The organism is Pleurocapsa minor HA4230-MV1 (genome assembly GCA_019359095.1).
In the GTDB taxonomy this organism is placed as follows: domain Bacteria; phylum Cyanobacteriota; class Cyanobacteriia; order Cyanobacteriales; family Xenococcaceae; genus Waterburya; species Waterburya minor.
Genome location: JAHHHZ010000036.1, coordinates 1 through 57,671 on the forward strand (window position 1 = coordinate 1; position 57,671 = coordinate 57,671).

Below are 57,671 nucleotides of genomic sequence, written 5' to 3' on the forward strand. Positions count from 1 at the left end.
TAGTGGCGACTCTGCTCCTGTAGCACTAACTGCTCCTGCAATCAACGGTTAAGAACTTGTCGGACTTACATCAGCTGTAAGTTTTGAATAAAAGAAATGCTCTCCAGCAATGGGGGGCATTTTTTTTGGTATTTTTTATCGCTAACTAACATAATCTAGGTTTGAGTTAAGTAGATAGAGGTTGTCTGAAAAAACTGATGTTATAAAGTAGGAAGTCTCGGAAAATTAAATTAACATTATTATTGAGTTTTATCTATGTCTACTATTGAACAAATTAAACCAGCTAGCAAAGCAGATGTAATTATTTACGTACCCTATTACTCAAAAAACAAACATAGTTGGCTACCTCATGCGATCGCCTTATACCGTGAGGCATCTTTAGAAGGTGAACGCCAAATTGAAGGAGCCGAAGGGATTGCCTTTGTTGCCAGCTGGTATGTATCAAAATTACCCTCAGAGTTGACCCGCTGTCGTTTACAATTTGATGGACAGGCAGAATTAAGCTATGAGGTAACTCTATCTAATTCCGAGTTTATTGATTACCTAATTGATGTCATCATGAATTTTAAGCGTTCAAAGAAAACTGATTTTCCTCAAAGTTTTTATCGCAAATTACTGCGCTTTGAATAAAATCATATAAATACAACATCAACAAGGAGTGAGGCCGTGGCTACATCTGCTAAATATCTTCTAATAGCTTCTACCGAGGCCTACTGTGGTAAATCGGCAACTATTCTTGGTTTGAGTTATCTGGCTCAGGCAAAAGATATTTCAATTGGTTATGGTCAACCGTTAGCAGCCGATTTTAGAGAAAATTCAGCAGATTTAGCAGCATCTTCAGATGCTAAATTTTTAGCTACAACTTTAGGTTTGTCTGCTAATCAAGTAAAGTCACCTTTCCTCTCTGTAGATCAGACTAAGATCAATCGGCGACTGCAAGGAGACGATCTCCAAGACTATAGTGAAGCTGTGCGAGAATATGTAGCGCAGATTGAGGGGGATTTAATTTTCCTGGAAGGATCTAGTAATCTCTGGGAAGGAAGTATTTTTAATCTTTCAGTACCAGAAATTGCCGAACTAGTTGATGCCTCAATTCTGCTTGTTGCCCGTTATCAGCCTCAACTTTTGGTAGGTAGCTTATTATCAGCTAAAAAGTTTTTAGGAGATCGCTTATTGGGCGTAATTATCAACGATGTGCCGCCAGAAGAATTTAGCACTGCATCGGAGATTATCAAACTTTATCTGGAAAACCAGCAGATTCCTGTTCTGGGAATGATTCCTAAAGATCGCATCCTCAACAGTGTTAGCGTCAAGGAAATTGCTAAGCGATTAAAAGCCGAAGTTTTATGTTGTTCTGAACATTTAGACTGGATGATAGAAAGTCTTAGTATTGGGGCAATGAATGTTAATTCGGCTCTAGGATATTTCCGTCAAAGAGAAAATATGGCGGTAGTGACAGGAGGCGATCGCACCGAATTACAAATGGCAGCTTTAGAAACTTCAACTCATTGTCTGATTTTAACTGGTCGTATTCCTCCTAAAGAAATTATTATTGAGAGAGCTGAAAGTTTAGAGATTCCTGTACTGTCTGTGGATACGGATACTTTAACTACAGTAGAGGTTGTTGATGGCGCATTTGGCAGAGTTCCTCTTCAAGAAGATATAAAAGTTCGTCAAATTAAACGTCTTATTCAGCAAAATTTCGATTTTGAGCGATTACTTAAATATCTTGGTTTAGAATTCGCTAAATCAATTTAATTTTAAATCGAGGCTGTTGCTCAATCGAAGTATAGACTTATAAAAAAAATGGCTCAGATGAATTCTGAGCCAAAATAACCAACTAATTAATATGGATCTATCTAGCTGCGGGCAAAGCAGTCAAAGTCTGTGGCTGAGGATCTACTAGTAGGGATCTAATCAGTCTTGCTGCCAGTTTTTGAGCTAACCCTTCAGCAACTTGCTGTCCGATTTTTTGAGTTTCGGGCTTGGTAATAATTTTGGCCACAACAGAAATTAAACGAGTAGGATTAAAGCCTGGAGTCTGTTGCAGAATACCAACAATATTTTTGAGGTGAATCATTGTATAGGAATCTTGCCTGTATTCTACGGGGGTTTCTTGAACTGCCAAGCCTACTCTTTGGCGGAAAGTAGTCGAAAGATTAAAAATAGTTCGCCGACCGATACTATCGATCGCATTAACTAACTCTTCGGCAATGCGATCGCGAATAAATGTCCCGCGATCGCTATATAAATAATCAAGAGCCTGATCCACTACTCCATCAAAATCATAGTCTCTGGAGTCTGTAGCGTTATTGAGTAAGTTTTCTAAACGATGCCAACGAAAACCTTCTTCTTTAAACAACAAGTCTTTTAAAGATGCTCGTAGTTCAGGTGCAGGATCGGTCAAAAGCCTTTTAGCAATATACGGATAGGCTTTGCTCAAAACCTTAAACTCAGGATCGACACCAATAGCAATCCCTTCTAAAGTTACCATTGAACGAATAATCAGGGCATAGTAGGCAGGGACTGTAAAAGGAAATTCATACATCATTGCCGACATCTGATCGGTAATGCTCTTAAAATTTAGTTCGGCTACACTAGCGCCTAAAGCATTGCCAAAAACGTTAGCCAAGGCAGGTACAATCGGTCTTAGGTCTGTATCTGGGGTCAAAAAGTCTAACTTAACATAATCTTCTGACAGAGCCTCAAAATCACGGTTAACTAAGTGAACTACCGCTTCAATCAAACCATATCTTTGATAGGGCTTAATTCGACTCATCATGCCAAAGTCTAAATAAGCTAATTTACCGTTATCCATTGCTAACAGGTTTCCTGGGTGAGGATCGGCATGAAAAAATCCGTGTTCTAGCAACTGTCTTAAAGAACATTCCACCCCAATTTCAATAATGTGAGTAGCGTCGATGCCTTTTTCCTGCACTGCTTCAATATCAGTAAGCTTGGTGCCATCGATCCATTCCATAGTTAGGACGCGCTTACCCGTATATTCCCAATAAATCTTCGGTACATAGATTTCTTCCATGTAGCCGTAAAATTCTCTGAACTTATCGGCGTTGCGACCTTCTTGATTATAGTTAGTCTCTTCAAAAATTCGTTCTGCTAGCTCATCAATAATAGCGCGTAGATTAGAACGTACCTGCTTAACATTGTCTTGGACAAATCCTGCCAGTAGTCTCATGATGTAGATATCAAGACTAATACGACTGTTAAGATCGGGACGCTGTACTTTTACTGCTACTTCTTCTCCTGTTTTTAAACGACCTTTATATACTTGCCCCAACGATGCTGCGGCGATGGGTTGCGCAGATAAATCAGCATAAATTTCTTCTGGTCTTGCGCCTAACTCTTCCTCAATAAAGCGAAATGCCACTTCATTAGGAAAAGAAGGAATCTTATCCTGTAGGGTAGTTAATTCTTCTAAATAGGCAGGAGGAACAACATCTGGTCTAGTAGATAAAGCCTGGCCGATTTTAATGTAGGCAGGGCCTAACTTAGTTAAAATTTTAATTAGCTGACGCGCTCTTTTCTTTTGCTTGGGAATAGAATTACCAGTAAAACTATCCCACCAGACTCCAAGAACAAAGCGAGTAAAGGGAAATAAAATAGCAATTAAACGACCTAAGACTAAAAAAGGACGACGACGATACTGAGCGTTATTGGTTTCTGGGTTATAACGCCAGTCCGCATTTGGCTCATCATAAGCTAATTCAGTATCCTCATAGGTGTCGATCGCCTGGGATGGTACGGTAATGGTGTCTGTTCTAGATAAGACTGTCTCTTGACGCATAGGATAGTTTAAAGACTGACGTTAACAACTTTGTTAACAATTGTAACAAGAGATAGAAATAAACTACTCTTTCTTTAGATTACTTTGGTTCTTTATTTCCATCAAAAGTCAAAAGTTAGATTCTCTGGTTTTTTCAGTTTCTCTAGCTCGACGACGGTTTACTTGACGGGCTTTTTTGGCTGGAGTTAGCTGCTCGTAACAGTGAGGGCAAGAAATATGGGATTCATATTGAGGAGATTTTTTGTCTGCCGCTGAAATGGGATGGCCACAGGCATAGCAAAGCTCGTAACTACCGATTTCTAAACCTTCCTTGACAGCAACCCGCTCGTCAAAAACAAAACATTCTCCCTCCCACATACTTTCTTCGGGAGATATATTTTCCAGATATTTTAAAATTCCACCTTTAAGGTGATAGACCTCTTTAAATCCTTGAGACAGCAGATAGGAAGAAGCTTTTTCGCACCGAATTCCCCCAGTACAGAACATTGCTACTTTAGGATTTTCTTGCGGATTGAGGTTTTGCGCGATGTATTGAGGAAACTCGCGAAAAGATTGAGTATTGGGGTTCTTAGCTCGCTTAAAGCTGCCTATTTCTATTTCATAGTCGTTTCTCGTATCAATGACCACCACTTCAGGATCGGCGATCACCTGATTCCAATCTTGAGGATTAACATAAGTACCTACCTGTTGATTAGGGTTAACCGCTGGTAAGCCGAGAGTCACGATTTCTGATTTTATTTTGACCTTTAGTCTGACAAAAGGAAGCTTTTGCGCAGTCGATTCTTTGTGTTCAAGATCGGCTAAATTAGGCAAACTACGAAGCTGAGTTAAGACAGTGGCGATCGCTTTTTCCTGGCCTGCGATCGTGCCGTTAATACCTTCTTCGGCTAAGATAATCGTCCCCTTTAGCTCCTGTGATTGACACAATGTCAAGATTTGCTGTTTTTTAGCTTTTAAATCCGAAATATTCGCGAATTTATAGAAAGTAGCAATTAAATAAGTCATCGCAACTATAGGTAACTATGATTGAGGGAATTTTTGCTGCTGTACTTCTTGAGTAAAATCTTCGACGGCATCGGTAATTATCTGCCTGAGATTAACATAAGACTTAGCAAAAGGTGGTTTTCTGGCGGACAAGCCTAATAGATCGGCGGTAACTAAGACCTGACCATCACATTTATTGCCTGCGCCAATACCAATCGTGGGAATAGCAATTTTATCCGTAATAATTGCCGCCAGATCGCTGGGAATATGCTCTAAAACAATGCTAAATGCTCCTGCTTGAGCTAAAGCGATCGCCTGATCGATAATCATTTCTGCTTCTGCTTGAGTCTGTCCCTGCTGTTTGTAGCCCAAAATCCGAAACGACTGGGGAGTCAAACCCACATGACCCATGACAGGAATGCCAATTGTCGTTAATTCTCGAACGATCTCTACAATCATCGGCTGTCCGCCTTCTAGTTTAACTGCCGACGCGCCAGTTTCTTTCATTACTCTTCCTGCTGCTTCCATTGCCTGAGTTACGCTAACCTGATAGCTCATAAACGGTAGATCGCAAACGACTAAGGCATGTTTAACTCCACGACAGACTGCTTTAGCATGATGGATCATCTCATCAAGAGTTACAGGCAAAGTACTCGAATGACCCAAACCTACCATTGCCAAGGAATCGCCCACAAGAATCAGATCTACTCCTGCTCGATCTAAGATCTGCGCTAAGCTGTATTCCCAAGCTGTAAGGGAAATAATTGAGCGTCCTGACTCTTTCCACTGAGTTAATTGCTGTAAAGTTACTGCCATTGCGATCTAAGCTGGTTCTAATATTTTTAAAGCTGCTGTTTGAAGTTATTGTCTTATTGTAAAAGCTACATATCACAACTTAATTATTAGAACATGGCAAAACTTAAATTACAAAATTTACACAAAAAATATCGTGCTGATGTTGTTCCTGTCAAAGATATTTCCTTAGAAATTAATGACGGTGAATTTCTAACTTTATTAGGGCCTTCTGGATGTGGTAAATCCACCCTGTTACGTCTCATTGCTGGCTTAGAAGCTCCAACTAGTGGGGAAGTAAGTATTGGCGGGCAAAATGTCAATCAGGCTGCTCCTGGCGATCGCAATATGGCAATGGTTTTTCAAAGCTATGCTCTCTATCCTCACATGACCGCAGCCGAAAATATTGCTACGGCACTAAAATTACGCAAGATGCCTGAAGCGGAAATCAAGCGTCGAGTTAATGAGGCAGCCCATAAATTAGAGTTAACTAGTCTACTTAACCGTAAACCAGGTCAGATGTCTGGTGGTCAAAGACAAAGAGTAGCCTTAGCTAGAGCCTTAGTGCGCGACCCTGAAGTATTTTTGCTAGACGAGCCGTTAAGTAATCTGGATGCCCTGTTGCGAGAGCAGGTGAGAGCGCAGATGAAACAGCTATTCAAAGAGCAGAATAAGCCTGTAGTATATGTTACTCACGATCAAACCGAAGCCATGACTCTCTCTAGCAAAGTAGCAGTATTGAACCAAGGCATGATTCAACAGTTAGATCCTCCTAGTCGTATCTATTCCCATCCCGCCAATGAATTTGTTGCTAGCTTTGTCGGTAGTCCGCAAATGAATCTGTTAACCCTAAAGTGTGAGGGAAATAGCGCGTTCCTCGGTCAATATCGATTTGAATTACCAACTATGAATAATAAGCCAACTACAATCGTTTTTGGTATTAGACCTGAAGATGTCTGTCTAGCTGATGCCGAATCAGCCGCAACAATTATCGGTCAAGCATATCTGGTAGAGCAACTAGGCAAAGACAACTTAGTTAGTGTAAAAATACCAGACTCGGAAAAAACGCTTAGAGCTTTATTGCCTAGCGATCGCAACTGGCAAGACCAAACGATCCCTCTAGCGATCCAACCCCATAAAATCCACTGGTTTGATGTTGCAACAGGCGATCGCCTTTAAATGAGCTTAAAGCTATATTATGGGAAAGAATTGGAATTTATAGCAGTCGAAGTAAAAGTTAGGACAATATAAAATCTCGCGCAAAGACGCAAAGACGCAAAGGGATTAAAAGATGTCTTAATCTATCGTTCGATGGCTATAAAGCAAGAAAATAGGGATGAAAAATTTTTATGAGGGGTCGATCGATCGCGATTGTTCGGGAAAAGAACACTCTACAGTGATTTTAAGATGACTTTCGGCAGAACCTTCTGTAACATAAGGAATTCCTGCTTTTCCTCCTACTTTAATACCAAACTCTAAAGTTACTTTATTGATATTGCCACTAGCTATATTTCTAAAAGCGTTAAGAGTGTAGTTAGTATAGGCGCGAATTGTCCCTTCAATTGCTTGGAAATTTTGGACAACTTGATTTTGTGAATTGCTTCCCCCTAACCCCTTACCTCCTCTACCCAAGTCATCCCTAGTTAGTTCTTCTTCATCTTCCGTTTGTGTCGATTCTCTAGGGGCTATTTGAACTTCTTCTTGCACTTCCATATAGATGACTGTGCCGTCTTCGAGTTCGATCGGGGCTAATTGCGTCATTATTCTAGAGCTTTTGTAGTTAATTTGCTTTCTTAGTTAGAATTATCACAAATTAAGCGTTTTGGGCAATGTTAAAAGATGCATTAGTTGTTGGTATTAATAGCTACCAAGCTGAAGGCTTAAGAAATCTCCAAGCCTCTGCTGAGGATGCTGAAGCGATCGCACGTATCCTCGAACAACATGGTGAATTTAACATTCAAAGATTACCTGAAGCTATAACAAGAGATACGAAGAAACCCTATATTGGTAAAGAAATTCAAGTTAGTTTAACTCAATTACAAGATGCTTTAATCAAACTATTCAATCCACAAGGGCGCAATATCCCCGACACAGCGTTATTTTACTTTTCAGGGCATGGAATCCGCAGCACATCGGGAATTACAGAAGGATTTTTAGCTAGCAGTAATGTCGATCCGAATCAAAGATTTTATAGTTTATCTTTGCAATGGTTGCGTCGTTTACTGCAAGAAAGTCCAATTAAACAGCAAATTATTTGGTTAGATTGTTGTCATAGTGGGGAATTACTTAACTTTAATGAAGCCGATCCTGGTGATGTTGGTCAAGCTAGAGATCGTAGTTTCATTGCAGCTTCTAGAGAATTTGAACAGGCTTATGAAGATTTAGGCGATCGCTACAGTGTTTTAACTAAAGTTCTTTTAGAAGGATTAGATCCTACTCGTTGTCCTCAACAATGGATAACTAACATCAGTTTAGTGGATTTTATTGATAAGAATTTAAAGAATGCCACTCAAAGACCAATTTATAGTAACTTTGGCGCACCGATTGATTTAACTCGCACTTTAACAGCAACAGAAACCATAACACAAACACAAGCAACGACAGAAATTTGTCCCTATAAAGGATTGCAGTATTTTGAAAGCGATGACGCTGACTATTTTTATGGACGAGAAGAATTAACCGACACCCTACTCAATAAAATTAGACAAGATAATTTTCTCGCTATATTAGGGGCTTCTGGTAGTGGTAAATCTTCGGTACTCAGGGCGGGATTAGTCCATCAGTTAAAACTAGGATATAAACTAGCTAATTCTAGAGATTGGCAAATTTTAATTACCGTCCCCACCGAAAATCCCCTCAAAAGATTAGCAGAATTATTTGTTGACTCGAATTTATCTCAATTAGATAAAGCAGAACAATTAGGCAAAGCAGAAGGATTATTAAAAGAAGGCGCGGAAGGATTACGCAAATTAATACAAACTGCTGAAGTTAGCCGTGTCGTTCTAATTATCGACCAGTTTGAGGAAGTATTTACCTTGTGTCAAAACAATGACGAACGAGAGAAGTTTTTTCAGTGCATCTTCGGGGCGTTGGCAACAACTGAAAATAAACTCTGCCTCATTCTTGCCATGCGGGTGGATTTTTTGGGTAAGTGTCTGGAAAAGCATTACAGCGGACTGGGGAAAAAGATACAGGAGAATTTAATTACTGTTACTGCTATGTCTGAAGGGCAGTTAAGAGAAGCAATTATTAAACCTGCTGATCGAGTCAACCTGATAGTAGAAGAAGAATTAGTCGAAGAAATACTCAGGGATGTCAAAGGTTCACCAGGAATTTTACCATTACTTCAATATACCTTAACCGAAATCTGGAAATGGAAAACCGATAATTGCTTAAAACTGACTACCTATACAAAATTAGGCAGAATAGCTGGCACCTTAAATAAACGGGCAACGGAAGTATATAACTCATTTAATGAAGAAGAAAAAGAAACAGCTAAATATATCTTTTTGTCGCTTACTCAGCTAGGAGAAGGAACAGAAAATACTCGAAGAAGGGTATTAAAACGAGATTTAATTACTAATAAACATTCTGAAACTGTTATCGATAATGCAGTTAAAAAATTAGCAGATGAAAAGTTAATTGTCACTAGCGAACAAGTAGCCAAAGGTTCTCAATTAAGCAGAGAAGCAGTAGTTGATGTTGCCCATGAAGCATTAATTAGGAATTGGGATTTATTGGGCAAATGGTTAGATGAAAGTAGGAGTAATCTTTTAGAACAAAGAAAGATTGAAAACGATGCACGAGCATGGCAAGAGTCAGGCAAGAAAAGTGATTATTTATTACAAGGATTTCGTTTAAAAGAAGCCAATAAATTTCAAAAAGAATCGAGGGATAAATATTCTTTGTCAACCTTGGCAGAAGCTTTTATCAAAAAAAGTATTAGTAAAAAACGTAACAATTTATTCAAGTTTTTGATAATTCCTTTATTTGGCACAGGAATTGTTGGATTTTTTCTTTATCGATAAATCAGCATTCAAACCGCTTTGAAAACTGTTCAAGAAACCCAAGGGGAAAAATCTAACATTAGAAGATATAAAGCTTTAGAAAATTTGAATTCTTGGGGAGAATCTTTGAAAAATACGCCTTTAGAGAAAGTAAATCTATCAAACATCGATCTTCCTGATGCCGACCTCAATGGTGCCAACCTCAATGGTGCCAACCTCAGGAGTGCCAACCTCAGGAGTGCCAACCTCAGGAGTGCCGACCTCGTTGGTGCCAACCTCAATGGTGCCTTCCTCTATGATGCCAACCTCGTTGGTGCCAACCTCAGGAGTGCCGACCTCGTTGGTGCCAACCTCAGGAGTGCCAACCTCAATGGTGCCGACCTCAATGGTGCCGACCTCGTTGGTGCCGACCTCGTTGATGCCAACCTCAATGGTGCCTACCTCAGGAGTGCCGACCTCAATGGTGCCTACCTCAATGGTGCCAACCTCAGGAATGCCGACCTCGTTGATGCCTACCTCAATGGTGCCTTACTCAATGGTGCCTTACTCAATGGTGCCGACCTCAGGGGTGCCAACCTCAGGGGTGCCAAAAACCTAACCAACTCTCAAATCAAATCTGCTTGTTTCTGGGATCAAGCCATTTATAAAGGACATTTTGATTATAAATATAATGAATGGGTTACTGACGAGAAAGCCAATCAGCAATACATAGACCAACTTAAAAAAGACAAATCCTCCGATCCCGAAACTCCACCAGATTGCTAGTAAGTGGAAATGATAGACTTCCTTGATAGGGTCAGGGGTCAGGGGTCAGGGGTCAAGAGGTCAGGGGTCAGAGGTCAGAGGTCAGGGGTTAGGGGTCAGAGGTCAGGGGTTAGGGGTCAGGAGTCAGGGGTTAGGGGTCAGGGGTTAGGGGTCAGGGGTTAGGGGTCAGGGGTCAGAGATCACAATTGTAGACTTTTAGTTAAGGATAAAATTGGACTATTAAGTTTATTTTTTACCATGCTTAATAATAGCAATACTATTCAAGATAGAACAAAAAAATTTGCAATTAGAGTTATTAATGCTTATACAAAAATAACAAAAATAGATCACTATGATGATGCTGTGAGAGTATTATCCAAACAGTTCTTACGTTCTGGCACATCAATTGGAGCAAACTGTGCTGAAGCAATTTCCGCTCAGTCTAGAAAAGACTTTATCAACAAATATGAAATAGCTTTGAAAGAAGCAAGAGAGACTCAATATTGGATAGAAATAATGATCGAAGCAGAAATTGTCAAGCGAGAAAAATTTGCTTTGCTACTCCAAGAAATAGACTTTATTATCAGAACCTTGGTAACTATAATCAAGTCTCTAAAATCTGACCCCTGACCCCTGACCCCTGACCTCTAAAGCTATTAGCCATGAATTGATTCTAGGGCGGATTAGTGTGGCGATCGCATTGTAACTTGCTAACTCAATTGTTGATAAAAATCTTCTTCAATAGTTAGTGGTGTTTCCTTCAATCCTCTATTAACAAATGTAATTAAAAAGTTGGAAGATATTTCGGGTAAACAAATACTATTTTGTGTTTCTAAATATTCAGAATCGACCAATTGATAAAACGCAATTTTATTATCTTGCCAACGCGAATGTGGAACAAGCTCCCTAAACGGGAGCGTTTCCATTCGCCAAAACCAAACCTCTTTAACTCCTAAAGATTGATACTTTTCTAAATCTGCAATACTTCCACTTGTATACGTAACTTCTATAGCTAGATCGGGAATAGATTTATCTATTTTAAAAGCAAAACTACGATCTGGTTCTTTGCCAGCTAGAGGTGAATTTTTAATAGTAGTCGAACCCATTGGAAAATAAATCAAATTATATTTACGACAATAAGTTTTAATTAAACCATTAATAATTTCTGCTATTCTTTCATGATTTCTACTTGGAGACACAATTGTTATAATTCCATTCCAATAAGATGCTTTATATCCGATATCTGTTTCCACTAATTGTTCATAATCAGACCAACTCATGTTATTTAAAGTCAATATTTGATCTGCTCTATTGGCGCGATCGCTATTTATAGGAAGATTCAAGACATCTGTAAACATGACTAAATTTTTCCGATCTTTATTCTTGTAATTATAGGCTAATTGAGTTATTTGACCTGTAGCTTGCTTCCCAAAGGGTATTTATTCGAGACGGATTAGTATTGCGATCGCAATATCTTTTCTAATTCTATTACTAAAGGAGCAAGATCATTTTGTACAGTTGCCCAAACAACATCTTCGTCTACATTTAAATAGTCATGAACAACTTTACTTCGCATTCCAACGATCGCTTTCCATGGATGAGAATAAATTGCTCGAAATTCTGGCGAGATTCTACGGGCAGCTTCGCCAATAATTTGTAGTAGATGAGTTAACGCTAAACGTAATTTTTCATCGTTATCAAAATCTTCTCGACTAATATCTTTGACAAAGTTAATTGCCTTATTAGAGTTATCAATTATGTGTCTAATATAAACACGCTCATCCTTCTGCGACATAGCAAACTTCCATTTCCGATAAAATGCGATCGCGAATTTGATAGTTTAAAAATTTAGGTGTTACTAAGTCAATTTCTCTCCCTTCAAACAATTGGGAAATTTCTTCTTGGATTTGATGCAATTTAATAAATCCAGGTGTATGTCCAGATTGAAATTCTACCAACACATCTATATCACTATTAGGAGTAAAATCGTTTCGCAGAACCGAACCAAATAAAGCAAATTTATTGATGTGGTATCTTTGACAGAATTGTTTTATTTTAGCTATGGGAATTTCTATATTTTTTACTTTCATAAGATACCAAAGTCTAGCGAAATTCTAATGATATTTTACATTCATGGTTGATTTTTTTTCTGCGATCGCAAAAGTTACACCTGATTTTAGATCGCGTGTTAAAGAAATTCTAGTTATTTAGAGCGATCGTTATTATTGAATAGAATGGTCATAAAGCGATCTCGCCTTAACTAAAAATTAAGGAGCAACACAGCAAAGATTATAAATTCCTCTGACTATTTACTCCTTAACCCTGTCGCCTATGACCTAACTAGCTACTTTTTCTACTTCTAGTTTGGAAGCAATATAGTTAGCAAGCTGAGTATTAATCTGTTCTTTAACAATAAAGCGATACTCGGTAAAGTGTTCAAGATAAGCACATAAAGTTAGATAAATCTCTAGCTGGCGGGGCTTTTTAACTAACACCTGAATCAAATTTTTCCAAAATAGCATCCGAGTATTCGCTATTACTCCTTGTTTCCAGAGAATTAAACCTAAAGCACGAATTGTTTTCCAACTTGGTCTTAGAGACTTAGCATTTTGTACAGCACCTAGCATCATATAGTAGCGAAAAACACGCTCCAGATAAGCTGCGGGGTCATATAGTTTCCAAAAAGCATTGACATACTCCGTAGCAATATCTTCAATATTTCTAGTGGGGACAAAGTTCATCAAGGTTGTTTGATTAATATTTGCCGAACCGTTAAGTAATCTACCCTCTTTTTCTAGCCGATCCCACAAAGCTGTGCTGGGTAATGCCTGAAGCATACTAAACATTGCCAAGGGAATATTCGTTTGTTCGACAAACTGGACAATGCGATCGCCTGCCTGGGGTTTTTCACCATCAAACCCAATGATAAACCCTGCCATTACTTGCATTCCTGCGGTAGTAATTTTATTAATGGATTCTGTCAGCGGATCGCGAGTATTCTGAAATTTGCTAGTTAAAGCCAAACTGTCTTGATCGGGAGTCTCTATTCCTAAAAAGACTTTTTTGAAGTTACATTCCACCATTAACTTCATCAACTCGTCATCCTGAGCTAAATCTACTGAAGCTTCTGTAGTTAAGCCAAACGGATAACCTTTTTCTGCCATCCAAACTTTTAATTCTTGGAGCAACAGCTTAACGTTGCGCTTGTTGCCGATAAAGTTATCATCCACCATGAAAACTGCACCACGCCAACCAAGATTATAAATACACTCCAACTCCGCTAATAACTGCTCTGGAGTCTTGGTACGGGGTTTGCGTCCGTAAAGCACGATGATATCGCAGAATTCGCACTGAAAAGGACAGCCACGCGAAAACTGCACCGACATATTATCGTAAGCAGTCAAATCGAGGAGATCGTAACGAGGAATCGGCGTCTCTGTTACCGCAGGCTTTTCTGTTGAGCGAAAAACCCCAGAGCGATCGCCCCGTTCAATTGCCGCAATGAACATTGGCAGGGTGATTTCTCCTTCATCCAAAACCAAAAAGTCCGCAGCTTCGACTTCCTGGGGAGATGTTGTGGCATAAGGCCCCCCTACAGCAACGAGCTTGTTACGATTTTTTGCCTCCAAGATTTGAGCCAACATATCATTCTTCTGCACAATCATGCCAGAAATGATTACTAACTCTGCCCAATCCCAATCAGATTCGGTGACTTCTTGAATATTATGGTCTACTAGTCTGAACTCCCACGATTGAGGTAAAATAGCTGCCACGGTAATTAAACCCAAAGGTGGCATGAGAGCTTTGCAGTCTACCAAAGCTAAAGTTTTCTCAAATGACCAAAAACTTTTAGGGAATAAGGGGTATAGCAATAAAACCCGCATAATAAATGCCTCAGATTAAAAATTCAAAGTTATATAAGCTTATCTTGTCAGCATAAATAACGTCGTTAAAGGTTTATGTAATTCTCACAGGGTAAACTTGATAGTAAACTCAAATGCCTCATTAACTATCTGCCAAAAGAGCTATTGAGTTCTAGAGACAAATAATTATCTGCTTTGTTATTTGTTGAAAATAATTTAATCCGTACCCCCAAAATATTAGCCTATTTGATCTTTGAGCGATTACAATTCAATGATCATTTTTGGTTCTGCATACTGATTGCACAATTCTAATTAATCAGCAAAAATACTGAACAAAATACGCTTCAAGTTATCGCCTCATACCTAAGATTGAAAATAGTTAAATAAATCATAAAAAAAGACTAACCTAAGATAGTACCTGAGTAAAATTATCTAAGTTATATTAGGGATCAAAGTTTATTCGCTTGTTATGCTTGTCAAAAAGAGAATTTTAGAGCGGATAATGACTTTACTATTGATTTCTAGTCAACACATTTAAGCGATATCAAATTGAAACAAATTTTTAAGAAATTTTTAAGAAAACCAGATCGCAGATTAACCATCTAACCAGTATTTAAAAACTAAACTAATGTTATCTTCTCTTACACGACCTACTCCTGAACTTACTCTTTGCTGCTATGTGAATGCAACTGCTCATGTCGAGGTAATTCGGATCACTAATATTCCTCACTGGAACCTAGAGCGAGTAGTCTTTCCTGGACAACGTTTGCTGTTTAAAGCACCAGCTTTTGCCAAACTAGAAATACATACTGCAATGAGCATTAGTTCCATTATCTCTGAGACAATTGATTGCCAGGATTTGGTCTTACCAGCTTCATTCCGTGCTGATACAACAACATCACCTTGGACAGCCTAAATAATCAAGATTAAATTAAGCAAAAAACGATCGCTTGATACCGAACTGGTTTTAAGGCGATCGCTTTTTAATTAGATGCAAAGGTCAAGAGATCATTCAGCGCCAGCAGTGTTGGTAAACTGCGGTATCTTAAAAATTGAATGGCATTTTTATCTTTGTAAACGATGAGCAATCCACCTCTAGATTCAAAACAAACATTAGAGCAACTTCATTGGCGTTATGCCACTAAAAAATTTAATTCTGAGCAGAAAATACCTGAAGAAACTTGGAAAACCCTAGAGCAAAGTTTGGTGTTAGCCCCTTCATCGTTTGGTTTGCAGCCTTGGAAATTTTTGGTGATTCGTAATCCTGAAATACGCCAACAGCTTTTACCACACTCATGGGGACAAACTCCTGTGGTTGATGCTTCCCATCTAGTTGTCTTTGCGATTAAAAATAATATTGACGATACTGACGTCGATCGCCATATTCAGCGAATGGCAGAAGTACAGCAAACTGAGCCTGAAAATTTATCAGGTTTGGGCAAAATGGTTAAAGGTTTTTTGGATCAGCCTCCTTATCCTCTTGATGTCAACAACTGGGCAGCAAGACAAGCTTATATTGCTCTGGGATTTTTTATGACCTGTGCTGCAATGTTAGAAATTGATACGTTACCGATGGAAGGATTTGTTCCCGCTAAATATAATGAAGTTTTGGGACTAAACGATCAAGGCTACAGCTCTGTTGTTCTCTGCGCTGCGGGATACCGTGCTGATGATGATAAATATGCCACTAGTCCTAAAGTTCGTTATCCTACCGATAAAGTAGTTCAGTACGTAGATTAAGTAGATTAACTTCATCTCACTTAATCATAAATTTAATCGATCTTACGGGCAGCTAATTAGTTAACTGCCTTTTTTTGGTTTACGTTTTCTTCTCGATCCTAGTTGACTATACTTAATATATATAGACAAAACAGCATAAAACTTAAATCTACCTGTGAGATCTACCGATCGCACAGACTGCAATTATCTCGATCTACCATTCATGCAATCAACTCCCAACTTAGACCAATTAATCCCTGAACCTTTAACCAGATTTGCTTATCAGGGTTTTCAAGAAAGCAAAAAAGCATTTGGCTTTGTTCACAAATTAGTGAGCGATCGCTTGACAAATACGGTTATTCCCCAACAAGCAAGCAAAAGTCAACCTCTTTCACCTGAAATATTTGAAAAACTTCAGATAAAACTTAAAGCGTTAGAAGAAAAAGACTGGCAGGATGCCCAGCAAGGTATTTATCCTAATAGTTTACTGTTTGATAATCCTTGGTCTGATTTCTTTCGCTACTACCCTGAAGTTTGGCTAGATATGTTTAAAATCTGGCAGCGATTGGATAAAAGAGAATTTCAAAGTTTTGATGCCGCAATTGACCGAGCGGGTTATCCTGATTACTATCTGCAAAATTTTCACTATCAAACAGATGGCTACCTGAGTGATATGTCTGCTAATCTTTATGATTTGCAGGTAGAGATTCTATTTAACGGTGCAGCAGATGCTATGCGTCGGCGAATTCTTGCCCCACTAAAGCAAGGACTTCAGGCTTTTGCTCATCTACCATCAGCACAAATAAAAGTTCTAGACATTGCTTGTGGAACAGGTCGCACCTTACGAATGTTGCGAGGGAGTCTACCTAAAGCCTCTTTATATGGCGTAGATTTATCTCCTGCATATCTTCGTAAAGCAAATCAATTGCTATCAGAAATATCTGGAGAATTACCCCAGTTAGTTCAGGCAAACGGAGAACAGTTACCTTACCTCGATAACTATTTTCATGGACTTACTTCTGTATTTTTATTCCATGAATTACCTGCTGTTGCCAGACAAAACGTGATTAACGAAGCCTATCGCGTTCTTCAGCCAGGAGGGGTATTAGTTATTTGTGACTCCATGCAGGCGATCGATTCTCCTGATTTTCAACCGATGATGAACAATTTTCCTGCTATTTTCCACGAACCTTATTATAGGCACTACACAACAGATAATCTTGAAGAACGTTTAACTACAGCAGGGTTTATCGATCTTAAGGTAGAAAATCATTTTGTTAGCAAATATTGGACTGCCTATAAGCCTCAGTAGTACTTATAGTCGTACAAAATTAGCGATAGACAACTAGGTAGTAGGTAGTAGGTAGTAGGTAGTAGGTAGTAGGTAGTAGTAAAAAAACGCCCTAATATTATCTAGTATTGCTATATTATCCGACTGCGGTGTTAAATTAGATTCCCTCAAAATGTTAATCACAGTTCACTATATTGTAGACAACTACTTTAGTGAAACTGTGATTTTTAATGTGAGTTAGAGATGAACTAAAATTAAGAATTAGAATATAGTAATAGTTCATTAGAGGCTAGTAAATAACGACAGTGAATGATCGCTTTAATAAACTGCTTCAAATTAATACTTCAGGACTTGGCTGCTGGGTTAGTATCATCTTGGCGGTTTTCATTTTGACCAGCGTGGGTTTAGGTTGGGTCATCAAAGGCTTTGTCATTTCTATCGCCCTACTGTTTATCACCCCTGTAATCGCTTTTTGGGGATTTCAATGGTGGCTGAAACGGAGACTGATTCAAGCTCAATGTCCTGTCTGTAGTTATGAGTTTACAGGATTTAAGAATACTGAATTTAACTGTCCTAGCTGTGGCGAAGCGTTACAGGTAGAGGCTGAAAGATTTTCCCGCATAACTCCGCCTGGAACAATCGATGTAGATGCCATCGAGGTTTCGGCGAAAACGATTAAAGAAAGTAATTAATTATCAGTTGAAATATTCAAAATAAACTTGTGTCGATTCTGGGTGCGATCGCCAACATAGATTTGGTAATTACCTGCTTCCCATACTCCAGAAATTTCGGGTTTTAATCCTGATGTTTCATCACCCAAAACACAGAAACTATCGCCAGAATTGGGCCCAACAACCAGCAATGTCGGTTGCCCTCCAGCAGCTTCTACAGTTAGACGCATGTAGTCGATTCTTTGTGACAAATTTATTTTATAGCTTGGGCTATCTGCAATGAAGCCACAGCCTTGACTATCAGTAGAACCACCAGAAATCCCTTCGATTGTTTTGTCACTTTGAGCTAATGTCGAGTTGGTAAAACTAGTATTTGCCAACCCATTTTCTAGATTAATTAACAATATACCTGCGGTTAAAAATAAAAAGGCGATCGCGTTGATCTTAAATAAACCCATAATTTGTAAAGCTGAACATTTAGTTGTTTTCAGGGAAATTACCAAAAAGTTAAATTGTAAATATAAAGCCTAGTTAAAAAAACGTTTAGTGATTTTACCTATAAAATTATTCCTAATTATACTAAATTGCTAATTGTTATCCAAAAACACTGTTCCACTTACTTAATAGGCATATTTAACCAATCACTTTTTTACAAAAATACTTAAATAGGCAATTTAAAATTAAAATTTTTTAAGTATCAACTAAATAATTAATCATAATTTAAACTAGCAATAATTATAAGTATCACCATTGTTTAAATTAAAAAGTTTTTATATTTATTGAGCCAAAAAAATAAACATGAGATAAATATTAATTGTAAAATTTAAAAAATATAATTTTACTAAAATAAAAGTATATTATCACTAACTTTATTTCTCAAAATAAACTGTAATTATCAGTGATTATACCCGAAGTATTTTCTTAATATTTATCTTATTAGTATTTTTATGTTATTTGGTCATAGCTTTACTAAAACTTTAAAGTATTTACCTGTTCAATCTACTATAAAGAATTTATAACAGTAATTACTAAGATAGTTTTTAAAAATTTCCCAGAAAACCGTAGCGTTTTATTTTATATTAAAAAAATATACATATGACTAACCTTCAGAAAAATAATGCTTACAATCCCAATCGGCGAGCAGAATTTGATATTAATATAGAAGAATATCTGCTCAAGCTAAAACGTCGTTGGTTGCCAGCTCTGTCTGTTTTTATAGTTACTGTTGGAACTACTCTCTTTCTCACCAGCTTTTTAGAAAAAACTTATCAATCTGAAGGAAAAATTTTATTTAAAAAAAATACTCCCAACGCGCTACTAAATTTGGGGGAAGATACTAATGAATTTAATTCCTTGCTAAATACTCAGACTCCTCTCAGTACAGAAAAGCTGAGGATGATCTCCGAGCCAGTATTACAACAAACTATCGACCAGCTAAAGTTAAAAAATTCTCTTGGGGAGCCACTTAAAGTAAAAGAGTTAAAAGAAAAACTAGCGATTGAAATAGTTGGCGGAAGTGATGTTATATCCATTGAATATAAAGATCCCGACCCAATCATCGCTTCTAAAGTAATTAATACTTTAATGGATGTTTATGTCAAAGAGCATGTTCGCAGTAATAAGTCTGCTACTGTAAGTGCGGATAGTTTTATCTCCAGTACTATACCCAAAATTGAAACCAAATTAAATAGTCTAGAAACTAATTTACAAGGTTTCTATGAAAAAAACCAAGTTGTAGATTTACAGGAAGAAAAAAGAACTCTTGTTGCCGATATTGGTACGCTTAATCGTGAAATATCAGGCGTTGGTGCAGAATTGCAGGGTAAGAAAGCTCAAACCGATAGTTTGCAAAATCAATTAGGCTTAAACTTGAGACAAGCAATTAGCACAGTTCAATTAGGAAATACACCTCAAGTTCAAAGTATCCTTGAGCAACTTAACAGTACAGAAGCAGAGTTATCCAAAGAAAGACAGCGGTTCAATGATAACCATCCAGCAGTTGTTAGCCTCCAACAGAAGAAACAAAATTTAAATTCCCAACTACAAGGGTTAATTCGAGAGTATGTTGGCGCCAAAGTTTCCGAAGGATTATTGCTGAACGATAATCTTAAAGAGAATCAAGTCGAGAAATTTATTAATCTCAAGATCGACGAACTGAGTCTACAAACTGAACTATCATCTTTGTATCAATATCAGCAGGTTTATCTCAACCGAGCTAAACAGATACCCAGCTTAGAAAAGCAAGAACAGTCTCTACTAAGAGAGGTGGATAGCGCACGTTCGACATACAAAACCTTACTAGAAAATAAGTCAGATCTTGATGTCTTGGTTAACCAGCAAACAGGTAATGCTCAAGTTATTGAATCGGCTATCGTTCCTGAAGAAGGTAGCACAGGTAGATTACCATTAATAGTTTTTGGGGTTTTGATGGGTCTGTTTCTGGCTAATTTGACTGCTATCTTACTGGAGATGCAGGATCACTCCCTTAAAACTATTTCCGAAATAAAACAGAGGTTTGCCTTTCAAGTATTGGGAGTTGTACCTCTTGATCCGCTGCAAAATAGCCAAGGAGGAATTATTGTTCAAAGAGAACCAGACTCCTTTGCCAGCGAAATATATCGCATGATTCAAACTAATCTTAAGTTTCTAGCAGCTAAGCGACAACCAAAAGTTATTTTGATGACTAGTTCTGTTCCTGGGGAAGGAAAATCACTTGTGGCAGCAAATTTAGCAGCTGCAATGGCTCAGTTAGGGCGTAAAGTTTTACTTATTGATGGCGATTTAAGAAAAGCGTCTCAACATGATATTTGGCAGATTAGCAATAAAGCTGGAGTCAAGGATGTAATAGCACACAAAATACCTTTAGCTCAAGTTGTCACTCAGCCAATGAAGCAACTAGACATTTTAACTTCAGGAATTATCGCTCCTAATCCATTAGCTTTATTGGATTCACCAGAGATGAGTCAGCTGGTGGCAGCAGCAAGAAAGGAATATGAATTAGTGATTATTGATGCACCACCTTTGGCTGTAACTGCTGATGTCTTAACTTTAAGCAAATTAGCTGATGGTATTGTCTTTATAAGTCGTCCAGGAATTGTAGAAAATGAGAGTGCAGAACTAGCCAAAGAAACTTTATATAATGCTCATCTTGAACAACAAGTTTTGGGAATGGTAATTAATGGTGTCAAGCAAAAAGAGTTTGATCGCTATTCGTATCATGCTAAATACAGTAAAAATTATTTTTCTAGTTCTACTGAAAGTAGCCAAGCCAAAACTGCTACTGCCTAAATTTAGCTTTTAATTACTCTCATAAATAGACAGTAATTAGAAACAGTTCTTGATTACGAAAAAATTAACAAATCAACTCCTGATAATTGTTTTAAATGCAGCAGAATTTCGACTATATGAGCAAAAGCCAGAGCAATTTTTTGATATATATGAAATATATAATGAAACTATTAGGCTGGACTTATGGACTGTTACTAATCTTGAATCTTCTGTTTACCCTAGGAATTCCTCAATTTGGAATTATATCTGGACTATATTATGCTAGTGCTGAATAATTATTACTTAAAGCTCCAGTAAACAGAAATAGAAATTATGAATTTGGCAGAGATCAAAGTTAAAGTTACAAATCTATTTCAAAGTAGTCTGGCACAGGACACTCTCTGGATGTTGTTTTCTAAGCTATTTAATATAGTTATGCAGACAGCATACTTTATTATTATTGCCCGTTTGTTGGGTAAGGAAAACTATGGTTCGTTTGTGGCGATTACCGCAGTGGCAAATCTGGTTTTTCCCTTTGTCCCTTTAGGTAGTGAGCATTTATTGGTTAAAAATGTCTCTACTAATCGAGCAACCTTCAGCACTAATTGGGGCAATAGTTTAGTTCTTTCCGTTGTTAATGGTACTTTCTTGACGCTACTTCTGTTTTTGCTTTCTCCTGTTCTATTTCCTGGAAATATTCCTTGGGTAGCAATTCTGCTGATTCTCGTAGCCGATCTAATTTGTCTTGCTTTGCTTGATTTGGGTAGTAAGTCATTGCTAGCAAGCAACATGGTTAATAAGACAGCTCAACTAGAAGTTTTAGGTACCTGTAGTAAGCTTTTAGCTGCATTGTCTTTAGTGGTTTTTTTCCCTAATCCGAGCGTAAATACCTGGAGTTATCTATATTGTACTAGTTCAGTGGTTATGACTGTAATTACAATCTTATTGATTACGAAAATGCTAGGTTTGCCTCGCCCCATACTCTCTGAGCTGCGATCCAATCTCGTTCAAGGATTTTACTTCTCGATTAGTACTTCTGCGAACAACATTAACGCCAATCTAGATAAGTCAATGTTAAGTAAAATATCAGGAGTTGCATCCACGGGAATATATGCTTCTGCTTATCGCTTTATTGATGTCGCCAATTCACCGCTACTAGCCTTATTTGGTGCTACCTATACTAGGTTTTTTCAACATGGAGCGTCTGGGGTGCGGGGGAGTTTAAATTTTGGGAAACGACTTCTACCCATTTTGACTTTTTATGCGATCGCCACCGTAATTGGATTTTGGCTGATAGCTCCCTTTATTCCCGTAATTCTCGGTGAAGATTATCGCGATGCAATTGGCGCTCTTTTATGGCTATCTCCCTTACCAGCGATCGCTGCTTTTCAATATTTGGCAGCAGATACTCTAACTGGTTCGGGGCATCAAAAGTCGCGCAGTATTGTCCAGGTAGGATCGGCTCTTGTCAATGTGGTCTTAAATATTATTTTAATTCCGCTTTTTTCTTGGAAGGGGGCAGCGATCGCCACGATCATCTCTGATTCTGTACGGTTAGTTTGTCTTTGGCTAATTGTATTTATACTATATCGTCGAGAGAGCAAACAAGACTATTTACCTGGATAGAAAAAATTCCTTTCTATTTATTACAATTAGCTTAACGTACCACTATGCTATTTAATTCTTTTGAGTTTATTTTTTTATTTTTACCAATTACTTTAGCTGTATTTTTTTGGTTGAGTAATAAAAGCAAATATGTTGAACAACAACTACCTATAATTTGGCTGGTGTTGGCATCTTTCTTCTTTTATGGCTGGTGGCAACTGCATAGTATTAATTTGTTTTTACTAACTACATCTATACTTTTCAATTATAGCTTAGGCTATTGTTTAAGCAATGTAGTTAAAAATGCGTTGTTTAAAAAAGCTCTTCTGATTTCAGGCGTTGTTTTGAATTTAGGATTAATTTCTTATTTTAAATATGCCAATTTTTTCGTAAGTAATTTTAATCAATTATTTCATACTAAATTAAATTTACCTCCAATAGCATTACCATTAGCAATTTCTTTCTTTACATTTATCCAAATTGCCTACTTAATTGATGCTTATAAAGGAGAAACAAAAGAATATACTTTACTAAAATATATGTTATTTGTTTCTTTTTTCCCTCATTTAATTGCTGGCCCAATTGTTCATCATTATGAACTTTTACCTCAGTTTGAAAAACCCTCTATTTATAAATTTAGTCAAACAGCATTATCTATTGGTCTAACTGTATTTATCGCTGGTTTATTCAAAAAGGTGATCTTTGCCGATCGCATTGCTGAATATTCCAATTTGGCTTTTGCTGCGGCATCTCAAGGTATCGACCTAACCTTTTCCGAAGCTTGGGTAGGCGCATTGGGCTATACTCTACAGCTTTATTTTGATTTTTCGGGCTATTCTGATATGGCGATCGGTGCATCCTATATGTTTGGGATCCGCTTACCGCTAAATTTTAATTCTCCCTACAAAGCGATCAGTATTGTCGACTTTTGGCGCAGATGGCACATCACTCTGTCTCATTTTCTCAGGGATTACTTATATATACCTCTGGGGGGTAGTCGTAAAGGACAACTACGTCGCCACCTAAATTTACTGGTCACGATGCTACTAGGGGGTTTGTGGCACGGTGCAGGTTGGACTTTTATCTTTTGGGGCGGACTACATGGAATTTATTTAATAATTAATCACCTGTATCGCTCTGTTCGCCAGAGTTGGGGTCATAATCTCAAAAATGATGGGTGGCTACTTCGCGGTACGGGACAGATTACAACCTTTGTTGCGGTGGTGATTTCTTGGGTCTTTTTCAAAGCTAGTGATTTTGAGACAGCAACCTCAATGCTACAGTCAATGTTTGGCTTTAACGGCATCAATTTACCTAATTTTTTAGAACCTTATCTTGGTTTTTTAAGAAATATGGGCGTCGAATTCTCAGGGTTTACCGTCAACGTAGGGATCAGTCAGAAATATGCCACTTTCGGTATTCTTATCTTATTACTGATTGCTTGGTTTACCCCTAACACCCAGCAGTGGATGGGTAAATACAATCCAGCTTTAACCGTCCTAAAGGATACACAAGCTAAACCTGTTGAAAATGAAAAACATCAGTCACAGTGGCAGCAAAAATTCTGGCAGGATCTATCGTGGAAGCCAAATAAAATTTGGACCATAATCATTGCCAGTTTAACTTCACTATCTCTATTGTGCTTTTCTCGGGTTAGTGAATTCCTTTATTTCCAATTTTAATTTTTAAACTTATACTCTAAATTAACTACATAAAATGAACTTGAAAAGTGCCACAGAAGGATTTTTAAAATTAGGTAAACGTACAGCCTCAGCAATGCCAGATTCTCAAATAGACAGTAAAGAAAAGGACAGCAAGTTTAGTTTCGGTCTATATGGACTTGTGACTTCTTTATTATTAGGTTCTGTAGCTGGAGTTAATTGGTTGGTCGATCCTCTGTGGTATAGTCACGGAAATATCTTGACGGGCAAAAATTTTGCTTTTAATGAACGTGTTACTAAAACCAACCTTTTTTTGAGGACTAAAGATCGGGAAAACTATGACTGTATTATTCTTGGTAGCTCTAGGGTAACGACTTTGAGAGCCTCAGAGTTGAGTAACCATAATTGTTTTAACTATGCTCTTAAGGGAGCAGAAATACCTGATTTTGTCAGCTACGCTAATTTTCTGCAAGAGCAAAAAATCGATCCCAAAATAGTCTATGTTGGGGTGGATGGCTTAAATTTTGTGGAACAAGAAAGAAAAGAAGAACAACCAATTTCAATTGAAAGTCTTCAAACTCCATCTTTTCTCCAGGCTTACCTTTCGTCTGACGTGTTGTTATTCTCGGCAATGACTATACTTGGTATTAGTCCAGATCCTGGAAATTATTACGATCAAAATTTTGAGCCTGTAGATTTTCCGAACCCTCCTGTTTATGATGCAAAATTTTACAAGCCTGGTTCACCACAAAAATGCGATCTAACTTCAGTAGAAACATTTATCGGGTTGAAAAAAGTTTTCCCTAATGCCAAATTTGTAGGTTTTGTGCCACCGAGATCGGCTTGGAGCATGGTTAATGACACTTATGGTAGGGGACTAATGGATTGTGAACTATCAGCTTTCCATCAGCTAGGGCAAAATTATGATGCCATGTATGATTTTTCCATTCCTTCTGAGATAACTCAAAACCCTCTTAACACTTTTGATGGCAGTCATTATTCAGTGGAAACCAACAATCGCATCGCCCAAATTTTGCAGGGGGAAACAGACGGTGATTTTGGAATTCGCGTGGATAACTATCAATTTGATGATTATCGAGCAGCTTACCGCCAGAAGTTGAAGGACTTTTTAGCCAAAGAAGGTGAGTTACAACGCTGGGATAATAACTCGGAAATTTCTATTGATATGGTTCAGAAAAAAAACCCTAATTAAACTGTGAGTAATTAGGGAAGAATTTAATTGACTAATTTTATTTAAGTTAACTAGAAAATTAACTATAAGCTGTTAAATCTGCTTCTTTTGATGATTTGCGATCGCCTCATGGCTGGAGGAATTGCCAGGCTTTGGATTACCTGGTTGCTTCTCTCGTATTCCATTTGCTTTAATTCAGTATAATCTAGCCAATGAATGCAGTTTACGGGACAAGTATCCATTGCTTCTTCAATTAGCTCTTCTAGATCGCCATCTTGATTAAAAACTCTGGCTCTCCCATATTCTGGCTCAATATAGAACGTATTTGTCGCTACATGAGTACAGTTTTTACAGCCAATACAGATATTTTCATCAACGAAAACTCCTTTTTGCCGCCAAATCCCACCTAATTCTGGCTCAAAACCATTAGGCTGATTTGAGTCAGTACTATTCATTATGCGCTCCAACGTTGTACAACTAAACGGATTGAACCATCTTCATTCTTAACTTGCTCGGCGATCGCAAATCCTTGATTAGCAGTTTCGTTGACTACTGTATGATAGGCGTAGCGTTGAGTTACTTGGCGTAAAAAACCATCTACAGTCAAGGGTTGCTGCCAATATTGTAAGTCGGCGACTAGTTCATACTCGCTACCATTCCAGCAAAATCCAAAATCATAGCTATTGTTTTGCTCAATTACTACCTCAGCCTGATGGGTTTGACCCTGATAGCCACGGACTACTCCTGAACTATTCTTCCAATCTACGTCTAAATCCTTGAGAGCTGCTTTCAAAAAGTTTAAGTTACGAATTTTTGTTTTGATGTTGCTGAAATGTGACATAAGTTTTCTCTAGGGAACTGAATTAATTAAATGTTCTAATTGAATTGTTTAAATTGGCTTAAAATTACCAATCGCTATAGCTGCTTTGGGTAACAGTGGTAGCTGATTGAACTTTGTTTTGAGCATAATAATCAGAGGTTTGCTTTTGATCCACAACAACTCCTAGCTGTTGTTCGATCGCTGCGGTTACTTCTTGGCAAGATGAACCAACAATACCTGTGACCGTCTCCTTTACTCGTCCATCGGGATAAATAATAAATTCTAATGTTTCCATTTATCTGCTGCTTGGCGATCGCGTAGCCTAAACTGTGTTTTTAACAGGGTAACGTTACTATTTTTTTGTTATATCGTTCTCATTATAGATATTTTGAGGGTCAGCACGAATTCTCAAAGAATCTTATTAAAAGTTAATAATAGCTGAATTAGTTACTACTTCATAATCTAAGTTTTCCGTAATTTAACTTTGGAGTCAAGAGATCAGAGTTGCTGCCAAAAGTTTTTTTAATAAAAAGACATAATCCGCAGAAAATGTTTGTAATTCAAACGAGGGGGAAAAATTACTTTTAATTTAATCTTAGCCATGGGCTGAGGATCATACAATCTGTTATGTATTCAAGTTAGAGTCAGAAATAATGATCGATCAATCAACTAATCCGATTAGAGTTGGTGTTTTAGGTTTTGGTGGTCTAGGACAAGCAGCAGCCAAGATTTTAGCTGCCAAACGAGAAATGATCCTAGTGGCAGCAGCAGACCACAAAGGTTATGTTTACACGGGAGCGGGTTTAGATATAGACGCCGCAATTTCTAGTTATCACGAGCATCATTCTGTAGGATATCTAGCTGCTGGGGGAGTGCTTAGTAGCAATAGTATCCAAGATTTAGTTGAAAATGCTGACGTAGATGGCTATTTTCTCGCGTTACCTAACTTACCCAACACTTTTATGGCAGGTGTTGCACGGCAGTTTATCCAAGCTGGATGGCAAGGAGTGTTAGTAGATGCTTTAAAAAGAACTAGCGCCGTCGAACAATTGCTGGAATTACAGTCTGATTTAGAGCAGACAGGCATTACCTATCTGACAGGTTGTGGTGCTACTCCTGGCTTATTAACCGCTGCTGCTGCGATCGCTGCTCAAAGTTATGCTGAAATTCATAGTGTTAAAATTACCTTTGGAGTAGGCATTGCCAACTGGGAAGCTTACCGCGCTACTATCAGAGAAGATATTGCTCACATGAGCGAATACGATGTGGAAAAAGCTAGCGCCATGACTGATGAAGAAGTTGCTGCATTGTTAGATCGAACTAACGGTATTATCTCATTGTCAAATATGGAACATGCCGACGACATCATGTTAGAACTAGCGGGTATTTGCGATCGCGATCGCGTTACCGTAGGGGGAGTAGTAGACACTCGTAATTCCCAAAAACCTCTAAGCACCAACGTTAAAGTTACAGGACGTACTTTTGAAGGCAAAATTTCTACCCATACTTTTACTTTGGGTGATGAAACTAGTATGGCAGCTAACGTCTGTGGCCCTGCATTTGGCTATCTTAAAGCGGGAATGTCTTTAAATCGTCGTGGCATTACTGGCTTGTTCACGGCAGCGGAAATTATGCCTCAGTTTGTTAGGTAGTTTAAAGATAAATTGAGTCTAAACTACAGTCCACTGAATTATTGATTTATATCCCTACCTAACAACGTTAGGAGATCTTTGAAATACTACTTCTGTCTTACGAAATTTCCTATTTCCTATTTCCTACTTCCTATTTTGTACGACTATAAATCTGGTTTTTTGGGTAAAGGAATGTCTTTTATTTGATCAGGATTTAAGTTAGGGAGAGGGACATTACGTAAGCGATCGCCTAATGATGGTGGTGAGTTATCTGGTGCAGGAACTGGTTCAGGACTAGGTTTTGGTTGCGTTGCTGGAGCTGGTGCGGGTTTAGGTTGCGGTTGCGGTTTAGGCGCAGGTTTAGCTTGCGGTTTTGGTGTTGGAACTGGTGCGGGTTTAGGTTGCGGTTTTGGTGCGGGTTTTTCCGTTCTAAGAGAAGGTAGAGTCAAAGAAGGACAAATCTCGGCATCATATTCGTAATTTACCTCTACTTGATAGGGCTTGGGCTTATTTGTGTCATTATCAAAAATACGACCTCTAAGATCCTGAATAGCTTGTTGATTAAAAATGGGATATTCTGAGCCTTTAAGCAAATCGAGAGCAACAACTTGACCTTTAGCACCAACCACCACACCAAAAACACTGCTTCCTTTAAGCCTTAAAATACAGGCATCGCGGGGATAAGTACCTTTGATTTTGATTTCTCTTGATGGAACGCCATTAACCTTAGTCACCCAGTCAACATAGTTTCTATTGGCTTGCTCGTTACTATTTCCGTCTTTGGTTTTGGTAAGACTTTGATGCAAGCTCGCAATTCGCTGCTGTGATTGAGTCACTTTTCGAGTAGCAATAATTTCTGGAGTCTCCTGTGGGTTAGTTTTAGGTTGAGTTTCAGGCTTCACTTCAGGTTGCTTTTGCGTCGGGTTTTTCGGCTTAGTTGCAGTTGAGGGATTTGGGGGAGTTTTAACTGCTGAAGGTTTAGTGGGTTGCTGGGGGATTTTTCCGATATTAGGCGGTAGCTTGATTGGCTCAACCTTGAAATCTGAAGGATCAATTTGTGGGGGAAGAGGCAACTGAGACCAATTACCTACAGGCGGAAGCTTAATATCGTTGATTGGTGGTAAGGAAGGAAAATTAAATTGTGGTGGTGGCGGAACTACTAGGGGTGGCAAACTAGAAGGATCGGTATTTCCAGGCAACCAATTTGGTGGGATAGCCGAGGGTGAAGTAAGTTCGCTGAGTTTGGACAGATCTGGGTTTGCCAATTGAGGATCGAGATCTGGTAAACGAGCCTGTTGTTCGGCATTTAGTTCAACAATCGAAACTTCTCTTTTACCATCGTCATCGTTAGATTTGAACGTTGGCAGACCAAACTTTAATAACAATAGATGAAGCGTAACTGACAGCAATAGACATAGCTGTGTTGGGTTAATTAACTTACCAGATTGATGATCTAATTTTGACTCGTAGGACATAACCCGCAACTAGAAAAATAATAGCTAAAATTTAGTTGTCTAATTTACAGAATAACTTGGAAAAATAGGATAGTTTGGATTGGTTAAAGAACAGTAATTTACTCCCTTAGTGTTAACAGGATTTTAAATTATCTAGGTCAGATATCTAGGTCAAAGAATTAAAGTGATTTAGGTATTGGCGATCGCTTGGTCGAAATATTAGTTTTAATGCTCCACAATCATAACTATCAATCCAGACTAAGGGTAATTCTTCCAGATGACAATCCCTTCTGGCACTCAAATCATAATTACACCAAATCTTAATCACTTCTTATTTTCTAATTTGTACAGGCATTACTAGATAAGTCATGGTCAAGCCACCCAAAGGACTAAAGATAACTGGCTGATAACCTTCATTCAGCTGCATTTTTATTTCAGTGGTGGATAAAGCTTTTAATCCGTCCATTAAATACTTGATATTAAAAGCAATCTCAATATCATCTCCCATAATCTCAGCAGGTAGAGACTGTTCGGCGTTACCTATATCTTGAGCATCCGCCGAGACAACTAGTTCTGAACTATCGTTATGTAGGCTAAATTTTACCAGGTTATTCTTCTGTGCCAAAACTGCCACCAACTCTAAACTAGAAATGAGGCGTTTGCGATCGAGGATAATTTCACGGCTAAATTTTTGGGGAATCAACTGACCATATGCAGGGTAATCTCCTGAGATCTTTGTACTAGTTAAAAGGCGATCGCGATACTCAAACACCATCACCTGTTCATCAAAACTTACCTTAACCTTGTCGCCTTCGGCAGCATTATTGACAATTCTTTCTAGTTCTCTTAACGCTTTAGCAGGAATAGTTACAGATAACTGGGGTAACTCGACAGTAGACTCTGATTCTGAATCATTGAGGTTAGTTGCCACTACCGCCAAACGATGACTATCAGTAGCAGCGAATTCTAAAGTGTCGCCACCACCTTGACCAATACCTTGGATCTTTAAATGAACTCCTGTTAAAATCTGTTTAGATAATTCAGTCGAAGCCGCAAATAAACAGCCTCCTAAACCTTGGTTAAGAAGAGCGATCGGTAATTCTATTGTCTGTGCTTCTGGTTCAATCGTGGGAAGTTCAGGAAACTCAGCAGCATCTATTCCTGTTAGTTGAAATTGACCTGATGTGGAACTAATTGTCGTCACAAAATTAGCTTCTTCTGATTCGGCTTCTGGGACTTCTAGGGTAATTTCAATCTCTGGTAAACGAGTAACAATATCATTCAATAACCTAGCGGGGAGGGTAATACTGCCACCTGTATCAACTTGAGCATTAAAACTCGTCTTAATGCCCAAGCTACCATCAAAAGCAATCAAACTAACTTTTTGGCTAGTTTCGCTGGCTTGAATTAAAACATTACCTAAAACAGGGGGTTCTGGACGAGAAGGAACAGCACGACTAACAAGGGAAAGATGATCTTTTAGGTCAAATGAGGCGCAAATAATTTTCATCTCAGAATCGAAATCAAGGAATGTTGCCCATCGATTGTACTATTTTACCAACGCCCTTCGGGCTTAAGTCAAAAGTCAAAAGTCAAAAGTAATTAACTAAGTTCTTTGATTAGGGAGATGATCCAAGCTGAAGCAATAGTAATTAAGACAAAAACCTCTAAAATTTTAAGTGGAGCAGGAAAAGATAACCATTGCTGAACTATTTTCATGCTGAAATTGCTACGCCAATTAAGCAGATGTTGACGCCACAAGGTAGGACTATCTTGACTACGAAATCGCCAATTAAGCATCGATAAAATTAAAGGAATACCACCAACCCGAATACTCATTAATAAATGAAGCGCGATCGCCATTACTAAAATCAGCCAAGAAACAAGATGAGCATAGTACCAGAAATGATTAAGTTCTCCTTGAGGTAGCCACTTTTCACTCATCATCTTGCCCGAAAAAACCGCAAAAGTTATTGCCAAAATATTCATGGTATTAACTAAGCGGTGCAGGGTATACCACCAAATTGGTTTACCCAATTGAGCTAGTTTAGCCAAAGAGTTGGACTGAATCAATCTTCGTTGACCTCGATTAAAAGCATAAACGACAAAGAAAGGGAAAATAAGTAAAGTCCAAAGTCCAAATGTTCCGTGAATACCTTCAATTTCCTGAAATTTAGGTAAAGGTATAGTACCCCAACGTCCATCGTAGGTGTTGTAAGTCCAAAAAGCAGTAACTATTGCCGCGATCGCACATAAGCCAATTAGACCATGAAGTATACGGAGTAAGAGTGGTTGATAGGGTGCCGAAGATTTTACCGACATAAAATCAGAAAATTTGCTAATTAAGGTTTGCTTTCTAGTTTAATTAACAACTTGGGAAAATTAATGAAGCGATCGCAAGTTAAATATTAAGTCTCGCGCAAAGACACAAAGACGCAAAGGGGTAAAATCTGATTTAATGCATTTTCATAGAGAATTGGCATGAGTCTACTTTAGACATTCAAATAGCTAATGCTAACATTACTAAGCAAAGCTGATGATATCTACTTTATTTAGTTTATTTTAGGTTTAATAGTGGCACAGGTCGTAGTTGAAAATGTCTATAAAAGCTATCGTGGCAAGGCAGAGCGGGTTCAGGGGTCGAAAAATAAGCCAGATGCGCTGAGGGAAGATCGATCCAAACAGGTTACTGTGCTGCGGGATATTAACTTTACCGTTGAGTCTGGGGAGTTTTTAGTTTTGGTGGGGCCATCAGGCTGTGGTAAAAGTACGCTGTTGCGTTTACTGGCGGGTTTAGAGGAATTGACTGGAGGTAATATTAGAATTGGCGATCGCCTGGTGAATAATTTACCACCTAAAGCCAGAAATATTGCCATGGTGTTTCAAAATTATGCCCTGTATCCGCATTTGAATATTTACGATAACATCGCCTTTGGTTTACGGCGGGATTCGCGAACCGATAGTAAAGAAAAAGTTAGCTCAAATTTGTGGCAAAGTACTTTAACAGGTACAACTCGTTATTTGCCTCGCAGCATGAGATATCTATCCGCCAAGGAGAAAGAGGTACGGGATCGGGTACGCTATGTGGCGAGTTTGTTGCAGATTGAGCCATTACTAAATCGCTTACCAAAAGAGCTGTCTGGAGGGCAAAAGCAACGGGTAGCATTAGGCAGAGCGATCGCCCGCAACCCCCAAGTCTTTTTGATGGATGAGCCATTATCTAATTTAGATGCCAAACTACGGACGCAAACCCGCACTCAGATTGTCCAGCTACAGCGACAGTTAAAGACAACCACGGTTTATGTAACTCACGATCAGACAGAAGCGATGACTATGGGCGATCGCATTGCCGTGATGTACAACGGTCAAATTCAGCAGATTGCCCCACCGTTAGAAATTTATGAACGACCAGCTAATCGTTTTGTCGCGGAGTTTATTGGTTCGCCAGCCATGAATTTTTTACCCGTAGATTTAGAATCTCCCCTCAAGTTAGTTAACCCTCATTTTGCTCTAGATTTACCTGCTATTTGGACAAAATCTCTGCAACACAGTCAGGCAAAATCCCTAATTTTGGGTATTCGTCCCCAACATTTAGCTATCGATCGAGAAAGCCAGTCTAGCATTCAGATTGAGGTAGATTTAGTAGAGGCACTGGGGAATGAAACCTATCTCTCTGCTCATTTAACAGCACAGCCTGATACTACCTTGACGGTATCTCTACCACCAGATAAACGCCTACGAGTTGGCGATCGCCTTTGGCTGAGTATTAATACCGACAAAATCCATCTTTTTACAGTTGATGATGGACGGGCGATCGCTGTTTAATATTTTTAATTAATAATAGTCGTAAGATTCAGTTTTCTGGTGTCTTGCTGATTACCGAGTTTGCACCAATAAATATTAACGAATAGCCATGATTAAAACACCAGATTGGGTCAAAAATGCCGTTTTTTATCAAATATTTCCCGATCGCTTTGCCGTTAGTGAATCCACGATTAAAGGACAATGGCAAGCTTCTCAATATGAGGGTTGGGACGCAACACCAACTTACCAGGGATATAAGGGAGGAAACTTGTGGGGAGTAATTAAAAAGCTGGACTATATCAAAGATTTGGGAGTCAATGCCATCTACTTTACACCGATCTTTCAGTCGGCTTCCAATCATCGCTATCATACCCATGACTATTATCAGGTAGACCCGATGTTAGGGGGCAATGTGGCGTTTGCTGCTCTAATTAAAGCTGCCCACGAACATGAAATCAAAATAGTATTAGATGGAGTGTTTAACCATGCTAGCCGTGGCTTTTTCTTTTTTAACGATATTTTAGAAAATGGCCCGAATTCCCCTTGGTTAGATTGGTTCAAGATTTATGATTGGCCCCTATCTGCCTATGACGGTAGTAAACCCGCCAACTACGAAGGCTGGATTGGCGATCGCGCTTTGCCTGAGTTTAATCATGATAATCCCCAGGTCAAGGAATATATCATGCAGGTAGCTGAATACTGGCTCAATCAAGGTATTGATGGCTGGCGCTTAGATGTACCAAATGAAGTAGATACGCCTGGATTTTGGCAAGAATTTCGCGATCGCGTTAAAGCAGTCAACCCTGAAGCCTATATTGTCGGAGAAATTTGGGGTGATGCGAGTTACTGGCTAGATGGGACACAGTTTGATGGGGTGATGAACTATCGTTTTGCCGAAGCGGCGATCGCTTTTGCAGCAGGAGATAATTATCTACCTGAGTTTTGTCATGGTGAATTAAGACCCTATCCACCTATTTCTGGCACTGAATATGCAATGCGGATTGATGCTTTGCTGAAGCTTTATGATTGGGAAATTCAGCTTGCTCAACTCAATTTATTAGATAGCCACGATACTCCTCGACTGCTAACTGCGGTAGGAGAAAACAAAAGTAGCTTTATGCTAGCGACTGTGCTGATGATGACTTTTCCTGGTGCGCCCAGTATCTTCTATGGCGACGAGGTTGGTTTAATAGGTGGGAAAGATCCTGATTGTCGGCGCGCCTTCCCTGAACCCGCAAATTGGGATGTGGAGATTTTAAAAGATTATAAACAGCTAATTGCCTTACGCCACCAATATTCAGCTTTAAGTATAGGGAAATATAAAACTCTGTATGCAGGGCAACATTTGTATGTCTTTGCTCGCATCTTGGATCGCGAAGAAGCGATCGTAGCTGTTAATATTGGCAAGGAACAGGCGGATGTCGTTTTTAATGTAACCGAATTGCAGTCTCAACCCGAAAAAGTTGTTTATGGTTCAGGGAGAATCGACTGGCATCTTACCACCGAAGGTAACAAAATAGAGCTGATTATTCCCGCTCAAAGCAGCATCATAATTGTTTAAATTAACTTATGGGCGAATAACCATTCGCCCCTACGATATATAAATTTAATCTAATTTAATTTGAGCTTAAAACAACGGTTACATCATCATTTAACTCAGATTGTACGGGAAAGAGATCCCTATCTTAATTCTGGTGGACATTTTTTAGTTAGGGAATATATTCGCGAGACTTTAAGTCAATGGGGCAAGGTAGAAGTTCATGAGTTTAAGTTTCAGGGCAAAACCCATCAGAATTTAATTCTTAATCTTAATTCGGCTTCCAGTTCAGATTTTCCGCCGATTTTAATTGGCGCACATTACGACGCTGTGCCAGGAACTCCTGGTGCCGATGATAATGCGACGGGAGTGGCGGTTTTACTAGAAATGGCAGAAGTATTTGCCAGTAATCCGATCAAGTATCCTGTCAGACTAGTAGCCTTTGATTTAGAAGAATATGGCCTATTAGGAAGTAATGCTTATGCTAAATATCTTAAAGACAACCAGCAGAAACTAAGGCTCATGTTGTCCTTGGAAATGTTGGGCTATTGCAATCATGCCCCAGGTTCTCAAACTTATCCCGATTTAATTAAACCATTCTATAGCGATATGCCTTTCGGCATGGCTTCGCAACGCGCCAATTTCATCGCCTTAGTAGGTAACTTATCGGCAATTCTCGACCTGAATCGTCTCGCTAAACAAATGAAAAAAAACGGCACGCCGATTGCAGTCTTACCCGATCCCAGTGCTGGTAAATTAGTGCCGATTACAGGATTTAGCGATCATCGTCCTTTCTGGCAACAAAAATACCGCGCCATCATGGTGACTGACACGGCAATGTTACGTAATCCTCACTATCACCAAGCTAGTGACACGATTGAGACTCTAGACTTAGACTTTCTGACAAATACTTGCCAAAGCCTTATAGCAGCTTTGAGAAAAATTAAGTGATTAGTAATCAGTAATCAGTAATCAGTCCTAAAGGACGTTGTATGCTAAAGCACTAGCTTCGCGTCGCCCTTGTGGTATAAGCTTCGCAAATAATTATTTATACTTGATATATTCATAAACATTGAGATACTGACTACCCGCAGCCTTCCAAGAATAGTCATATTCCATGCCTTGCTGGACTAATTGCTCAAACTCTTTAGGATACTCATAATACAGCCCGATCGCTCTTTCCATTGCCGACTCTAAAGCATTATTATCCATTTGATAGAATACATAGCCGTTGCGTTTTTCGGGCGCATGGTCAGGATCGTAGTCGCGGTCAAATACCGTACTAAGTAAGCCACCTACACCGCGTACAATTGGCACTGTGCCATATTTGAGACTGATTAACTGAGTTAAGCCACAGGGTTCAAAGTTACTGGGAACAACTATCATATCCGCCCCTGCATAGATTAGATGAGCTAATTCTTCGTCAAAGCCAATTTCTAGATGTACGTCAGGATTATCATTGAGGAAATATTTTTCGTGCAAGAATTTATTGTTCACTTCTGGAGATGTACCTGAACCCAGTAGTACATACTGAGCATTATGTTGGAGAGCATAGTAAATCGAGTGATGTACCAGGTGAACTCCTTTTTGATCGTCTAAACGGCCAATGTAAGCAATAATCGGCTTATCAGACTCATGCATTAGTAGTCTTTGACGCAGAGCTTGTTTATCTTTTGCTTTATCCTCTAATTTGTCTATGTCGTAGTTAGCAGGAATTAATTTATCTGTAGCTGGATTCCAGAAATTATAGTCAACTCCGTTGAGGATACCGCTAAATTTCTTTTGATGAATTTCTAAGGTATGACCTAAACCATAGCCAACATCGGTAAAACGAGCTTCCCAAGCGTGGTGAGGAGAAACAGTGTTGACGTAATTGGCATAAACAATCCCACCTTTCATTAAGTTAAGTGCAAAGGGATTGAAGTTGTCCTGGAGGCGAGAATAATCGAAATAGTATTCTGGTCGGTTTAAACCTGTCGCTGCTAAAATTTCGTTGCCACAGCTACCTTGATGTCTGAAATTATGGATTGTATAACAAACCCGTTGACGCTCCATACCATAGTACTGATACATCTCGTAGAGCATCACAGGGATTAAGCCAGTTTGCCAGTCATGACAGTGGATAATATCAGGACGCTTATTACTTTTGAGCAGGAATTCCATGGCTGCTTTACTAAAGAAAGCAAACCGCATGGGATCATCGTGACTACCATAGACATGACCACGATTAAAAAACTGATCTTGGCTTTTTGGCTGGATAAAAAAGCACAGTCTACCGTGTACCCAGCCACAGAAGACATCACACTTAATTTCGCCACCATACCAAGGCACACCCAAATCGAGATAAGCATCATGTAACCCCCAAATATGGTCATATCTCATGCAGTCATACATGGGTAGAATTAGCTCGACGCAATGCCCTCGCTCGTCTAATTCTCGGCTCAATCCGTAAACAACATCTCCTAAACCGCCAGCTTTGATCACAGGAGCGCATTCGGAGGCAATTTGCACGATGTACATGGTTTATTCCTCTCTTAATAAAACTTTATAATTATCTATTTTATTTTAAGATTTTAGACCACAAAGTCAATTTACGCGGATTTATGAGAAAAAAAGCTAAAAATGTTATTTGAATTAACAGTATTACGCTTAATGTAAATTACCTCGCTCAACGGCAACCCCTACTGTGCGATCGCAAATATCAGTAGCGATAATCTGTCTTGCAGTAATGAATGAGGGCAGAGCGCAAATTCTAATTATTTGATATTTTCACGCACCAAATTTTCGGATATTTCTAATCTTTGGGCGATTTGTTCGATATTCAAGCCTAATTCCTGTAATAAAGGAATCATTGCCAGTTTTTGCTCTAATTTGCCCTGTTGCAGACCTTCTGATTTAGCATCCTGATAAACTCTGGTTTGTTTGATCTCTTCTAGATTTAACATCGTTTCTATTTCCTGATAACTCAGTTGTGGAAATTTATAAATAACAATAGTTTCGATTAATTCCAGTAGTTGTTTTTGACTGGTTGTGTCGCTAAACTCCTGTCTGGTTCTCTCGATTAAGTTTCTGGCTAATTCTCCTGCATTACTTTCAGCTTCAACTACTAATTTTAATATACCTAGCCCGATGTTAGATTGAACTCCCTCTGGCATCTGGTCGAGATATATTCTCTGTAGTCTTTGATTGGCTAGTTCTTGGTATCTTGGGGGAATAGCTACATCATTATTCTGGCGGTCAAAGATGACAATCGCGAACCATTCTGGATTGACTGGTTTATATTGACTGAAATACAGGAAAATACTGGGAAATAAGCGATCGTAAAAGTCGGTTTCTTGGTAAAACTGCACCTCTACGAAATACAGAGGTTGATCGCTATGTTCTTCAGTGGTGGTAAATAAACCATCTAGGCGAAAGGATCGTTGTTTAATTTCTGGGGCAATGAATTGATAGGCGTTGGGGTTAATTTGTTCTTGTTGAATTAACTGGAAGAAAATCCAGGGGAATTCCTGAAATAGCTGGTAGAAAAGGGTATCGGTTTTCACAAAAATTAAGCAGTTAAATCTCGATCATTCACGAACATTTGACTAAGCTCATACTACGCCTTCTCAGAACATCTTCAGGGCTTATGAGGGGAAAAGTCGTTTTCTCAGCTGGCATTGGTCTTTTAATCGGACGGGGTGGTTGAATTAGGTCTACAGCAATTAGTTTGTCTTCGGGGAAAATATCACTTAAATACCATTCATCTTGAGATAAGATATCCCAGATATCTGCTAGACGGCGAAATTTACGAGCTTTGTTGCCCATTCTCAAGATCCAGCCACCGACGGTACGTTGTACATCCATGCAGGCATCGTGAGCTAGTCTGAGGACTCTTTTTAAGCTAATCCGCATTAACGGGGAGATATCTTTTGCCCTACGGATGATTTGTTTGGCTTGTTCTAAATCTTTTTTGATGATTTCGTTTTCTTGTCTAAGTTTATGGACTTCTGTTTTAAGGGCGATTATTTCTTTTTCTAGTTGCTCGATAGTTGCTTGAGGTTCATCACCAAAGGGGATTTCTAGGTTTGCCTCGATCGCACTTGATGACTGAGATTCGATTAGGGATATGCGCTCTAGATTAACGGCTTGGTAACCGCCCGCATCTAGCTCGATTGTCCATTTCTGGGGATAGGTGCGCTCCAAAGGTCGAATTAGCGTTCCTGTGTATTGGGTGTCGCCGTGAAGGTAAACTTTTTGTCCTGCTTGAAGATTTATTTGGCTTTGGTGCGATGGTTGTCTGCGTGAGCTTGTTTGGTTTAAACTTGATAGATAATTAGTCATGGTTAAATCCTTGATTATTTAATAACAGGCGATCGCACTAATTCCGCCAAGAATTTATAAGGAGCGATCGCTTTTAAAATCTTTTAAAAGATTATCATTTTATTCACTGGTTATCAAGTAAACAAATGTTTTGACTGATAGCCAGTAATTAGAAAGTGTATTGAACTTAATAGTTGAGCAAACAAAAAGTAAGTCTTAAATGGCTAATAAAAATCCTAGATTAGAAAACCTTAAATCTTTTAAACCAGAAGGCGAAAAAGCATTGAGCAAAACTATTGGTATTAGAGTCGAACAAGAAATTTACGACCAATTAATGAGTTTGCCAAGAGATCGACGTTTAGGATTAATGCGGAAATGGATAAAAGATGGAGTACAGAAGATCAACGATTGCCCTAATTGCTAAAACGTAATCGTGGAGGTAAACTTTTTGTCCTGCTTGAAGATTTATTTGGCTTTGGTGCGATGGTTGTCTGCGTGAGCTTGTTTGGTTTAAACTTGATAGATAATTTAGTCATGGTTAAATCCTTGATTATTTAATAACAGGCGATCGCACTAATTCCGCCAAAAATTTATAAGAAGCGAGCGCCATTAATTATATTTTACAATTTCAATCTTAGTATACCAGTGATTAATTCACAAATAAGACAAATCTTAATAATAGACAAGGTATGCTAGTGCTTGAGGAGAGAAAATCACCCTTATGGCTAATTACAATCCCAAAACAGAACACTTAAATCATTTTCCCAAAATTCCAGGAGCAACAGAAGCTTGCGCTAGAAAGCCCGTACAAGTAAAGATTCCACAAAGTCAGTACGATAAGTGGATGAGTCTACCTGTTGATTTAAGAAATCAGGTTTTGAGAGATGCCATTGAAAAAACTTTGCAAGAAAAATATTCTTTAACTGCATAAAAATATTTAAGCGATCGCACTACCAGATCGCCATCACCAACTTAATTCACTATAACCAGCAATAGATTTATTGATGTTGGGTTTTGCTTCGCGCTACCCAACCTACAGATCAGCGATCGCACTTTTAGCCTTGGGGTAAAGACGCATGAGTGTAGTTAGAAAATGCGATCGCTCTTATTCATCATATGTCTCTTCCGAAGATTGCCAGCACGAAATACAAAATGTAATTCCATGTTCACCTAAACGCTTCATTTGTTCAGGAGAAAATTCAAGGTTGCACTGCTGATCGTATTTATAAAGCGCCCATACTTCTATGCCATCTCTTTCTACTCCAATCTTGGAAAGTTGCTCATATTTACCTTCTAATAAATCTAAAAACTTATTCACAAAGTCTATATATGGGTCTGATTCTTTCTCGATTAAAATGAACTCCCAATAACTGAATTCATTTCTAGAAGGAGCTAGACCCAAAATATTGGTAACAGTGTCTATTTGTTGTTGCTTGCAATGAATTTTTAAAATATATGTATTGTCCATGCTAATGTTATTTACAACGTTACCATCATTATCTAGCAGCATCCTCACCGAACCTTGATTATCCGCTAACGCCAAAGCACTTCACCGTTAGCATTAAAAGCTTCAAGTGCGCGTACAATTAAAGAGAAAAATAAATAGTTGCGCCACGATCGCATTCTCCTTTTGCCCAAACTTGACCACCATGACGATAGATAATCCGCTGTACAGTGGCTAGTCCAATACCTGTACCAGGAAAATCGGCCTGACTATGAAGTCTTTGGAAAGCAGTGAATAATTTATCGACATAGGTTTGATCGAATCCTGCGCCGTTATCTTTAATAAAATAGGTAGGCTGGGGAACATTTTCGGTAATGATGCCAAATTCAATCCGAGGATGCGATCGCTTGGAAGTATATTTCCAAGCATTATGGAGTAAGTTGGACAAAACGATTCTCAGTAGTTGGGGATCGCCTTTGGTTTCTAAATTAGGAGCAAGTTTTACTTCTATCTGACGTTCGGGGTTTTCTGCTTGTAATTCTTCAATAATATCTTGAGCGATCGCACTTAAATTTACTTTAACAGGCTTCATTTGACTGCGAGTGACTCGTGATAACTGTAACAGAGCATCGATCAAGTCGCTCATTCGCTTGCTGTTTGCCTGAATCCTCTGGAGATAGTGTTTGCCGCGATCGTCTAAATTGGGCAGGTAATTTTCCCAAAGTACTTGACTAAAGCCATTGATAATTCTTAGAGGCGCTTGTAAATCATGGGAGACAGAATAGGAAAAAGATTCTAATTCTCGGTTGGCTGCTTCTAGCTGAATTGTCCGTTGAGATAGAGCTTCTTGAGTAGCAGCTAAGTCAGGTATGTCACTGGAAGTACGCAGTAGAGCATAAATGTTTTCGTCAGCATCGTAGAGAGGTGTCACCACTGTATCAAAATAGTGAATACCATCAGGCAAGATTACTTCTTCCTGAACACGCAGCACTTGTTTGTAGCTTATTACCTGCTGATGTTGCCAGTTAATTTGTTGAGCGTACTCTAAAGAAAAACATTCGGCGATCGTTTTGCCACTTGCTGCCTCTTTTGCTAAAGCTAAGCTGGCGGCTAATCCAGAATTCATTAAAGATATGCTATTGGTATTAACATCTACTACAAATAAGAAGTAAGGCAATAAGTCTATTACTGTTCTTAATTCCGACAAAGATTGAACCGCGTTTTCTTGCATAATCAACAAATCAGATTCTGACAAATCGCAACATAAAGCAGAGTCTATGGCTGATGGCAGTTGATTGTTTTGCTGCCTCAGACTCTGATTCGTTGAAGTAATATCGATAACTACTCCAGACAAGCGAACTGCTTTACCTCTAGCACTATAGCTTAGCTTACCTTTGGTATGAATTTGCACAGCTTTTTGATTAGGTTTAACCACGCAATATTTAACACTTAATTCTTGGTGCGCCTGAATTGCTTTGGCAATTTCTAGATCTACCGATTCTCTTTGGTCAGAGATAATCGATTGTAAAAAACTTTCGTAACTGCCATCAAAATTCTCTAAACCTAAAATAGTTCGACCTCGGTGGCAAACATCAACCTGATTTGTCGTTAAATCCCAACTCCAGTTACCTGTTTTCGTCGCTTCTAAAACTAATCTTAGTTTGGCTTCTACTTCAGCTAATTTGGCTTCATGATGAACAAAATCGGTGATATCTTTGGCGATGGAAATTACCAATTCATCTGCCTCGCTTTCAAAGCTTAATGCGGTTGAATATAGCTCCCAATAAAGTTGTGCGCCATCTTTAGTGGCAACTGTTACCTCACTCCGAATCGCATCAACCAGTTTCTTTTGAGCCTTAATCTTATTTTGGGTTACTTCTGGAGCAATTTCAATTAATGAGTTGACAATTTGCTGCAAAGCAGAATTAGCCTCGATCGCCGTTTGATCGGTAGGAGCAATATACTGGCAACATAGTTGATGATCGTTTTTGACTGGTAGCTTAACTATCTCTCTCTGTCTAATCTGAGCTTTCTGATACCATTCTTGAATCGTCGATAGTTCTTGTGTATCATAACCACTTGCTTCTAGCCAATTGCGATTGAGGTGAATAATTTTCCCCTGCCGATTGTGAATCATGACGGGAAAAGGTGCGTTAACTAGAGTAGCAGGAGTTTTTTGCCTTAACTGTGGCAATAAGACTTGAGCTATTGAATGATTAGTGTTTGCTTTAGCTAGATGATCCTGGTTATTTTGACAACACTTTACCTGGAAACGATTAACTGCTAACGGGGTTGCGGATCTCACTTCCGCTGTAAAAAACTGAGCTAGTTCGATGTTTTCCAAAAGCAGAGAACCAAGATGTAGTTGAGAGCGACGATCTTGTTGATGTTCAATGTTTTGATTGCTACGTACCCATTGATGACAGAGCTTGATATATCCTAAGAGAACAACCAAATAATGATAGTAAACAGTCCCCAACAGTTCTTGTAACTCGACTGATAAACTAGCTGTCTGTTCAGGTTGCAAGAAAATTAAGCTAGAACAACGCAGTAAACTCAACTCCGTCTCTGAATTCTTTTGCCATCCTATTTCTTTACGCCATTGGCGGTTAAGAATTTCGAGATCCTTTGCTACTTCTAACTCTGATTGGGGATACTGCAGCTTTTCTAATGCCAGAATTTCTGTGGCGGAGATGCCTAGCGATCGCAGCGTACAACTATGGCAGATGGTAAAATAACTAACTCCAAAATAGCGAGATAAGACTACAAACAGCTTTTCTTTAAATTGAGCAGGTAAAGGATTATTTATATAAGCAAATAAGGTTTGCTGTACCAGGCTTTGATAAATTAGCGATGACTTAATTGCAGGAGTCAGAAATGCAGGAAAACAACCTAGCTGCTTAATTATTTCTGTCTTTGCTAAGCTGGGAATAGCATGATTCATTGATGATTTAAAGGTTGTTATGCAGATAAAGCTAAAATATCATTAAACATCTTATATTTAGATGATTGAATTACAGATTAACTTGTACCATGACAAAATTGTATATAATTTTAGATTTTTTTAAAGTAATTAAAAGCACACAATACTTGATTTGTGAACGTTATATTTGCTGAAATTATAGTTAATTTAGAGCAAAACTATGATAGCAATAACAGTTTTTATCTAGATTTGATGAGGAATCTAGCAAGCAGATAAATCTCTATCGCTGATTATGATTGAAAACGGTACACTTTAGCAACAAAAATTGAGAAAAAAATACTCTAGTTGATTTTAGATAATATTTAATTATATTTTGGTCAGGGTTCCTCGGCCAGGATCCCTGCTATAAAACACGTTTGCGGTTTAAATACTTCTAAGTGCCACAATGGGATCGAGCTTGGCAGCAGCTTTAGCAGGAAAAACGCCAAAAGAAAGACCGATCGCCCCAGATACTCCCACAGCCAAGATAATTGCGACAGGAGAAATCGTCGGTGCTAGAGGAGAAACTGCACCCACAATCACAATACCTGTAATCCCCACAACAGTACCGATCGCGCCTCCCGCAGCCGAGAGAATAGTCGCCTCAATCAAAAATTGCCAGAGAATATCTCCTGACTTAGCGCCAATGGCTTTACGTAAGCCAATTTCTTTGGTTCTTTCGGTAACGGCTACCAGCATAATATTCATCACCCCAATGCCACCTACAATAAGTGATATACCTGCAATAGCAGCTAGCAACACCGTAAGACCACTAGTAACTGTGCCAACGATCTCTAAGACATCTTTTTGTGTCCTGACGCTAAAATCATCTTTCCCTGTAATTTGGTGTCGCAGACGCAGCAGATTTTCAATTTGTAGTTTCGCAGCACGAATGCTTTTCTCGTCATTAGCGGCGATCGAAATAAAGCTGACTCCTGTGCCATAGGGAGAGGTATCCCCCACAACCTGACTTGCCATGGTGGTGAGAGGCAGATATACCGTACGATCCTGGTTATCGCCTAAAAATGCCCCTTTCGCTTCCAAAACCCCAATCACTTCTAAATTAATATTTTTGACCCGAATTTTCTTGCCTAAAGGATTTTGTTGCGGAAAAAACTTCTCGGCGATCTCCGACCCCAAGACCGCAACTCGCTGATTGCGCTTAACATCTAGGTCGCTAAAAAATCTACCCCGATCTACAGTAAAACTGCGGACAGTTAAATATTCTGGAGTTGTGCCAACAACCTGATCGTTAGAGTTACGATTACGATAGGTGATCAGTTGATTAGCATTGATTTGGGGAGCAACTTCCTTAACACTAGGTACTTGTTCCTCGATCGCGATCGCATCTTCCCAGACTAGGGTTTGAGGTCGATCAAAAGTAGTGCGTCGTTCTTCCTCCGAACCTGGAACAATAAAGATGACGTTGGGGCCAAGAGACTCAAACTGTTCTGAAGCCAGGTTTTTTGCCCCCTGTCCCACACCCACCATCGCAATGACCGAAGCATTGCCAATAATGATCCCCAACATTGTCAGGCCGCTACGCATCTTGTTGGATACCAGAGTAGAAGTAGCCATTTTAAAGTTTTCGATAATCTTCATTGTGATTTTTTAACTTTGATTTTTTAGGTAATTTTTTATAAGTTGAAATTTATTATTTCTTTTTAGCGATCAACTGTCAGGTATTAGCTTTTATGATTTAGATAATGCTCAGTAATCAGTAATTAATAATCTTCCATGATCGGTATTTGGATTTTAGGCGATCGCCTAACAACGCAACAGTTAAGTCTACAGAACAATCAAGATCATAAAGAGCAAACGCCAGTTATTTTGATTGAGTCTAATAACTATGTTAGACAACGTACCTATCATCGGCAAAAGTTAGTCTTAGTTTGGTCGGCGATGCGCCATTTTGCCCAAGAACTACAGGCTGATCACTGGCAGGTGACTTATGAAGTTGCTACCGATTTTGCAATTCCCTTAACTAAATGGATTAAGGATCATCAGATTACGGAATTACAGATTACAACTCCTTGCGATCGCCCTTTCCTCAAATATATTCAAAGCTTAGATTTAAATTGTGAAATAACATTTCTGCCAGATCGCCATTTTCTCTGGAGTCGGGAGGAATTTATTACCTGGACAAAATCTCGTAAAAAAATGCTGATGGAAGATTTCTATCGAGCAGGAAGAAAGCGATTTAATATTCTGATGGAGGAGCAAAAACCCCTTGGTGGCAAATGGAATTATGACCAACAAAACCGCAAACCACCGAAGAAAAATTTGCAAACTCCCAAGCCTTTAATTTTTGAACCTGATGAAATTACACAGGAGGTAATTGATTGGGTTAAACAAGAGCGCTTTTCTGATTATGGCAAAATTGAGCCGTTTAATTGGGGTGTTACCAGAGTCCAAGCTCAAAAGGTTCTAGCTTACTTTGTCGAGCATTGTTTAGCTCAGTTTGGGACTTATCAAGATGCCATGATTACCAGCGAGTATAGGATGTGGCATGGTTTAATTTCTCCCTATCTCAATCTGGGATTACTTGAACCGATGGAGGTAATTCAGGCGATTGAAACGGCTTATTATGAGCAAGAGCTACCCCTGAATAGCGTTGAGGGTTTTATTCGTCAGGTGATGGGTTGGCGAGAATATATGCACGGGATTTATAGTGCGCAAAATGATGAATACACCGAAAGCAACTGGTTTCAACATCATCGACCTTTACCCGAATTTTATTGGGATGCCAGTAAAACCGACATGAACTGTCTGCATCAAACTCTAACTCAGGTTGAAGAAATAGCTTATGGTCATCATATTCAACGACTAATGGTGTTAAATAACTTCGCCTTAATTGCAGGAGTCAATCCACAAGAGTTAGAAAACTGGTTCCACAGTGCCTTCATTGACGCTTATGACTGGGTAATGCAAACTAATGTCTTGGGTATGGGACAGTTTGCTGATGGCGGTTTATTAGCCTCTAAACCCTATGCTGCATCGGCTAACTATATCAACAAGATGAGCGACTACTGCGGTAGCTGCAAATATAATCAAAGCGATCGCACGGGAGAAAAAGCCTGTCCCTTCAACTTCTTCTACTGGGACTTTCTCAATCGCCATCGCGATCGCCTCAAATCTTTGGGCAGAATGAACCTGGTTTTAAGCTATCTGCCACGAATTTCCGAACCAGAACTCGCAGAAATAACTACTCTAGCTAACCAATGGTGGCAAGAAGAATTAAGTAATTAGTAATCAGTAATCAGTCCTAAAGGATAAGCTTCGTGACCGTAGGGAATCCTTTAGGGCAAATAATTAGTAATTAGTAATCAGTACTTTTGAACTCTTTTCTAAAAGTCAAGAAAAAGTTATTAAAACTTATTTTAAACTATGGTTGTAGCCTCCAAATTTCCCACTAATTCCACAGTGTATTTTCAGTTTTTCCACATATTACCCAGGTTTTTCCACAGGTAATAACGCAGTAATCAAGTCTTGAGTATCGGGCGGTGGATATTCATTTTTTACCTAAAATTAATCTTTTCACAACCCAGTTTTATGAAAAAATGTAACAAAAAACTGGGCTTAACTATATATTTTGCGTAGCGATCGTAAAAATTTAAGACTGCTCTTAATATTTCTTAGCATTGACAAACTGCCCCCCTTTAAGAGGACAATGAATCAACGAACATCCAATTAGGCTAAATCCGATGAACTAGAAATTAGCCCTGTAATCTAAAATTAGAAACCTGTTAATTCCCATCGCTAGTTTTCTCAACTGGGGAAAATGACAATAGCGATCGCATATACCTTTTATGGTGTGCTTTTGAAGTCATTTATGATGTTAAATCGCACAAAAGCAAACAATAATTTTTATTTTAGGAGCATTTACCCTACCCATGAACTCAAACGTAAGTATTTTGGCAGATATCCCTGAAGAACTCCACTTTTCCTTAAAAAGTTATTTAGAAACTCATCCTCATTGGGATCAAGATCGTGTCTTTGCTGCTGCTTTATCCTTGTTTCTATTGCAAAACAATAGTAGTCAGGCGATCGACCCAGATCAGAGCCACCGCGCCTGCGCTAAAGTCTATCTAGAGGCTTTGTTTCAGTCTAACTAGAAGCCAATCTGCCGAAGCATATAATAAAATAACTACAACCGTCAGTCTGCACTGCTTATCCCCTACTAACATCCTGTGACTTTTGATTCGACTACCTTGATTATTCCTGAATTAATTGTCGGTTTAGGTAATCCTGAACCAAAATATGACAATACCAGACATAATATTGGTTTTGCCGCAGTCGATGAATTAGCGAAAGTATGGCAAATGCCTTTGAAAGAAAATAAGCGCTTTCAAGGGTTATTTTCCGAGGGAGTCACACCAGGAGGACAAAAAGTCCGCTTATTGAAACCTCTGACTTACATGAATCGCTCAGGACAATCGGTGAGAGCAGTGACAGACTGGTATAAAGTTGAACCTCGTTCCGTGCTAGTTATTTACGATGATATGGATCTACCTGTAGGTAGATTACGGATGCGTTTATCAGGTTCGGCAGGGGGACATAATGGCATGAAGTCAATTATTGCTCATTTGGGCAGTCAAGAATTTCCGCGTTTGAGAATTGGGATTGGTAAATCTGATGGTGAAAAAACTACCATTAGTCATGTTCTAGGTAAGTTTGCCCCCGAAGAATTTAAAGCTATTGAAGAGATTTTATATACATCGGTTAAGGCGATTGAATTAAGCTTAAAAGCAGGTATTGAACAATCTATGAATCGCTACAATGGATTTTCAATTGATTACTAATTACTGATTACTGATTACTGATTACTGCTCATTGCAAAAAAAAACCCCAGTTACCAGACTGAGGTTGATTATGAGAAGATTGTTTGCTCTAGAATTTGTTTTCGCTCAGAATAATCTAGTAATTCAATATAAAAACTAAATATATAAAGTGATAAGTGCATCTAAAACTATTGCCACAAGTTAGCTACGCTTAAATTTAGAGTTTAAATTATGCTAAGTTAACTTATGTAAATTATTATAGCAACATATATTAATTTGTGTAACTTTTTTTAATCTATCTTGAGAACTATTTTTGGACTATTAAATATATGAGCGATACCTTCGATGAACTTCGTAATCGCCAAGACGGAGGAGATACATCAAGTCTGTTAAAAAATATTTATCGTTGTGCGAATAAAGCCACCTGGTATGACTCGGTAGCATCAGCTTACGATCGCACTAGACCAAGATATCCTGCCAAAATTTGGGCTAAGATGCAGGAAACGGCTAATTTGCAGGGAAAGTCAGTTTTAGAAATTGGTGCAGGAGTTGGTATTGCGACAGTTGAACTAGCTCAATTAGGGGCAAAAATAGTCTGTCTTGAGCCAAGTAAATCTGCTTGTGCCATAACGAGAGATAAATGTGCAGCTTATGGCAATGTCGAGGTAATAAATACTACTTTTGAAGAGTGGGAGTTAGGGAAACAGAAGTTTGATGTTGTAGTTGCAGCAACCTCCTTTCATTGGGTAACACCAGAAGTCAGATATGCCAAAACCGCAGCAGCATTAACTGATAACGGCTTACTAATTTTGCTCTGGAATACTCCACCCCAACCAAATTATGAAATATATCAAAGCTGCCAAAGTATCTATCAGACTTATGCACCTGAATTAACCAAATATGAGACTCATCAAGATTATCAGCACAATATAGGTAAAATAGCCCAAGAAGCGATCGCTTTAGGTTATTTTCAAGATTTAATTACTCACCAGGTAGTTATTCCAGTTACCTATACAGTGGATGATTACCTAACATTGCTGAGTACGCTTTCTCCTTATATTAGATTGGCATCCGAGCAGCGCAATGCTCTGTTTGCTGAATTAAAGACTGAGCTAATGCGATCGCGAAGCCCTAAAGGATTTGCCCCAAAGGGATTAGGAGCTTCGCTCCGTCCGCCTGGAGGCGCGTCCGTGGACGGAGTTCAATCGCTAAATAAACAAAATCAACAGCTCGAACTTTCTTACCTTTCTTTATTACACATTGCTCATAAGAGTTGAAAGGATAATTTTGGGCAATATCTGGGAACTCTAAAAATAAGCTCAAAGCAGATTCTCACAAGTCATTAAATAACGTCAAATGTAATTATCACTAGAGGTAGAACATTTGCCGATTCAAAATAGCTACCATGAAGTAGTAATTGTCTGTAAACGCTAACTCTATAACCCGACTAATAAAATCTAGATGCTTAATGTGTCCCTAGATTAAAAATCATATATGAAATTATCTATAGGTAAAAAGAATTTTAAACTTAGTCCTATTTTGGCTACAGGTATAGCAGCAATCTGCTTAACTCTAATTGGTTTTACTATTTATCGAGTAGACAAAAGTAAGGACTTGGAAATTGAGAGCAAGTCGTTAACCGTACCTGTTAAACAAGAAGATCTTAATCTAGAAATCGAAGCTAGTGGTAGGGTTGAGCCGATTAAGAATGTCAATGTCAGTCCGAAAGATGCAGGAAGACTAGTTAAACTGCTAGTGGAGCAAGGCGATCGCGTGAAGGCGGGTCAAACTCTGGCAATTATGGACAATGCCGAACTAGCGATTCAAGCTTCTCAAACAGAAGCAGAATTAAAGCAAAATCGCGCCACTTTAGGTGAAAATAAAGCAAAAATTAAAGCTGAAATTGCTCAGTCTCAAGAGCGGTTAAGGCAGCTGGAAGCAAAGTTAAATCAGGTTCAAAATAGAATTCCTAGAGATATTGAACAAACAAGAGCGCAGATTGATGCTGCAACATCTCGCCTCAAGTTAGTACAGCAAAGAGTTAAGCGTAATGAATATCTGTTAAAGCAAGGAGCAATTTCTCAGGATACTTTTGATGAGATTAGTGATAATTCGCAAAATGCTCAGTCTAGTATCAATGAGCTGCGGCAAAAACTAAAACAGCTACAAAGTACTGGTGGCGGGGAGGTTGAACAGATTAAAGCGGAAATCGCCGAATCTAGAATTGCTTTAGAACAAAAACAGGCAACTGCACCTGACGAAATTGCTGCTTTAGAAGCCTCTTTAGAACAGGCTGAAATGTCTTTAAAACAATCAGAAATTCAGTATCAAGACAGTATCGTTAAAGCTCCTTTTGATGGCATTGTGACCCAAAGATATGCAGTAGAAGGTGCATATGTTGCGCCAAGCACTTCTGGCTCTGATACCGCTTCTTCCTCGGCTAGTTCAATTTTGGCATTAGCTCAAGGATTAGAAATTGTGGCGCAAGTTCCTGAATTGGATATTGGTCAGTTACAGCCAGGACAAAAGGTGAAAATTGTGGCGGATGCTTATCCCGATCGCGAATTTACAGGTGAGGTCAAGCGTATTGCTCCTGAAGCTGTAGTTGAAGAAAACGTTACTTCTTTTGAGGTACGAGTCAAGCTACTTACTGGTCAAGATGTTTTACGTTCTAAAATGAATGTCGATGTGACTTTTATTGGCAAGCAATTAAACGATAGTTTAGTTGTACCGACGGTGGCGATCTTTACTGAAAATGGGGAGCAAGGGGTAATGATTCCCGATGAAAATAATCAACCAGTGTTTAAGCCTGTCAAGGTGGGAACATATCTAGGAGAGCAGACTCAGATTTTGGAGGGAGTTAAAGCTAATCAGCGAGTATTTATCGATCTGCCAGAATCTAAAAAACCTGCTGAAGATTAATTCGGCTCAGTTTTTTATGGAGCAATTTTTCTTCATACCAATTCTCTATAACAATGCACTAAATTAAATTAAACCCCTTTGCCCCAACAGCGCGATTATTCAAGGCGAAATGAATTCGCCGAATCTCGCGCTCAAACTAAGCGGGGTAAACGTCTTTGTCCTAAAGGATTAGCTTCGCGTCCGTCTTTGCGCCTTTGCGTCTTGGCGCGAGATTTAAACTGAAAATATGTAAGTGCAACCTCAAGAAGAAATGGTATCAGCAATTATTGTTGCTCTAAATCCTCCGCAAGACTACGTCATTATAACCTCGCCCCTGAAATGCAAGATATATAAGTTCAAAATCATACTTGAGGCAAAACTCATTAATAGCCTCTATAACTCCATATTTTGTCAATCCTATAGGACTCAAAAAAATGTAATCATTCATGGCGATTAGACCATCAGGCTTTAACTTTAATCGCGCAGCCTCCAAATCTTTTTTGACTCCCTCATAAAAATGATCTCCGTCAATATAAATCCAATCAAAATAATTATCTGGCATTGACATAATAATTGCAGATGAATCGCCTGTATGTACTATGACTCTTTCATCTAATATTTCTTGAGCAAATTTCTGATTGGCAATTTTTATAGCGTCCCGATCGAGATCGACTAAATGAAATTTTTTAGGCTGCGTTATGTTGATAATTTTCTCGGAAAAGCCACATTTCCAAATTCCTATTTCTGCACAAATCGCATCTTTAGGCATATGCTCCAGCATTTTTTCCCGATTTACCACTATTCGACAGTTACGAATATGTTTTTCTTGAAGTTCTTTGGCTGCTGGCCACATTGCTCGATGTTGTTGTACTGTGAAATCTTCCCAAGATTGGAGTCCTAATGTTTTCCTAGCTAATTTACGCAGTTTGTCGATCATCATCAATATTTACAATTTGCTTTTAAACATACTCTTAAAAGGTAAATTGTCTGCTAATTGATAATACGAGAACGCGATCGCCACTACGGAAGTTATCCTCTTTTTTTACCAAAAACTCGATCGACTAAATTATGTAGCAAGATATAAAAACAAGGAATAATAAACAAAGTTAGTAGCGTTGCCAATGCTAATCCTGAAAAGACGACAATACCTAATGGTTGCAGAAACTCTCCCCCCTGTCCCAGTCCTAATGCCAAAGGAAACATCCCCACTACAGTAGTTATGGTAGTCATGAGAATAGGACGCAATCTTTGAGGTGCAGCTTGTAAAATTGCCGTGGTGCGATCGACTCTTTCTCGATCTCTAATCTGATTGGCTAACTCGACTAAAAGAATCGCGTTGTTAACCACAATACCGACTAATAAAACTGCTCCTACAATTACAGTTATACCGATCGCCGTTTGAGTAAGAAACAGTCCCCAAATTCCCCCCGCTAATGCCAGGGGTAGAGTAAACATAATGACCAGCGGATCGATAAGGGAATTGTATTGTACTGCCATCACCACAAAAACTAAAAATGCAGCTAGTCCGCCTAAAACAGCGAAAGAAGATTGAATTTCTTGATTACTTTGTGCAGCAGCACTGGGGAGGCGACTAACCCCTTCTGGCAAGTCAATATTTTGAAAAATTTGCTCTAGTTCAGCCAGGGCTGCTCCTAAATCGGCATCTTCATTGAGGCTACCTGAAATTAGAAATACCTGTCGTTGGTTAATGCGCTGAATTTCTCCAGGGGCTTGTCCTTGTTCAATGCGGGTAACATCTCCCAAACGAATTAAGCGTTGCGAAGCTATGCCGTTAGGCATATCGCTATCATCGATAAATAAGGGAATTTGCTCTAGTTGCTCGGGGCGACGAATTGAATCTTCTTCCAGTTCAACTCTTATATCTATCAGGCGGTTTTCCCGTTGCAGTTGGGTAGGTACTGAACCAGTAATCGCCGTTTCTAAGGTATTACCAATGTCTTGAATGTTTAAGTTGAGATCGGCAGCCCTTTCTCGATCCAGTCGAATTTGAATTTCAGGTTGTCTAGAGTCGGCATCGGGACGAAAGCTAGATAAAACGGCTTGTTGTTCTAAGGCATCTAACACCTGCTGTCCTGCTTGTTCTAGTATCTGAGCATTTTCCCCCTGAAGGACTACATCAACATCTGCACCACGCACTGGAGAATTGTTTAAAACTAAACCCCGTACTTCACCAGGGCTAAGGCGCAGGCGAATATCAACCAAGTTGAGCTGGTCGAACTCTGCTGATACTCGCGAAACATAAGCTTCAACATCTGTATTTGGTTGAAGAGCGATCGTACTAGAACCCCGTAAAGGATTTTCGCTTGTGTTGCTACCAAATAAAAAGCCTCCAGATGTCGTAAAGACATACTCGGTTTCTGGCTGTGCTAGTAGAATCTCATCTACTTTCGCCATGACTTGACGGTTTGTCTCTAAAGGAGTTCCTGGGGGGAATTGAGCGCGTAATTGAGCCTGCCCTGTATCGATCCGAGGCAAAATTTCTTGGGGAACTCGACCGACAACTAAAATAGTACTACCACCCAGCAGTAAAAACGTCAGTCCAACCACCAATAAACGCCGTCGTAAGATCTGTTTAAGCATAATTCCGTAGCGTCTGGTAGCAGCTTCAAATTGACGATTGAAGGTTTGCAGTAGCCAAAAATGCCCAATGGAACTCGATCTTTGGATTCCTAGTAAACGAGAAGTTAGCATCGGCACAACTGTTACTGCCACTAAAATTGAGGCAGCCACCGCAAAGCTAAGGGTAAGAACCAATTCATTAAATAGCAGCGAAATAAAGCCACCGATCAGCAAGAAAGGCAGCACGGCAACTAAATTGGTACTGGTAGAAGCAACCAAAGCCGATTCAACCTCTTGACTGCTTGAAATAGTTCGCTCGATCAACTGCTGAGAATTAAGTCGTGTCTTGGCATCTTTTCCTGGTGTCATGCCCGCACCTTCGGCAATATTTTCGAGCATGACAATGGAGTTATCGACAACAATTCCCACTCCTACCGCCAATCCGCCCAAGCTAAATACATTGAGAGACAAGCCAAATAGCTTCATTAAAATAATTGCTGCCAGTGTTGCTAAAGGAATTGCCAACACAATAATTGCAGTTTGACGCAGCGATCCCAAAAACAGCAAAACGGCGATCGCAGCTAGTCCTGCGCCAACTAAACCAGAATTGGTAACATTGCTAATTGCATTGCGAATAAAAACTGATTCGTCTAAAGTGGCAACCAATTCGAGATCTTTAGGAATTATTCCTGCTTGTTGTAACTCTTTAACGCGCCGTTTGATTCCCTCTACAACTTCAATCGTATTGGCTTCGGGCTGCTTTTGAATGCTTACTTTTATGGCAGGCTGTTGGTTAAGAAAGACAAAAACTCGCTGGTTAGCTTGACCATCAATAACTTGGGCAAAATCTCGCAGATATACCCGTCGTGGAGATCCTGAGTTATTTTCTGTCTCGGCTGCTGCTGAATTCTCCGAATTCTCCACTTCAAAAGCAAGATCGAGAATTGACTCCGCATCCTCAAAGCGACCAACGGCACGGGTCAAAGGTTCGTTAAGCTCGCCTAAAATTCGCCCGCCAGAAATATCCTGATTGGTTTCTGCTAACTCGGTGAGAACATCATCTAAGGTTATACCCAAGGCTTGCAAACGGCTGAGATCGATTAAAACCCGTACTTCTTCCTCGACACCTCCCGAAACATCAACCACGGCTACACCCTCAACAACTCCCAGTTCCCGCGCCAGTTCTTCATCGGCAAACACGCGCAACTGCAAAGGATCTAAAGATTGAGATGTCAGTGCCAGTTCGTAAACGGGGAGTTGAGACGGATCGACTTTAAATATTCTTGGTTCTTCAACTGTATCTGGTAAATTAGAGCGCGCCCGATTAAATGCAGCAGTAGCATCGTTTAAAGCTTGGTCAATATTCCCCCCTGGTTGAAAGTAAAGGTCAACACTTACCTGTCCCTCGCGAGTTTGGGAAAAAACCTGAACCACTCCTTCGGTGGCAGCTAGCCCTTCTTCTAAAGGTCGAGTCACTTCATCTATGGCAACTTCGGGGGAAATGCCAGGTACGTCTACTCGCAAACCAATGCGTGGATAGGTAATCGAGGGTAGTAAATCTACCTGAATGTCAAACAGAAAAAATACGCCGATCACAATTATCGCTAGGGTTAGCATCAGAGTACCAATATGCTGACGAATGGCAACAGCACTGATACTAAAATTGGCGGGGGGAGAAGTTTTCATAATGAAGGGGCATTTCGCCCTGACTAAAATTAATCTAATCAGGATTTTGATGATTCGGAGATAAAGCTAAGACGAACGCGATCGCCATTTTGTAAATTACCACTGCTACGGACGACAAATTCTTCTTCTGGTTTGAGTCCAGAGAGGATCTCTACTTGAGAATTGGCGCGATCGCCAAGTTTTACTTCACGGGCTGTAACTGTTGCCTGTTCTCCCTCTCGCTTTAAAATGAACATGGTTGCTATATCTGACTCGGAATTATTCTCTTTTATCCCCTCTGAGGTTATTTGAACTGCTGTTTCAGGAACGACAATGTTGCGCTCGCTCTGCTGATTGAAATTAACCCGCGCTAGTAATCCCCTACCAATACGGCGATCGCGGTTGGGAATAGTCACTTCAACAGGAATCAGTCGGGCAGTAGCATCCGCAGCCAAAGATATTTGGGTCACTTCTCCTGTAAAGGTTTGCTCTGGCAAAGCATCTAACCTTACCTGCGCTGTCTGTCCTGTCCGAATCCCTGCTAGTTCTAATTCAGAAATCTGTACCTGTACCTGGATCTGGCTAAAATCTCCTAACCGCAAGACTTCATCACCTGCTTGGGCTAAGTCTCCTGGTTCTAGGACTCGTTCTAATACCGAACCCGTGACGGGAGAAGTCAATACGGTAAATGACTGTCTTTGTTGCTCTTGGGCGACTATTGCTTCCTGTGCAGCGACGCGACGTTGAGCAGCTACTACTGCTGAAGCACGGTTGGCTACCTGCTGTTGGGCAGACTGTAATGTTTGTTTTGCTGTCCCCACCGCAGTTCTATCTAATTCTGCCTCTTGCTCGGAAATCGCACCCTGCTGAAAAAGTTGGCTTGTCCTAGCTGCATCAGACTGCGCCTGTTTTAGTTCTAATTGCGCCTGTTCGACTTGAGCGCGGGCATCATTGACATCTGCTGTTAAACTGGCTACTTCCGATTGCAGAGCAGCAACTTCGGCTTCTGCCTCCACCACCGTAGCTTTGGAGATGGAATCGTCGATTCTCGCTAATACTTGACCCTGCTCTACTCGATCGCCCACATCTGCCGTCACATCCAGCAGTTGCCCTTCAACACGCGATCGCAAAGAAACTTCCCGCACGGGAAAAGTTGTCCCGACATACTCGGTAGCTTCTTCTAGTGAGGCTTGGCGAGCTACTGCTGCATCGACAGTTACGAATTTTTGTTGCTGTTGAGGTCTAGCAGATTCACTTTGGGCATCTCCTGGAGGTAATAAGCCACAACCGCCAGCTAATAGGAGCAATCCAGGTAAAAAAAATAACCAATACGTGGTTGGATTCGGCACCCGATAAGTATATTTAATAGTCAAAAATCTGAGTGACATAATGTTGTTGAAACTGAAGCAGATTGCCATGATTCAATTTCGTCGAGCTTGAATCAAACTATATCAAAATGATACTATTAACGATTATATCAAGAATGTCTGAAAAACTGTTTGTATTGACGGTCACAAAAAATGCTGGAATTAGCCGCTCTTGGTCTACTACTCAAAAAACCTTTACACGGATATCTTCTCAAACAACAGTTAGAAAGGTTTATGAGTGGCTGTATCAGCGTCAACTACGGTGCTATCTATCCTCTATTGAAGCGACTAGAAAAACAGAAATACATTAAAACTCAAGCATTGACAGATGCTGGCTCAAATCGTAAAGTCTATCAAATTACCGAATTAGGGCGCGATCGCTGGCGCGAAAAAATGTTGGCGCATCCTCATGAAAGCTGGGTTAACAGTCGTTCCCGCTTTATCATTAAATTCTTTTTCTTTAGTCAATTAGAACCGACAGAACGAGTTAAACTGATGCAGTCTCGTTTAATGACCTGTCAATTGCGCTTAGAAAATCGCGAATCACAAATTGTTGAGCAAGCCGAGGATCCCTATCGGGCGATCGCTTTGCAACGCCATCTAGCAAATCTCCGCTGTGAAATTGAATGGTTAAAAAAACAAATTCTCAGAGAAGAAAATAATACAATATCCAATAATTTAGGTTGAATTATGATAGCGATTACATAATTTATTTAGTTATCCATGTTTGTTTGAAAGAAGAAAGGCAATATTTAGGAATAAAAACATAATTGACAAGATATATAGGATTAATTTAATATATACTTCTTCAGCGATAAAATA

Annotated in this window: 51 protein-coding genes; 26 read left to right on the plus strand and 25 right to left on the minus strand. The window is 39.2% G+C overall.

The window, feature by feature from the left end; genetic code table 11:
* The first annotated feature begins 255 nt into the window (after window positions 1-255).
* Window positions 256-630, plus strand: coding sequence for a hypothetical protein (locus KME09_23955; protein MBW4536991.1), 375 nt, complete (start codon window positions 256-258; stop codon window positions 628-630).
* 36 nt (window positions 631-666) lie between these two features.
* A complete protein-coding gene (locus KME09_23960; GenBank protein ID MBW4536992.1) occupies window positions 667-1,758 on the plus strand; it encodes a phosphotransacetylase family protein in 1,092 nt (363 codons plus the stop codon).
* A gap of 97 nt (window positions 1,759-1,855) precedes the next feature.
* On the opposite strand, the gene KME09_23965 is transcribed toward KME09_23960, so the two are convergent.
* The 3 genes from KME09_23965 to panB form a co-directional block, all read right to left on the minus strand.
* Window positions 1,856-3,805 carry an AarF/ABC1/UbiB kinase family protein gene (locus tag KME09_23965; GenBank protein MBW4536993.1) on the minus strand — a complete coding sequence of 650 codons (1,950 nt, stop codon included), beginning with the start codon at window positions 3,803-3,805 and terminating at the stop codon, window positions 1,856-1,858.
* A 108-nt stretch (window positions 3,806-3,913) separates the two neighbouring features.
* Entirely contained in the window at window positions 3,914-4,810 is an 897-nt protein-coding gene (locus KME09_23970; protein MBW4536994.1) for a rhodanese-related sulfurtransferase, read from the minus strand.
* Between the two features lie 15 nt (window positions 4,811-4,825).
* Window positions 4,826-5,605, minus strand: a complete 780-nt coding sequence (gene panB / locus KME09_23975; GenBank protein ID MBW4536995.1) for a 3-methyl-2-oxobutanoate hydroxymethyltransferase — start codon at window positions 5,603-5,605, stop codon at window positions 4,826-4,828.
* A 93-nt stretch (window positions 5,606-5,698) separates the two neighbouring features.
* Here panB and KME09_23980 point away from each other — a divergent pair, with 93 nt between their 5' ends.
* Window positions 5,699-6,760, plus strand: coding sequence for an ABC transporter ATP-binding protein (locus tag KME09_23980; GenBank protein ID MBW4536996.1), 1,062 nt, complete (start codon window positions 5,699-5,701; stop codon window positions 6,758-6,760).
* Window positions 6,761-6,928: 168 nt separating this feature from the next.
* On the opposite strand, the gene KME09_23985 is transcribed toward KME09_23980, so the two are convergent.
* Window positions 6,929-7,342, minus strand: coding sequence for a hypothetical protein (locus KME09_23985; protein ID MBW4536997.1), 414 nt, complete (start codon window positions 7,340-7,342; stop codon window positions 6,929-6,931).
* 68 nt (window positions 7,343-7,410) lie between these two features.
* Between KME09_23985 and KME09_23990 the strand changes: the two genes are divergently transcribed.
* The 3 genes from KME09_23990 (at window position 7,411) to KME09_24000 (ending at window position 10,962) form a co-directional block, all read left to right on the plus strand.
* A complete protein-coding gene (locus KME09_23990) occupies window positions 7,411-9,609 on the plus strand; it encodes a caspase family protein (GenBank protein MBW4536998.1) in 2,199 nt (732 codons plus the stop codon).
* An 84-nt stretch (window positions 9,610-9,693) separates the two neighbouring features.
* Window positions 9,694-10,353, plus strand: a complete 660-nt coding sequence (locus KME09_23995) for a pentapeptide repeat-containing protein (protein MBW4536999.1) — start codon at window positions 9,694-9,696, stop codon at window positions 10,351-10,353.
* A 237-nt stretch (window positions 10,354-10,590) separates the two neighbouring features.
* Window positions 10,591-10,962, plus strand: coding sequence for a four helix bundle protein (locus KME09_24000; GenBank protein ID MBW4537000.1), 372 nt, complete (start codon window positions 10,591-10,593; stop codon window positions 10,960-10,962).
* A gap of 80 nt (window positions 10,963-11,042) precedes the next feature.
* Here KME09_24000 and KME09_24005 read toward each other — a convergent pair whose 3' ends face one another.
* The 4 genes from KME09_24005 to KME09_24020 all read right to left on the minus strand — a co-directional run bounded on the left by KME09_24005 (window position 11,043) and on the right by KME09_24020 (window position 14,216).
* Window positions 11,043-11,690: a Uma2 family endonuclease gene (locus KME09_24005; protein ID MBW4537001.1), complete on the minus strand. Its 648-nt coding sequence runs from the start codon at window positions 11,688-11,690 to the stop codon at window positions 11,043-11,045.
* A gap of 95 nt (window positions 11,691-11,785) precedes the next feature.
* Window positions 11,786-12,127: a DUF86 domain-containing protein gene (locus KME09_24010; protein ID MBW4537002.1), complete on the minus strand. Its 342-nt coding sequence runs from the start codon at window positions 12,125-12,127 to the stop codon at window positions 11,786-11,788.
* Window positions 12,111-12,422: a nucleotidyltransferase family protein gene (locus tag KME09_24015; GenBank protein MBW4537003.1), complete on the minus strand. Its 312-nt coding sequence runs from the start codon at window positions 12,420-12,422 to the stop codon at window positions 12,111-12,113. Before KME09_24015 ends, KME09_24010 begins: the two co-directional genes overlap by 17 nt.
* Before the next feature lie 246 nt (window positions 12,423-12,668).
* Window positions 12,669-14,216, minus strand: a complete 1,548-nt coding sequence (locus KME09_24020) for a DUF4070 domain-containing protein (GenBank protein MBW4537004.1) — start codon at window positions 14,214-14,216, stop codon at window positions 12,669-12,671.
* 607 nt (window positions 14,217-14,823) lie between these two features.
* Between KME09_24020 and KME09_24025 the strand changes: the two genes are divergently transcribed.
* From KME09_24025 to KME09_24040, 4 genes are all read left to right on the plus strand, one after another.
* The gene (locus KME09_24025) at window positions 14,824-15,111 is read left to right on the plus strand and encodes a DUF1830 domain-containing protein (GenBank protein MBW4537005.1); all 288 of its coding nucleotides are present in this window, start codon (window positions 14,824-14,826) and stop codon (window positions 15,109-15,111) included.
* A gap of 164 nt (window positions 15,112-15,275) precedes the next feature.
* Window positions 15,276-15,935, plus strand: a complete 660-nt coding sequence (locus KME09_24030) for an NAD(P)H-dependent oxidoreductase (GenBank protein MBW4537006.1) — start codon at window positions 15,276-15,278, stop codon at window positions 15,933-15,935.
* A gap of 202 nt (window positions 15,936-16,137) precedes the next feature.
* Window positions 16,138-17,226: a class I SAM-dependent methyltransferase gene (locus KME09_24035; protein ID MBW4537007.1), complete on the plus strand. Its 1,089-nt coding sequence runs from the start codon at window positions 16,138-16,140 to the stop codon at window positions 17,224-17,226.
* Between the two features lie 284 nt (window positions 17,227-17,510).
* Window positions 17,511-17,897, plus strand: a complete 387-nt coding sequence (locus tag KME09_24040) for a hypothetical protein (GenBank protein MBW4537008.1) — start codon at window positions 17,511-17,513, stop codon at window positions 17,895-17,897.
* Here KME09_24040 and KME09_24045 read toward each other — a convergent pair.
* Window positions 17,894-18,334, minus strand: coding sequence for a hypothetical protein (locus tag KME09_24045; GenBank protein ID MBW4537009.1), 441 nt, complete (start codon window positions 18,332-18,334; stop codon window positions 17,894-17,896). The two genes, KME09_24040 and KME09_24045, sit on opposite strands and share 4 nt — an antisense overlap.
* 637 nt (window positions 18,335-18,971) lie before the next feature.
* On the opposite strand from KME09_24045, the gene KME09_24050 reads away from it, so the two are divergent.
* The 4 genes from KME09_24050 (at window position 18,972) to KME09_24065 (ending at window position 25,622) form a co-directional block, all read left to right on the plus strand.
* Window positions 18,972-21,164, plus strand: a complete 2,193-nt coding sequence (locus KME09_24050; GenBank protein ID MBW4537010.1) for a polysaccharide biosynthesis tyrosine autokinase — start codon at window positions 18,972-18,974, stop codon at window positions 21,162-21,164.
* A gap of 312 nt (window positions 21,165-21,476) precedes the next feature.
* Window positions 21,477-22,769, plus strand: coding sequence for an oligosaccharide flippase family protein (locus KME09_24055; protein ID MBW4537011.1), 1,293 nt, complete (start codon window positions 21,477-21,479; stop codon window positions 22,767-22,769).
* 44 nt (window positions 22,770-22,813) lie between these two features.
* On the plus strand, window positions 22,814-24,430 hold the full coding sequence (locus KME09_24060) for an MBOAT family protein (GenBank protein MBW4537012.1): 1,617 nt from the start codon (window positions 22,814-22,816) through the stop codon (window positions 24,428-24,430).
* A 34-nt stretch (window positions 24,431-24,464) separates the two neighbouring features.
* Window positions 24,465-25,622, plus strand: a complete 1,158-nt coding sequence (locus KME09_24065; GenBank protein MBW4537013.1) for a hypothetical protein — start codon at window positions 24,465-24,467, stop codon at window positions 25,620-25,622.
* 62 nt (window positions 25,623-25,684) lie between these two features.
* On the opposite strand, the gene KME09_24070 is transcribed toward KME09_24065, so the two are convergent.
* The 3 genes from KME09_24070 to KME09_24080 form a co-directional block, all read right to left on the minus strand.
* The gene (locus tag KME09_24070) at window positions 25,685-26,056 is read right to left on the minus strand and encodes a ferredoxin (GenBank protein MBW4537014.1); all 372 of its coding nucleotides are present in this window, start codon (window positions 26,054-26,056) and stop codon (window positions 25,685-25,687) included.
* Complete coding sequence (locus KME09_24075; GenBank protein ID MBW4537015.1) at window positions 26,056-26,442, minus strand: DUF1257 domain-containing protein; 387 nt, start codon at window positions 26,440-26,442, stop codon at window positions 26,056-26,058. Before KME09_24075 ends, KME09_24070 begins: the two co-directional genes overlap by 1 nt.
* A 64-nt stretch (window positions 26,443-26,506) precedes the next feature.
* Window positions 26,507-26,716, minus strand: coding sequence for a DUF2997 domain-containing protein (locus KME09_24080; protein ID MBW4537016.1), 210 nt, complete (start codon window positions 26,714-26,716; stop codon window positions 26,507-26,509).
* A gap of 355 nt (window positions 26,717-27,071) precedes the next feature.
* Between KME09_24080 and KME09_24085 the strand changes: the two genes are divergently transcribed.
* Window positions 27,072-28,073, plus strand: coding sequence for a saccharopine dehydrogenase-like oxidoreductase (locus tag KME09_24085; GenBank protein ID MBW4537017.1), 1,002 nt, complete (start codon window positions 27,072-27,074; stop codon window positions 28,071-28,073).
* A gap of 143 nt (window positions 28,074-28,216) precedes the next feature.
* On the opposite strand, the gene KME09_24090 is transcribed toward KME09_24085, so the two are convergent.
* The 4 genes from KME09_24090 to KME09_24105 all read right to left on the minus strand — a co-directional run bounded on the left by KME09_24090 (window position 28,217) and on the right by KME09_24105 (window position 31,828).
* Complete coding sequence (locus KME09_24090) at window positions 28,217-29,527, minus strand: energy transducer TonB (protein ID MBW4537018.1); 1,311 nt, start codon at window positions 29,525-29,527, stop codon at window positions 28,217-28,219.
* 145 nt (window positions 29,528-29,672) lie between these two features.
* Window positions 29,673-29,834 carry a hypothetical protein gene (locus KME09_24095; protein MBW4537019.1) on the minus strand — a complete coding sequence of 54 codons (162 nt, stop codon included), beginning with the start codon at window positions 29,832-29,834 and terminating at the stop codon, window positions 29,673-29,675.
* 3 nt (window positions 29,835-29,837) lie between these two features.
* Window positions 29,838-31,016, minus strand: coding sequence for a DNA polymerase III subunit beta (gene dnaN / locus KME09_24100; GenBank protein MBW4537020.1), 1,179 nt, complete (start codon window positions 31,014-31,016; stop codon window positions 29,838-29,840).
* A 92-nt stretch (window positions 31,017-31,108) separates the two neighbouring features.
* Window positions 31,109-31,828, minus strand: a complete 720-nt coding sequence (locus KME09_24105) for a cytochrome b/b6 domain-containing protein (protein ID MBW4537021.1) — start codon at window positions 31,826-31,828, stop codon at window positions 31,109-31,111.
* A 252-nt stretch (window positions 31,829-32,080) separates the two neighbouring features.
* Between KME09_24105 and KME09_24110 the strand changes: the two genes are divergently transcribed.
* From KME09_24110 to KME09_24120, 3 genes are all read left to right on the plus strand, one after another.
* Complete coding sequence (locus tag KME09_24110; GenBank protein MBW4537022.1) at window positions 32,081-33,331, plus strand: ATP-binding cassette domain-containing protein; 1,251 nt, start codon at window positions 32,081-32,083, stop codon at window positions 33,329-33,331.
* Window positions 33,332-33,419: 88 nt separating this feature from the next.
* Window positions 33,420-34,871 (plus strand): glycoside hydrolase family 13 protein, encoded by a 1,452-nt coding sequence (locus KME09_24115; protein ID MBW4537023.1) that lies wholly within the window; start codon window positions 33,420-33,422, stop codon window positions 34,869-34,871.
* Window positions 34,872-34,931: 60 nt separating this feature from the next.
* Complete coding sequence (locus tag KME09_24120; protein ID MBW4537024.1) at window positions 34,932-35,798, plus strand: M28 family peptidase; 867 nt, start codon at window positions 34,932-34,934, stop codon at window positions 35,796-35,798.
* Between the two features lie 93 nt (window positions 35,799-35,891).
* Here the strand turns inward: KME09_24120 and glgA are convergent, their stop codons facing one another.
* From glgA to KME09_24135, 3 genes are all read right to left on the minus strand, one after another.
* Complete coding sequence (gene glgA, locus KME09_24125) at window positions 35,892-37,367, minus strand: glycogen synthase GlgA (GenBank protein MBW4537025.1); 1,476 nt, start codon at window positions 37,365-37,367, stop codon at window positions 35,892-35,894.
* Between the two features lie 236 nt (window positions 37,368-37,603).
* The gene (locus KME09_24130; GenBank protein MBW4537026.1) at window positions 37,604-38,392 is read right to left on the minus strand and encodes an Rpn family recombination-promoting nuclease/putative transposase; all 789 of its coding nucleotides are present in this window, start codon (window positions 38,390-38,392) and stop codon (window positions 37,604-37,606) included.
* Window positions 38,393-38,420: 28 nt separating this feature from the next.
* Complete coding sequence (locus tag KME09_24135; protein MBW4537027.1) at window positions 38,421-39,170, minus strand: hypothetical protein; 750 nt, start codon at window positions 39,168-39,170, stop codon at window positions 38,421-38,423.
* A 199-nt stretch (window positions 39,171-39,369) separates the two neighbouring features.
* Between KME09_24135 and KME09_24140 the strand changes: the two genes are divergently transcribed.
* Both KME09_24140 and KME09_24145 read left to right on the plus strand, forming a co-directional pair.
* A complete protein-coding gene (locus KME09_24140; GenBank protein ID MBW4537028.1) occupies window positions 39,370-39,573 on the plus strand; it encodes a hypothetical protein in 204 nt (67 codons plus the stop codon).
* A 297-nt stretch (window positions 39,574-39,870) separates the two neighbouring features.
* A complete protein-coding gene (locus KME09_24145; protein ID MBW4537029.1) occupies window positions 39,871-40,080 on the plus strand; it encodes a hypothetical protein in 210 nt (69 codons plus the stop codon).
* Between the two features lie 174 nt (window positions 40,081-40,254).
* Here the strand turns inward: KME09_24145 and KME09_24150 are convergent, their stop codons facing one another.
* The 3 genes from KME09_24150 to KME09_24160 form a co-directional block, all read right to left on the minus strand.
* Window positions 40,255-40,692, minus strand: a complete 438-nt coding sequence (locus KME09_24150) for a DUF4279 domain-containing protein (GenBank protein ID MBW4537030.1) — start codon at window positions 40,690-40,692, stop codon at window positions 40,255-40,257.
* 43 nt (window positions 40,693-40,735) lie between these two features.
* The gene (locus KME09_24155) at window positions 40,736-43,537 is read right to left on the minus strand and encodes a PAS domain-containing protein (protein MBW4537031.1); all 2,802 of its coding nucleotides are present in this window, start codon (window positions 43,535-43,537) and stop codon (window positions 40,736-40,738) included.
* Window positions 43,538-43,939: 402 nt separating this feature from the next.
* On the minus strand, window positions 43,940-45,157 hold the full coding sequence (locus KME09_24160) for an ABC transporter permease (protein MBW4537032.1): 1,218 nt from the start codon (window positions 45,155-45,157) through the stop codon (window positions 43,940-43,942).
* A 135-nt stretch (window positions 45,158-45,292) separates the two neighbouring features.
* Here KME09_24160 and KME09_24165 point away from each other — a divergent pair, with 135 nt between their 5' ends.
* The 5 genes from KME09_24165 to KME09_24185 all read left to right on the plus strand — a co-directional run bounded on the left by KME09_24165 (window position 45,293) and on the right by KME09_24185 (window position 51,258).
* Window positions 45,293-46,804 carry a cryptochrome/photolyase family protein gene (locus KME09_24165; protein MBW4537033.1) on the plus strand — a complete coding sequence of 504 codons (1,512 nt, stop codon included), beginning with the start codon at window positions 45,293-45,295 and terminating at the stop codon, window positions 46,802-46,804.
* A 644-nt stretch (window positions 46,805-47,448) separates the two neighbouring features.
* Window positions 47,449-47,670 (plus strand): DUF2811 domain-containing protein, encoded by a 222-nt coding sequence (locus KME09_24170; GenBank protein MBW4537034.1) that lies wholly within the window; start codon window positions 47,449-47,451, stop codon window positions 47,668-47,670.
* Window positions 47,671-47,745: 75 nt separating this feature from the next.
* Entirely contained in the window at window positions 47,746-48,357 is a 612-nt protein-coding gene (pth, locus tag KME09_24175; GenBank protein MBW4537035.1) for an aminoacyl-tRNA hydrolase, read from the plus strand.
* 308 nt (window positions 48,358-48,665) lie between these two features.
* Window positions 48,666-49,613 carry a methyltransferase domain-containing protein gene (locus KME09_24180; GenBank protein MBW4537036.1) on the plus strand — a complete coding sequence of 316 codons (948 nt, stop codon included), beginning with the start codon at window positions 48,666-48,668 and terminating at the stop codon, window positions 49,611-49,613.
* A 217-nt stretch (window positions 49,614-49,830) separates the two neighbouring features.
* Window positions 49,831-51,258, plus strand: coding sequence for an efflux RND transporter periplasmic adaptor subunit (locus KME09_24185; protein ID MBW4537037.1), 1,428 nt, complete (start codon window positions 49,831-49,833; stop codon window positions 51,256-51,258).
* A 274-nt stretch (window positions 51,259-51,532) separates the two neighbouring features.
* Here KME09_24185 and KME09_24190 read toward each other — a convergent pair whose 3' ends face one another.
* The 3 genes from KME09_24190 to KME09_24200 all read right to left on the minus strand — a co-directional run bounded on the left by KME09_24190 (window position 51,533) and on the right by KME09_24200 (window position 56,870).
* Window positions 51,533-52,177, minus strand: coding sequence for a class I SAM-dependent methyltransferase (locus KME09_24190; GenBank protein MBW4537038.1), 645 nt, complete (start codon window positions 52,175-52,177; stop codon window positions 51,533-51,535).
* Window positions 52,178-52,266: 89 nt separating this feature from the next.
* On the minus strand, window positions 52,267-55,503 hold the full coding sequence (locus tag KME09_24195; protein ID MBW4537039.1) for an efflux RND transporter permease subunit: 3,237 nt from the start codon (window positions 55,501-55,503) through the stop codon (window positions 52,267-52,269).
* A gap of 38 nt (window positions 55,504-55,541) precedes the next feature.
* A complete protein-coding gene (locus KME09_24200; GenBank protein ID MBW4537040.1) occupies window positions 55,542-56,870 on the minus strand; it encodes an efflux RND transporter periplasmic adaptor subunit in 1,329 nt (442 codons plus the stop codon).
* Between the two features lie 132 nt (window positions 56,871-57,002).
* Here KME09_24200 and KME09_24205 point away from each other — a divergent pair, with 132 nt between their 5' ends.
* The gene (locus KME09_24205; GenBank protein MBW4537041.1) at window positions 57,003-57,536 is read left to right on the plus strand and encodes a PadR family transcriptional regulator; all 534 of its coding nucleotides are present in this window, start codon (window positions 57,003-57,005) and stop codon (window positions 57,534-57,536) included.
* Window positions 57,537-57,671: the final 135 nt, after the last annotated feature.

Coding starts and splice junctions, on each gene's coding strand:
- KME09_24105 (MBW4537021.1), bottom strand. CDS start 31,828: ATGTCGGTAAAATCTTCGGCACCCTATCAACCACTCTTACTCCGTATA.
- KME09_24035 (MBW4537007.1), top strand. CDS start 16,138: ATGCAATCAACTCCCAACTTAGACCAATTAATCCCTGAACCTTTAACC.
- KME09_24010 (MBW4537002.1), bottom strand. CDS start 12,127: ATGTCGCAGAAGGATGAGCGTGTTTATATTAGACACATAATTGATAAC.
- KME09_24205 (MBW4537041.1), top strand. CDS start 57,003: ATGCTGGAATTAGCCGCTCTTGGTCTACTACTCAAAAAACCTTTACAC.
- KME09_23955 (MBW4536991.1), top strand. CDS start 256: ATGTCTACTATTGAACAAATTAAACCAGCTAGCAAAGCAGATGTAATT.
- KME09_24080 (MBW4537016.1), bottom strand. CDS start 26,716: ATGGAAACATTAGAATTTATTATTTATCCCGATGGACGAGTAAAGGAG.
- KME09_24200 (MBW4537040.1), bottom strand. CDS start 56,870: ATGTCACTCAGATTTTTGACTATTAAATATACTTATCGGGTGCCGAAT.
- KME09_24030 (MBW4537006.1), top strand. CDS start 15,276: ATGAGCAATCCACCTCTAGATTCAAAACAAACATTAGAGCAACTTCAT.
- panB (MBW4536995.1), bottom strand. CDS start 5,605: ATGGCAGTAACTTTACAGCAATTAACTCAGTGGAAAGAGTCAGGACGC.
- KME09_24165 (MBW4537033.1), top strand. CDS start 45,293: ATGATCGGTATTTGGATTTTAGGCGATCGCCTAACAACGCAACAGTTA.
- KME09_24055 (MBW4537011.1), top strand. CDS start 21,477: ATGAATTTGGCAGAGATCAAAGTTAAAGTTACAAATCTATTTCAAAGT.
- KME09_24060 (MBW4537012.1), top strand. CDS start 22,814: ATGCTATTTAATTCTTTTGAGTTTATTTTTTTATTTTTACCAATTACT.
- KME09_24000 (MBW4537000.1), top strand. CDS start 10,591: ATGCTTAATAATAGCAATACTATTCAAGATAGAACAAAAAAATTTGCA.
- KME09_24090 (MBW4537018.1), bottom strand. CDS start 29,527: ATGTCCTACGAGTCAAAATTAGATCATCAATCTGGTAAGTTAATTAAC.
- KME09_24140 (MBW4537028.1), top strand. CDS start 39,370: ATGGCTAATAAAAATCCTAGATTAGAAAACCTTAAATCTTTTAAACCA.
- KME09_23980 (MBW4536996.1), top strand. CDS start 5,699: ATGGCAAAACTTAAATTACAAAATTTACACAAAAAATATCGTGCTGAT.
- KME09_24190 (MBW4537038.1), bottom strand. CDS start 52,177: ATGATGATCGACAAACTGCGTAAATTAGCTAGGAAAACATTAGGACTC.
- KME09_24115 (MBW4537023.1), top strand. CDS start 33,420: ATGATTAAAACACCAGATTGGGTCAAAAATGCCGTTTTTTATCAAATA.
- KME09_24020 (MBW4537004.1), bottom strand. CDS start 14,216: ATGCGGGTTTTATTGCTATACCCCTTATTCCCTAAAAGTTTTTGGTCA.
- KME09_24050 (MBW4537010.1), top strand. CDS start 18,972: ATGACTAACCTTCAGAAAAATAATGCTTACAATCCCAATCGGCGAGCA.
- KME09_24160 (MBW4537032.1), bottom strand. CDS start 45,157: ATGAAGATTATCGAAAACTTTAAAATGGCTACTTCTACTCTGGTATCC.
- KME09_24025 (MBW4537005.1), top strand. CDS start 14,824: ATGTTATCTTCTCTTACACGACCTACTCCTGAACTTACTCTTTGCTGC.
- KME09_23990 (MBW4536998.1), top strand. CDS start 7,411: ATGTTAAAAGATGCATTAGTTGTTGGTATTAATAGCTACCAAGCTGAA.
- glgA (MBW4537025.1), bottom strand. CDS start 37,367: ATGTACATCGTGCAAATTGCCTCCGAATGCGCTCCTGTGATCAAAGCT.
- KME09_24075 (MBW4537015.1), bottom strand. CDS start 26,442: ATGTCACATTTCAGCAACATCAAAACAAAAATTCGTAACTTAAACTTT.
- KME09_24015 (MBW4537003.1), bottom strand. CDS start 12,422: ATGAAAGTAAAAAATATAGAAATTCCCATAGCTAAAATAAAACAATTC.
- KME09_24170 (MBW4537034.1), top strand. CDS start 47,449: ATGAACTCAAACGTAAGTATTTTGGCAGATATCCCTGAAGAACTCCAC.
- KME09_23970 (MBW4536994.1), bottom strand. CDS start 4,810: ATGACTTATTTAATTGCTACTTTCTATAAATTCGCGAATATTTCGGAT.
- KME09_24185 (MBW4537037.1), top strand. CDS start 49,831: ATGAAATTATCTATAGGTAAAAAGAATTTTAAACTTAGTCCTATTTTG.
- KME09_23985 (MBW4536997.1), bottom strand. CDS start 7,342: ATGACGCAATTAGCCCCGATCGAACTCGAAGACGGCACAGTCATCTAT.
- KME09_23965 (MBW4536993.1), bottom strand. CDS start 3,805: ATGCGTCAAGAGACAGTCTTATCTAGAACAGACACCATTACCGTACCA.
- KME09_24180 (MBW4537036.1), top strand. CDS start 48,666: ATGAGCGATACCTTCGATGAACTTCGTAATCGCCAAGACGGAGGAGAT.
- KME09_24145 (MBW4537029.1), top strand. CDS start 39,871: ATGGCTAATTACAATCCCAAAACAGAACACTTAAATCATTTTCCCAAA.
- KME09_24155 (MBW4537031.1), bottom strand. CDS start 43,537: ATGAATCATGCTATTCCCAGCTTAGCAAAGACAGAAATAATTAAGCAG.
- KME09_24195 (MBW4537039.1), bottom strand. CDS start 55,503: ATGAAAACTTCTCCCCCCGCCAATTTTAGTATCAGTGCTGTTGCCATT.
- KME09_24005 (MBW4537001.1), bottom strand. CDS start 11,690: ATGTTTACAGATGTCTTGAATCTTCCTATAAATAGCGATCGCGCCAAT.
- dnaN (MBW4537020.1), bottom strand. CDS start 31,016: ATGAAAATTATTTGCGCCTCATTTGACCTAAAAGATCATCTTTCCCTT.
- KME09_24135 (MBW4537027.1), bottom strand. CDS start 39,170: ATGACTAATTATCTATCAAGTTTAAACCAAACAAGCTCACGCAGACAA.
- KME09_24045 (MBW4537009.1), bottom strand. CDS start 18,334: ATGGGTTTATTTAAGATCAACGCGATCGCCTTTTTATTTTTAACCGCA.
- KME09_24065 (MBW4537013.1), top strand. CDS start 24,465: ATGAACTTGAAAAGTGCCACAGAAGGATTTTTAAAATTAGGTAAACGT.
- KME09_24070 (MBW4537014.1), bottom strand. CDS start 26,056: ATGAATAGTACTGACTCAAATCAGCCTAATGGTTTTGAGCCAGAATTA.